The organism is Pseudomonas sp. PSPC2-3 (genome assembly GCF_049898265.1).
GTDB lineage: Bacteria > Pseudomonadota > Gammaproteobacteria > Pseudomonadales > Pseudomonadaceae > Aquipseudomonas > Aquipseudomonas veronii.
Genome location: NZ_JAFCXJ010000013.1, coordinates 1 through 57671, shown reverse-complemented (window position 1 = coordinate 57671; position 57671 = coordinate 1). Strand labels below are relative to the sequence as shown.

Sequence of the window (57671 nt, the reverse complement as noted above, 5' to 3'; positions counted from 1 at the left end):
GGTAGCTTTTCAGTTGACCGGTCGGATCGATGACGGGTTTGCCGGTGGTCAGGGTGGCGTTGGGGGTGTTGATGAAGCCGCAGCCGTTGCAACTGATGCCGTAGGGGTTGGCGACGATGACCTTGGCCGACTGCCCCGCTACTTCGGTGTAGCCGCGCAACTGGCTGGGGTTGCCGCCGTTGACTTCGTTGAGGATGACGCTGGCCGCGCCGCCCTTGAGGTTGGGGTTGCCGACGATGTAGCCACCCAGCTGGGTGTTGGTCACCGCGCCGCTGGCGTTGTTGAGGATCACGCCGTTGGGGCCGACGTTGTAGTCCTTGAACTGGTTGTGCGACAGGCCACTGCCGTTCGGTGTGGCGATGTTCACCACCGGCACGCCATTGCCCGCGGCGCCGACGGTGGTGCCGGGCGCGCTGACCACGATGCCCTCGGCCTGGGCCAGCAGCGGCTGCCAGAACAGCGCGTTGGCGAGGATCAATGCCAGCCCGCGCTTGGGCAGGCCGAAGAACGCGTCGCGCGGCTTCAGGGCGGCAGAAGGTTGGCGGGCCAGGAAGGCAAATTGGCGAACATCCATTTTCAAATTCTCGATGTAACGGGGCGTTGAATTACAGGAAGAAATCCATGCGGAAGTAGATCGGCGCTTCGCGCTCGCTCATCACTGCCGGGCGTTCCAAAGAATGGGCAAACGTCACGCTGGTGCTGACATGTTTGCCCCGGGCGAACAGCTCCAGGGAGTTGCTCGAGACCCGACCGTGTACGTCGCCGTTGTAGCGACCGTGGCTGATCACACCTTGGTCGTAGCCGACGCTGGCGCCGTATTCGGCAAAGGCCGGGCGCAGCCAATCGAGCGTCACCGGGCGCGCCCAGCGCACGTCGTTGCGCCAGTAGCCGCCGCTGTCGCCGCTCAGTTGCTGGTCCTTGAAGCCGCGCACCGAGGCTGAGCCGCCGAGGCTGATGCGCTGTGGACTGAACAGGATGTCTTCACTGCGTTGGCCGGTGGCCAGGCTGGAAAAGCTGAACGACTCGCCCCACAGCGTGAACGGCTGCAGGAAGCTGGCGGTGGCGGTGTATTTGCGATAGCGCGCGTTGGGCTGCCGATTGCCAGCGTCATCACGCTCGTCCTGGGCCTGGGCATCGAGCAAGCCGATGCCGTTCTGCATGCCCAGGTCAACGTTGACGAACCCGCTGCCGATGCGACGCCCGTGGTTGAAGCCCAGTTGCAATTCGCTGAGGCGGTTGCTGCTCGAGGCGGTACGGGTATCGAGGATGTAGTTGTTGGTGCGCAGGTGCGCCACGCCGACGTTCAGCGATGTCTTGCTCACATCGTCACGATGGACCACCCGCTCGGCGCGCAACTGGTGATTCTGGTTGTCGCCGTTCTGCTTGAATTTGTAGTCGTTGGTCACGCCAAAGGTGCGGTAGTCGCTCTCGTTGTAGGTGTAACTGAAGTTCCACCAGCCCCACGGCACGTTGTAGTAGAGCATGCTGTTTTTCGAGGTTTTCTGGTGGTCGCTGACAGCATCGTGGCCGCCACGCAGCACCAGTTGGTCGGCCAGGCCGAGCGGGCTGTCCCACTCCAGGCCGGCGCCCCATTGCTGTTCGCCGGTGCTTTTCTGCCCATCGTTGTTGCGCGACAGGCTGGCGCGCCAGGGCTTTTGCGGGGTGTTCTTGACCACGACGTCACTGCCGCCTACCTGGGTGCCGGGGGTCAGTTCCATTTGCGCCTGCTTGGAGGGCAGGCGGTTGAGCTGGTCCACCAATTGCTCGACTTCGCGCAGGTTGAGCGCCTCGCCGACCTTGCCGGGAAAGGCCATGGCCAGCTCGCGATCAGTCACGCTGCTGCCTTGGGCGCCTTTGAGTCCTTCGAGTTTGCCTTCAACCACCAGCACCTGGAGGTGGCCGCTGGAAAGGTCTTGTTGCGGCAAGTAGGCGCGGCTGGTGACCCGGCCTTTGTCGATGTAGTAATCGGTGATGACCTTGAGCAGTTCATTGAGCTGCGACACGCCCAGGCACTGGCCGACATAGGGTTTGAGCAGGCGCTCGCGGTCGGTGGCGGGCAGGCTGTCGGCGCCTTTGAGCGTGATGTCCCGGATCGGGAAGCAACGGCTGTCGGCGGGAGTGGCCGGGGCCTGGGGCTTGGCTTCTTTGCCGGGCAGGTCCTTGAGCTCGTCGAGGCGCCGGCGCTGCTCGTCGAGCAGGCGGTTCTGGCGGTCGCGGATCAGGTCCTGATCGCCCGGCGTGGGGGCGGCCGTGGCGCTGTTCAGGCTTAACCAGGCGAGCAGCAAAGTACACAGAAGATACCGAGTCCGTGGCAATAACAAAGACATGTTCGATCCGTCGAAAATCAAGGCGCGGCAAACTAACATCGAACTTCGGCTGACCCAAGGAACTGGATTAGTTGCACGCAAGTTCTAGATAGTTCTGCAACACACTGATTTATAACCATAAAAATAATCAAAACAGATAAGCAAGCGCTCACCGGAAGTATTATTCCGACAAACGGCAACTATTTTGATGTTGATTCAGCGAATAACTTATTAATTGCCACTACTTGGCCATCAAGTTATTACCGAGTTAGGTTAGTACCGGGAAAGACGGAAAAGTTCGCAGGAGTTTTGTGAACCAGGGCTCATTTATCGAGATTGCAGGGCAAACCGATTGGCGACGAGCGGCAAACCTGATGCTGCAGAACCGCTGGAGGCGCTGTAGAGCCTCGCCGGGGCTCCACAGCGACCACAAAGAGCGGCGTGGTTTGGCCTTCAGCCGATGTCCTTGCCTTTTTCCTGGCCGGGCACCAGGGTCAGCGGCGGGCGTTCCACGTCGCGGGAGACATGCGACTTCACGTCCTCGACGCCGCCATGCTCGTCGTTGTGGATGACCAGCACACCCGGCCTGCGCAGTTGCTCCAGGGCCCCCTCGTCCAGCTTGAAGCTCTCACTGAGGTTCTTATCACTGAGCGCATTGGCCTCGGCGCGGCGCTGGGCGAACTTGCGTCCCTTGCGTTGCTGGTAACGCGCCCAACTGATCAGGATCACAGCGTTGAACAGGGCGATCCACAGGTAGATCTGCAGGGTGTTGAGCGCCGCGAAAATCGGCGCTTCCAGGCGCGGGCCACCATGGCTGTCCAGCATCGACGTAATGCCGCGCACCAACAACCAAATCAGCCCGGCCCAGGCCAGCAGGGTCAACACCACATCGATAACCCACATCACCGGGTTTTGACGAGTTCTCACCAGTTTCATGATCTCGCGTCCTTATTGACAGGTTTGATACCGCGATCCGGGCTGACCCAGCGCGCACGCTTCTGATGCTGCTTGAACAACACCTTGGGAAAACTGACCAATGTGGTGAACAAGCTGACCAGCCAGAACACCATCGGGTACCACACGGTCCAGAACAGGGTTTTCCACAGGTCTTTTTCGTAGCGCCGGTCGATCAGGATGCTCACGGCAAACTGCACCAGGCACACCATCGCCAGCACCAGCCCGGTAAAGGCCGGAGGCACCAGGGAGTCCACCGCGATCGCCGGGGGCAGCACGATGAACTTACCCACGGCCCAGAAGATCACCGACAACAGGAAGGTGAAGGCCCAGCCGGTGGACAGGCAGTATTCGAACAGCAGCGGCCACAGGTAACGATGCCGCCATTGCCAGATGCCACGGATGTTCTTGAACAGCACTTCGGCGCCACCCTGGGCCCAGCGCAGGCGCTGTTTCCACAGGCCGCCGACGGTTTCGGGCATGAGAATCCAGCACAGGCCGCGCGGCTCGTAGAAGATGCTCCAGTGATCGAGTTGCAGCTTCCAACTGATATCGATGTCTTCGGTGATCATGTCGGTGCTCCAGTAGTCGACGCGGTCGAGCGCCTTTTTACGGAACGCCACCACCACACCGGAGACCGTGAAGATCCGCCCGAACACACGCTGGGTGCGCTTGATCAAGCCGATGATCGAGGAGAACTCGCCGACCTGCACGCGGCCGATCAAGGTCGAGCGCGTGCGGATGCGCGGGTTGCCGGTGACGGCGCCCAGGCGCGGGTTGTCGAGCATCGGCGCCACCAGGTAGGCCGCCGCGTTTTTGTCGAGCAGCGCATCGCCGTCGATGCACACCAGGTACTCGCTGCGCGCCGCCACGGCGCCCATGCGCAAGGCCACGGCCTTGCCCTGGTTCTGCGCCAGGTGCAGCACCCGCAGGCGCGGATGCTCCAAGGCCAAGGCATCGAGCACCGCTGCCGTGTTGTCCTTGGAGCCATCGTTGACGGCGATCACTTCAATGTTCGGGTACACCTGGCCCAGCGCCGCATGAATGGTCTCGGCGGCGTTATCGCCTTCGTTGTAGCAAGGGATGATGATCGAGATCAGCGGGTTGCCGGCCAGGGTCGGCGCCGGCGTGTCTTCTTCCCACGGCCAGTGGCGCTCCCAGTGCAGCCAGAAGTACAGGCCGCCGGCGATCCACAGCGCCGACATGAACAGCGGGTAGAAGAACACGAAGTCCATCAGGAATTGCCCGGTGATCAGGAAGATCAAGCCCAGGGGCACGCCCAATACCAACGCCAGTACGAATAAAGCCAGGATTCTATCGAACATGGTCAAGGGTTCCATTGGTTGGAAAGGGCCGGACGCACGGTTTTCAAGTCCGGGGAATTTTCCAGGAAGTTGTCCGGGTAGTAGCCAAAACTCGTGACCCCCTGGCGTTTGAGCACGCCCATCCATTCGGCCAATTGCGCACCGTTCAGGTCCGGCGCGGCCTTGGTGCGCCAGTCTTTGGCTTGCAGTTCGAATACGGTGCGTTCCAGTGCGCCGGGGCGCGCCTTGACCGTGGCGACCAGTTTTTCCAGCCAGGCATTGGAATTCTTGAGCGTCTCGCCTTCCATCAGCGGCATGGCCATCGGCGCGGTCCAGTCATAGGTCTGGAGGAAGTCGTCGAGGTTCTGCGCGAACCACGCTTCGCTCTGCGGGTTGAGCATCGGCTCGGCGAAGATATTGCGCGCGGTCTGCACCTGCGGACCACCGATGGCGCGGACCTTGGCGGTCAGCTCCTGGGTGAAGTCGATCAGGTAACGACTCTTGACGCGCGTCCAACGCTGCATCACCGCCGGGTCGGCGCGCAGGGCCGCGATGCTGGCGGGCAGGCCGTTGGCGGCATAGACCTTGAGCGCGGCGGGGCTGGCGTCTTCGAAGTCGGACAGCAGCGCATCGTCGTGGTACAGCACGCCGTCGATGGCATTGTTGCGGGCCAGGTCCTCATAGATCTCGCCAATGATCTTGCGCACCTGCGGGTCGAACGGCGACAGGCGCTGGTATTGATCCGGGTCGAGGCCGACCTTGCCGGTCTCCGGGTCCCAGCGGGTCACGCGCGGCAGCTTGGGGTCGAGGGCGAAACTGAGCACCGGCATCCAGGCATACACGCTGGCATGGGCACGGGTGTGCAACTGCCAGGCGACACGGTTGAACAGGTCGGCACGCACCGGCAAGTGGCGGTTGGGGAAGTACAGTTGATGCACCAGGCCATCACCCTTGGGGTCGGCGAAGGCTTGCAGGAACACGGTGCCCGCGCCCATGTCCACCACGCGCTGCACCAGTTGGTCGAGGTTGCGCGCTTGTTGGGCCGGGTCCGGGTCGTAGACGTTGTCCAGGTCCACATGCAGCACCCGCAGCGGTGCCTGGGTTTGCACCGCGACGATGCTGTTGGCGAAATGTTCGCCGTCCGGGTCGGACGCCACCAGGAAGCGCGGGCTGTTCATCAGGTTGGACGAGCTGTCGAGGCCGTCTTCCAGGGTCAGGGCCATCTCATAGCCCTGCTCGCCGACGATCGCCAGCGAGGTGCCCTTGGCTGCGCCGTAGGGCCATACCCACACCCGCGGTGCCTTGCCGGTGACGCTGCGGATCTTGTTGGAGATCGCCACGACATCCGCGCGCATCCGCGCCTCGAACTGCGCCTGGGTTTCATAGCGGCCGGTGGCCGGATCGAAGCGCAGGGAGGTCGCCGCCGGCTCCAGGTTGCCCTGGGGGTTGGCCAATATCCCTTTGTGACTGGCATCGGTGTGCGCGGCGATTTCCACCAGACCCGAGCGGGACACTTCGCGGATCTGCGCCCAGGTCAGGAACTCACCCCGCGGGCGCGGTGAGCCGGCGAAGTCCACCGGTTGGTTCATCGGCGTGTCGATCCAGGTGCCAACCGGCGCGAGCAGGGCCGGCCAGTGATAGGCCCGCAGTATCGGCATCACGCGGGTATAGAAGCTCGAATAGCCATCATCGAAGCTGAGCATCACGGCTTTCGGCGGCAGCGCTGGACCGCCACGGCGGGCCGCGAGGATCTGGTCGACACTGACCGCCTGGTAACCGTTCTCCCGCAGCCAGGCCAACTGCTCGATCAAACGTTCGGTACGCACCGCCACCACCGCCTGGTCGGGGTCGCGATCCTCGACGTCGTGATAGGCAATGCCCAGGAAATGGTTTTTCGGCCACGGCACTTCGTTGGCCGGGGTCGGCCGCTCGGCGGGTGGAGTGAAAGGGGCGGGCTGCTGGGCGCAGGCACTGGCCAGCAATACACCCAGGACCAGCAAGCAACGGCTGAGGACAGTCATGGTCAGGCTCTTCTAGAAACGGTAAGTGAGGTCGACGAGCAGGCGCAGATCGCGTTCGCGATCACCGTCATAGGGTCGACTGATCAGGCTCAGGTTGGCGCCGGCTTCGAGAACGTCGTTCCAGCGAAAGCGTTGGCCGTAACCGATCAAGCCGACACCGCCGGTGGAATAATCCCTCTGGCTATACGTACCCGCTCCGACTTGGAACTGCTGACTCCACTGGGTCTCGTAGCGGTGATAGAGCACATGGTTGACGGTGACGGTGGGCAACACGCTGAAGTCCGACTTCGGGTTGAAGTACACCGTGTCGGCCTTGCTGTTGTGGCTGGCGCTGACTTCCAGGCCCAGGTCCACTTGCACGCCCGGCGAGCTGTAGATGCCCTCGCGGCCAGTGAGCAAGGTTTCGATGCGGTCGTTGCCGTCGCTGAAGTGGGACGGGCTGAGGGACAGCTTCCACTCACGGCTTTCATTGGCGCGCCAGCGGATGAAGCCGCTGCCGCCGTTGGCCGTGATGTCGGCATTCAGCGCACGCAACGGTGTGGTGGCCGAGAGGTAATCGAGGCTGCCGCCGTATTGCCAGTTATCGTTGATGTCGCGGGCGATCGACACGCGCGCGCCTTGTTTGGAGCCAAAGCCGTAGGAATGGTTGGACACCTCGGCTTCCAGGGTCATGTCGCGGGTCCGCCGCTCCACGCCCACGCGCTGCCAACGGTGCTGGCCGGTGCCTTCGGAAAAGTCGGCGGTGGCGTAGCCGGCGCCGGCGAACAGGCGCCAGTCTTCATCAATGGGCGGCGTGTAGATCACGCTTTCAATGCCCCAGTCACGGCTGCCGGTGACCGCGCCCACGTCGCCGTTATTACCGCCGCCATAGCTTTTGCCGGTGTAGGCCTCGACGCGCACTTCGGCCATGTCGTGGACGTTGCGCAGGCGCTGGAGACGCTGCACCTGGCGGCTGTCGGGGTTGCGGGCGATGACGTCGTCGGCGAGCACGTCGAGTTGGCGCCACTCCTGCAGATCCATGGCGGTGTAGGCCTGGGACACTTCCAGGCTGATGTCGCGCGGCACCTGGGCTTCGGTTTCCTTGAGGGTCGCTTCGGCGCGCCGTGGCAGGTCGCGGGCGCGGTACATGTCCGCCTGGGCCAGGCGCAGGCCGACGTTGCCCGGAGCCCGTGCCACCAGGGCTTCCAGGCCGGCTTCGCTGCCCGGCAGATCGCCCCCGTACACGCCGGACTGCGCCGACAGTTGCTGGGCATCCATCCATGCATCGTTGGGGTTGCCGATGGGCAGGCCTTTGAGTTCGACCCGCGGTTTCTGGTTGTCGGCGAGGGTAGTGGCAACCTTGCGGGCTTCGACACCTTTGTCGCTTTCCTGCAGGGCATAGAACAAGGCCGTGCTGTCTTCGACCCGGTCATCGGGCTCGGCGTCGGTGGCGCTCAGTGCCTGGCGATACAGCGGCTCGGCCTTTTCCGGCTGGCGCTGGTCAAGGTAGGACGCCGCCACCCAGCGCACCGCGTAGGTCGGCAATTGCACGCCTTCGGCCGTGAGGGTTTCGTACTCGCGAATCACCTCGGCGGTGCGCGCCCGGGCCTTGAGTGCGCCCAGGCGGTCGATGCGCCAGCGCACCACGTCGTCATGGGCGCTGGCATCGGGGGTCCAGCGGGTGAGCAATTTGTCGTAGTCCTGCAGGGCGCGGTCGGCGATCACGTAGCGTTCTTTCTCGGTGCGCGTGGCGAACTCGGCCATGCGTACCCGTTCGGCGGCCAGGTCGCCTTCGAGGCGGCGCTGGGTGACGGGGTCGAGCAGGCCCGGGCGCTGGGTCGCCAGACGCAAGGCCGGCTCCGGCAGGCGGGCCTTTTGCAGGGCGACGATGTATTCACGGGCGACCTCAGGCTTGTCGCCGGCGCGGATAAACGCTTGGTCGAACTCGAACAGGGCGTCGTAATTCAAGCCGGCGCGGGTCAGCGCGTAGCCCAGGGCCATGCGCCGGTTGGGGTCGTCGGGCTTGGCCGCGACCATTGCGCGGGTGCGCTGCACGGCCTCGCTGGCTTGGCCGCCGTCGGCCTGGGTCAACGCCAGGCCGAGTTGCAGGTCGGTATTGTTCGGTTCACGCAGCAACGCCTGGCGATACACCGCCTCGGCCTTGGCCCACTGCTGTTGGTTGCGATAGGTGCGCGCCACCGTGGCGAGCGCCTGGGGCGTGAGGTTGCGATTCTGGCCCTGGGCCTCGTACACCTTCAGTACTTCGGCGTCCTGGCCGGCCCACCCGGCGATCACCAGATGGTCGCTGACCTGGCCCGCTGTCTGCCGTTCGGCAGGCAACTGGCGCAGTTGGGTCAGCGCGGGGGTGAAGTTGCCGTTGCGCGCCTGAATGATCAGGGCGTCATAGGCCGGGTCGGCCACGGCGAAGGTGGGCATCAGCAACTGACTGCACAAGGCGACCCCGATGAGCAGTCGCAACCGGCCTGATGCACTGAGTGGAGGGTTTGGCAACATATCGCGAGCTTCCTTACACACGGAAAGCTGTAACGATAGGTGGTCCTGAGCAATTTGCTGCAGGGTGCCGGCGTCTCGGGACCCGGCCTAGCTTTCCTGTGGGAACTATCCCTCAAGAAAATAGGAAAAAGTCCAATTCAGAACAATTGTTCAGAATTGCCCGACATCCTGAAAAAAATCAATGTGGCGGCGGACTTACCGAAGATAACGGGGCTTCAGCCAATCGCCATGGCGACTATTTGACCCGTTTCACCCGCAAACCCGCCCCCGCTTTTTTTATTTCTGACCGCAGCAGAATATTTTTACTGCGCGCCGCCCATCGCACCGACTTTGGACATGACGAAGGAGAGGAATTGCTCAACCGTCATCTTCTGGCCGTTGAACGTCACTTCGTTGTTGGCGTAGTGCAGCTTGGACACCACGTCGCTGCCGACCAGGGTCGCCAGTTGCGTACCGACGGCCATGCCGCTGATCATCTCGCTGGCCATCTGGGATTGCTGCTCGATGGCTTCAGGGTCGGTCACACCACCGAGCTGCGCTTGCAGGGCGGCAACGTCGGCGATCATCGGCTTGGACAGGCTCAGGTTGGCATCGAGCAACGCGATGATCTGCTTGCCCAGCTCCAGCGGTGGCAGTTCCATGCTGCTTGGCTTGGCCAGGTCCACGACCAGGCTGAATTTGCTTTCGCCACGGGTGGTTTTCAGCGACAGGTTTTCCACCGCCACTTGCGGCTTGGCGGCCAGCAGTTGGTTGACGTTGGTATCGGCCAGGGCCTGCTCGGCGTCGCTCAGTTGCAGCTCGGGTACCGGTTCACCGGCGGCAGCGGCGGCCTGCACGGGTGCCATCTTGTCCTGATAGAGCTTGGTCAGCACCAGCATCGACGGCACGTCGACGTTCTTCATGCTCAGGGCCATGGCGGCCGAACCCACGGGTTTGCCCTGGTAACCGATCTCGTCGATCTTGTAATCGACGCGCCCGGCCAGGTTGTTGTCCTTGGTGTCGCTGGTGTCTTTCTGCTCGAAGCCCTTGAGGGTCAGCACGGCCTTCTGCGGGCCCATGGTGAGCTTGGTGTCGGTCAGTTCCACGGTGTTCTGCCCGGTGTAGAAACCGAACGTGGATTTTTCCAGGTTGCTGGCCACTGTCAGCCCGGCCAGTTCGGCTTCGAACGGCGAGCCATTGGCGTCGACGACGGCGACCTTGAGGCTGTTCATGTAACCGTCGGCCTTGACCTTCTTGCCTTCGGCGCTGCTGTCGAAGTTCAGGTTGGCACCGGAGAAGCTCACCGACGACTTGTCGTCCTTGAACGCCAGGGGCAGCAATTCGACGTTGCCGTTGACCGAGAGGCTGTAGCCGATGTTGGCCACGCCCTTGAGCGGCGACACGTCTTTGGCGGCGGCAAACCACTTCTCGGTGGTGGCGTTCTTTTCCAACTCATAGTGACTGGTGGCCATGACCGGCAGCCATTTCAGCGTGACCAGGCGCGACAACGGCAGCGGGCCGTGTTCGATATGGTCGACGAACAGCAATTCAGGGTTCGGGTTGTCTTCGCCGAAGACCGCACCTTGTGCTTTCAAGCGGTAATGGGCGGTGCTGCTGAACACGCCACGCTCCAGGGACACCAGCTCAAGGGCCATCGTGCCGTCGACGCCGGCCATGGAGGTCTTCAGTTCCTTGTTGGCGTTCTGGATCGCGGTTTGCAGCACCGGTTCCAGTTGCTTACCGGTGTACCAGGCGCCGCCTGCACTGACGACGCCAACGGCGACAACAAAACCCAAAAGAACGACTGCTGGCTTATTCATGAGGTGACCTGATCAAATCCTGTGAGAAGTGGGCTGTCTTCCTTGAACCCCGAGTGAGGTTGGCTCAAGCCCGCCGAAAAACGGGGGGAAGATTAGCACTGGCGGCCGCGAACGGCCCAGACTTTCAGAGGGATCAGTTCCACGCAAGTTCAGGAATATTCCGTTTCGATCTCGTCCAACTGGTGGTCGAAACTCTTCAACCGGGCAGTCCAGGTGTACACCAACACCTCGAATTCACGGTGTATCACGGCATTACCGGGGGTATCGACCTTGGGGTCGCAGAAGTCCAGTTGGTAGCGTTCGCGGGCCATCTGCGTGGCCACATCGGACAATTCCCGCGCATTATTCAGCCAATGCCTACCGTCGGCGACCTGCCGATCCAGCAGCACGCATTGTTTTTTCAGGGTCTCGAGGCTTTTTTCCAGGGGCGTGCCGGTCAGGTCGCCCATGACTTCCTGGAAGGTGCGCCCGGGCTGCCAATAGCTGCCCCAGAAATAGCGGTCGAACACGGTTTCGACCCGCCGCAGGGCGACCTTGGTGTCCCAGATCGCGACGCGGGTCTTGCCTTGTTCGAGGAGTTTTTTCTTCACCTTTTGGTTTTGGTAGGACGCCCAGGCGACGACGCCGATGGACAAGGTGCCGATCACCAGGCAGGCGCTGTCGAGAAACACCATGGCCGTGTCGATTCGGTGAGCGAGCATGACGCCGTAGAAGTAGGCCGCCGATAACAACACCAGTGCGAAGCACACGCACCAGAAAGCGGGAGCATAAGGGTTTTTCATTATTGGAATCCCCATGAGCAAACGCGAGCTGTGTCAGGCGGGCCCTCTGCCGGTCAAAAAGCATGGCGGCCCGCTTGTCAAAGCATAGCTAGCTGCTCAGGGTTTGCCGGGCTGTGAGGCTTGCGTTCGTCCGCTTTCCCAGCCGCCGCCCAGGGCCAGGAACAGATCGATCTGGCTCATGGCAACCTGGGTGTTGGCCGCCGCCAGTTGCGCGCGCACATCGGTGTAGGTGCGCGTGGCTTGCAAGTCGGCGAGGAACGATGCGCGGCCGGCCTGGAAGAAGCGGTGGGTCTGGTCTGCGGCTTCCTTGGCCGATGCGTCGGCTTCGGCCAGGGCATCGCGGCGCTGTAACTGCGCGGTGTACTGCGCCAGGCCGGTCTGGGTTTCACGGATGGCGTTGAGCACCACCCCGTCGAAGTGCGCGAGGGCGCCCTGGGTCGCCGCTTCGGCTTCGTGGATGCGCGCGCGGGCGCCGTTGGTCGGCACGGTCCAACTGATCATCGGGCCAAAGCCCCAGCGGTTGGTGGCCGGCGTGCCGAGATTTTCGAGCAACCCGACCGTGCTGACCGAGGCACCGATGCTGATGTCCGGGTACAGCGCGCCCGTGGCCACGCCGATGCGCGCAGTGGCCGCGGCCAGTTGGCGTTCCGCCTGGCGCACATCGGGGCGACGCTTGAGCAGCGTCGCGCCATCGCCCACCGGCAGCAGTTGGGCGATGTGCGGGAGTTCGGCGCACGTACCGGTGCCCGCCGGCAGTTGCGCCACCGGCTTGGCCAGCAGCATCGACAGGCGAAACAGCCCGGCCTGGCGCGCAGCTTCGTAGCGCGGCATGTCGGCGCGCAAGGATTTGTACTGGGTCTGCGAGCGGGTGACCTGGGTTTCATCGCCGCGCCCGGCGTCGCGCAGGCGCTGGGTCAACGTCGTGCTCTGGGCTTGCAGGTCGAGGGATTCGTTGGCGATCGCCAGCTCTTCGTTGGCCGCGCAGACTTGCGTGTACGAACGCACCACATCGGCGACCAGGGTGATCCGCGCAATATCGGCCGCGGCCTGGGTTGCGTCGGCGCTGGCCTGGGCGCTTTCGATGCCGCGCTGCAAGGTGCCGAACAGATCGAATTGATACGAGGTGGCGATCCCCACGCTGCCGATGTTGCCCACCGGGACTTTTTCCGAGAGTAAAAACGCTTCGCCGGACTCTTGCAGGCGCTGGGCTTCGGCCTTGGCGCCGGCGCTCCAGCCGCCGACGGATTCAGCCTCCTGCACCTGATAGCGCGCCCGCTGCAAGTTGGCGGCGGCGACGCGCAGGTCGGTGTTGGAAGCCATGGCCTGGCGCACCAGTTCATCCAGGCGCGGGTCGTTGTACAGCTTCCACCAGTCCGCCGGCACCGGCGCCGAGACCACGTTAGCGCCCTCGCCCGCCAGTTGCCCTTGCAGGTCGCCACGGTTCATGGCGGCCTTGTCCGGCAGTCGATAATCCGGGCCGACCACCTGGCAGGCTGACAACAGCACACCCAGCGCCGCGGTTGCCAAAATCTGCTTCATGGCTGGGCTCCGTCCTTGGGCTTGTCGCCGATGATCGACACCGTCGCGGTGCGCCCGGCGATCATGCGAAAGTCCGCCGGCACCTCGTCAAACGCGATACGCACCGGAATCCGCTGGGCCAGGCGCACCCAGCTGAACGCCGGGTTGACGTTGGGCAGCAGGTTGGCGCCGCTGCTGCGGTCACGGTCCTCGATACCGGCGACGATGCTCTGCACATGGCCGTGCAGGCGGGCGCCGTCGCCAATCACACGGATATCGACGCCCATGCCGACGTGGATGCCGTCGAGCTTGGTCTCTTCGAAGTAGCCGTCGATATGGAAGGAGTTGCTGTCCACCACCGACAGCACCGGGCGCCCGGCGGTGACGAACTCCTGCGTGCGCGGCGCACGGTCGTTGACGTAGCCGTCCACCGGGCTGCGGATCACCGAACGGTCGAGGTTGAGTTGCGCCGAGTCCACCGTCACTTGCGCTTCGGCCAGGGCCGACTGGGCACGGGCGACGCGGGACTGGCTTTCTTCCAGTTGCTCGCTCGGCACCAGGTTGCCCAGGCCACGGTTACGCTTGTACTCGCGCTGGGCCTGGGCCAGGGTTTCCTGGCGGTCGGCCACGGCGGCCTGGGCCTGGCGCAGGGCCAGTTTGAAGCGGTCCTGGTCGACGGCGAACAGCACCTGGCCTTTGCTCACCAGTTGGTTGTCGCGCACGTCGACGCGCTGGATCAGCCCGGACACGTCCGGGGCGATCTGCACGATATCGGCACGGATGTGGCCGTCACGGGTCCAGGGCGCAAACATGTAGTACATGACCATGCGCCATACGACGACGACCGCGAAGCTCACGATCAACAACGTCAGGACGACACGGCCGATGGTCAAAAAAGGTTTTTTCATGTCATCAGGTATCGACTGAGTGAGTCCACCGCGCCCAGCAACAGCGCGTAGAGCCCCACGTTGAACAATGCCCGGTGCCAGACCAGGCGATAAAAGTGCAGACGGGTCAACAACCCGTGCACCAGCAGAAACAACACGTAAGCAATGCCCATCAGCACCAGCAGCGTGGGCAGGAACACCCCGCTGATATCCAGATCACCGATCATAAAGGCGCTCCATCAGGCAGCGGCGCCTCGGTCTCGGTGCCGCCAATCAATTCCACGCCGGGCAACAGCGCCAGGCGCAGACCCGCCAGGGCATGCAACAGATGCAGGCGGGTGTCGTCTTCGTCTTGCAGGCCTTGGCCGTTGAGGGCGCGGCGCGTGCGGTCGAGGGTCATCAGCAGGCCGCTCGGCGAGGGCAAGCGTCGGCCCGCCTTGAGGCAGGCCTTGTAGTAAGCGCCGACGCCTTCCACCACTTGGCCGAGCAACACCCGCGGCACGCCGTAGATCCGTGGCGAGTAGGCCAGCAGGTCGAGCAGGTTCAGCGCCACGCGCAAATCGCGCAGGGCGACGCCGGTGTCATGGCCGATGATGGCCAGGCGCGGCAGGTGCTGCATCAAGCGGTCGAGCATTTGCGCGGCCAGGTGCCGTTGTTCGGCCAGGTTCGCCGGTTCGGTCAGGCCGACGATGTCGTGCCAGGTGAACCGGGTCAGGCGCTTGGCGGCCAACTCGGCACCGAAGGGCCGCGCGATCAGCGTCCACACAAAGGCAAACAGCAGGCCCACGGGCCCGGCAAGGTTGACGTTGGCGAAGTTGAGGAAGTCGGCGTCATAGGCGCCCTGGATGCTGATGAACGACGAGGTGTTCACCAACGTCAGCAGCATGCCCAGGTAGAAACGCGGTTGGACCGTGAGTGTGCCGATGCAGATAAACGGCACCGCGAACGCCAGCACCAGCATGGGGAAATCGTGCAGGTTGGGCAGCACCAGGAACAGATACAGGCTGGCGAACAGCACCGACATGGCGGTCCAGAAAAAGAACCGGTAGATCTGCGGCGCCGGGTCGTCCATCGACGCAAAGAAGCTGCAGGCGACGGCTGCCAGGATCACGGCGCTGCCGCCGTCAGTCCAGCCCAGCAGAATCCACAGCACCGAGGCGACGATGATCGCAGTGACGGTGGAAAACGCCGAGTAGAACATCAGGCCACGGTCGAGAAAAGGCGTCAGGCGGCCCAGGCGCCAGTGGCGGTAAACGGCGCGCCAGGTGTCCTGGCTCTCGCATTGGATCGCGGCCTGCAGGCTGCGGCAGTCTTGCCACAGGTCGATCCACTCACCCAGGCGATACAGGGCGTTGGAGAACAGCAGCGTGTGGCGGTCGTCCAGCGCTTCGCCTGCCGGTTGCAGCGCGTCGAGTTGGTCACGCAGGGTGCGCCAGCGCTCCAACGGGGCCGACTCGGTGGTGCTTTGCAGCCACTGATCCGTGGCCTCCAACAGCGGCGTGAGCGTTTCGAGAAACTCCGGCGCACGGTGTTCGATGGCGTATAGCGCATCGTCGAGCGCATCCACCACCGGCAGCAGGTGGATCATCCGCCCGCGCAGTTCCTTGGTGTTGCGCACCGTCTGCGGCCGGGCGCCTTCGTGGGGCAACTGGCCGATCATCAATTCCAACGTGTTGAAGGTGGCGACCATACCGCCGCGCAAGGCGCTGACTTCGTCGCGCGCCACGTTGCGGCTCATAAAGCGCTGGCTGTAGACCTGGGCGTCGCTGAACCACTTGGCCACCGAGCCATCGAACACCGGCATCAGGCGCCGCGGCCAGAACATTGCGCCGACCACCGCCGCCACCGCGATGCCAAGAAAGATTTCCTCGGTGCGCGCTTCAGCCACGTCCCACACCGTCAGCGGGTTATCCACCACCGGCAAGGCGATCAGCGGCAAGGTGTAGCCGGCCAGCATCAAGGCGTAGTTGTTCGCGGTGCGCAGGTGCATGGAGAGAAACAGCAGGGTGCCCGTCCACAATGCAATCACCACCACCAGCAGGTAGGGCGATTGCACAAACATCGGCACGAACACCACCGCCGCCGCCGCGCCCATGAAGGTGCCGATCGCACGGTACAGCGCCTTGGAACTGGTCGGCCCGACAAACGGGCTGGAGACGATGTACACCGTGGCCATCGCCCAGTACGGACGCGGCATTTGCATGAGCATGGCGATGTACAACGCGATCATCGACGCCGCGAACGTGCGTACCCCGTAGAACCAGTCCTTGGCCGGCGGCATGCCGGTAAAAAATCCTCTCAAGATGGCGCAACCGCAGGGTATTGATGCGCGACTTCGAAGGCGCGCAACACGCGCAGCGCAACCTCCATGTCCGCAGGCGCGATATCGGCCAGCACGTCGCGGCGCAGGCGCACCAGTTGCGCCTCCACCGCCTGTACCAGCTCACGGCCCCGCGCGGTGAGGCTCAAGGCCTTGGCGCGGCGGTCGTGGGTGTCTTCGCTGCGGCACACATAGCCGCCGCTGCACAGTTGGTCGAGCAGGCGCACCAGCGACGGGCTTTCCATCCCCGAAGCCTGGGCCACTTTGACTTGATGCACCCCGTCGCCCAGGCGGCCGATCATCAGCAACGGCACGGCGCAGGCTTCGGAAATACCGTAGCTCACCAGCGTGTTCTGGCAGATTTTGCGCCAATTACGGGCGCCCACCACCATGCTGCTGCTGAGGTTCATCTGGAGTTGTTCGAGGGTCTTGGGCACTGGATCGTTCGCATACAGTTAGTTTGCTAACTATCAATATGGTGGATGGCGCTAGATGCGTCAAGTTTTGAAACAAATTTAGCGGATGGGTGGTGTCGGTAAGTAAAGCGACTTTCAGTGTGAGGGTTGGATCTTCAACGATAGCCACAACGCCGCATGACCCATGTGGGAGGGGGCTTGCCCCCGATAGCGGAGTGAAGGCAATACACGATTGACTGATCTGCCGCTATCGGGGGCAAGCCCCCTCCCACATTTGGATCGGTGTCGGCTTCAGGATTGCTGTGCAACCGGCTTATTGACCGCTCAGTCTCCTAAGTAGCTCTGCCGGAAAATATCAGCACCTTTTGCTCCACCGCCAGACGCTCCAGACTTTCACTGCCTCGGATACAACAACTAACGCAGCCATTAACACCACGTTGTAGTTGGGAACAAGCTGAGCACCCACTAGCAACAGCGAAACAGAAGGCACAATAAAAGCCAATCGCAAGGGTGTTTGAAGGTAAGTAATCCACCTCACCTGTTCACGTCCAAGAAAGAACAGCAAGCACGAGATCACAATGGAAACTTGCAGCAGCATGGCAAAGCCGAACATGAATAACTGCACAACGCTATGATCACGCAGCACCCATAAAGCACTTTCAAGATCACTTAAATATGGAATCCTTCCCTCTATTGCGCTGGCCACTGCATAGCGAATCAGATAAAGGGCATCCATGGCTCCCCAAAACCATAAGATCTGTTTGCGTGTCATTTTTTAACATCCTTGTATTCATAGGCCACATCAGGTGTTACAGGTTGCCAGTGCCAGGATTTTCCACCCTGTAGCCAATTGTCATCCCCTTCCAGATAGCGTTGTTTGATATGCCGTAGATCACCATACCGCCGCTCAACCGATCTGTGAGTGAGCTGATCATCGCGACTGTCAAGCCGCACCCACCGTTGAGTCATAACCCTAGTGGTGTTCGCGAGATCCTTGCCATCCGATAAGAACATTCGCCCCTCATCACCCATGGAAACTAATCGATTAGCCACCAATAGTGCGGCGTTTTTAATGCCATCGTAATCGATGCTGACCTTTTCCCACTTACCCGGTCCGATATAAAGCCGACGGCCCATCAGATGCCCGTATTTAACGCGACACGCTCTACTTAAAGGAACGAAGGGATGATCCGTCACGAATAACCAATCACCTGCCGCGAGTTTATCCAACACTCGCCTTTGATCTTTTTCCCCAGAACAAAAAACAGGGGAAATATTGCATTCACCAAGAAGTTCACTCAGTCCCTGCAACGCATAAGGCGCACGGAAAAACTCCCTTACTTTGCTGCCGGCAAAATAGGGACTCTCGATTTTTGTGAGGTCATATTGTTCAATTTCAGCGCGGGGGATCAGTCGTTTCATGTTGTGTTCAGAATAAGGAGTCAGCCCCTGTTGATAAGGGTTCCTCACTCTGCCCACCATCATCCACTTCCTATTAGTCGATAGGAAATTTCCCAACCTCGTGTATCACCCACCCCAGCGCGCAGGTCGATTGCCATGGTGCGAAGCTTTCCAGAAAAAATTAACTGGGCCGCTTACAGCCCATTTTTTTACCGCACACCAATTTTTTTACATTACGGTATTTCATCAAAGATTTTTTTACACCTTTCGACCAAACCGCAACAACAGGTTCAACTCATCCACCACTTCAGCCCAATCCGCATCCTCCAGAATTTCCTCACGCAAAAACGCTTTCTGGCTATCCGTCCAGAAAAACGCATCGGCCAGTTTCAGGTCCGCCTTGAGCGGTGAGTGCGCGGTGACGAACTGCTCGATGCCGACGGGGTCGTCGGCCAGGCCGAGTTGTTTGAACAGGGAGGGCAAGCTGTGTTCAGGCGATTGCATGATGAGCTCCGGATAGATGGGTTTATCCGAGTCTAGCCCTCACCCACGGCAGGCGCGAGCTTGCGCTACAGGGTTTGCAACCAGGCCTGCAGTTGTGCGACGCATTGCTGCACGGATAGCTGGCCGGTCTCCAGGACCAGGGCGGCTTGCGGCGGTGGTTCGTAGGGTGAGCCGATGCCGGTGAACCCCGGCAGTTCGCCGCGTCGGGCGCGGGCGTAGTGGCCTTTGGGGTCGCGGCGTTCGCAGATGTCCAGTGCGGCGTTGCACCACACTTCCCGATAGTCCGCGCCCAGGCGTTCGGCGAGTACCGCGCGTAATTCGACCAACGGCGCGATCAGCGCCAGGATCACGATTTGCCCGTTGTCCACTAGCAACGCCGCCAGTTCGGCGGCGCGGCGGATGTTTTCCAGGCGGTCGCCGTCGGCAAACCCCAGGTCTTTGTTCAAGCCGCCACGCAAGGCATCGCCGTCGAGCACGATGCTGTGTCGGCCTTGTTCGAACAACGCCGCCTGCAGCCCTTGGGCCAGGGTCGATTTACCCGACGCCGGCAGGCCAGTCAGCAGGATCGCCACGCCGCGATGACCGTTGCGAGCCTCACGCTGGGCACGCGTGATGCTCGCGGTCGGTGCCACCAGGTTACTTGACGGCGGCACGGGGCACCGGGGCGGCGATGTTGCCGGCGGCCCATGCCGATTCGCGGCCGGCCAGCGCGGTGGCGATGGACTGCACGCGGTCGGAATCGACCTGCTCCGGCAACGGGTCGAGCCCGGCGCTGGCGAAGATCTGGCCGTAGGCGTTGCGCAGGTCGGCGTAGGCCAGGTCGCGGCGCAGGTCGGCTTGCAGGGTATTGAGTTCGCCCTGGATCAGGTCCAGTTCGCCCAGGCCTGCGGCTTGGTGACGGTTGCGCAGTTGGGTGAGGATCTGCCCGTCGATGTCGGCCAGCTGTTCGTTGGTCTTGAACTGGCGCACGGCGTCCTGGAAGTTCGCGTTGGCGACGTAGAGTTGCGCCAGCACCGCGATGGACATGGCCTGGCGCCGTGCGGTGGCGACTTCTTCGCCGGCCTTGGCGACGTCGATGGCCGCCGGGGCGGAGAGCACGTTGAACAGGTTCCAGGTGACCTTGGCGCCGTAGTCGGCCCAGCGGTTGTCCACCAGGAACGAGTTGCTGTCGTAATGCCCACCGGCCGAGAATTCCAGGCCCGGCAGCAGGCGCAGCATGGCCTTGCGGGTTTCGGCGGCGCTGATGCGGGTCTGGTAGTCCTGCTCGCGCAGTTCAGGGCGGTTGGCCAGGGCTTCCTGTTCCAGGCTGGCGAAGTTGACCTTGAGCTGCGGCACGGCGTAGTCGTCCGGCGTGGCCAGCTTGAGGTCGGTGCCCATGGGCAGGTTGATCAGGGTCGACAGTTCAGTCTTGGCCAGGGAGAGCGCGCGGCGCTGTTCCTGCAATTGGCGCGTGGCTTCGATCAGCGAGCGCTGGTAGCCCAGGGCCTGGATCGGGTCGCCGATACGCTGCTCGCTCATGCTTTGGCTGTTGCTCTGGGCCTGGTCGACCCGCGCCATCAGGCTGTCGATCTGGGTCAACAGGCGTTCGGCCGCGACCGCCCGCCAATAGGCCGAGCGCACGTCCTGGACGATGGTGTTGATCACCTTGCGGCGCCGCTCCTGGACGATCAGGCGTTGGTCGCCTTGCTGTTTGGCACTGATGTAGCTGACGCCAAAGTCGAGGACGTTCCACACCATGGTCAGGTCGGCCACGCGACGGTCGCGGTCCTGGGATGTCGACGGTTCCAGGGACTGGGTGCCGGTGCGAACACTCTGGCTGCTGGAGGCGTTGGTGTTGTTGCGCCCGGCGTAACCGGCGGACAACGCCATGCGCGGCAGCATGTCGAAACTGGCGAGGTCGAGTTGGCGCTTGGCCAGGGCCTCCTCCATGATCTTCAAGCGCCCTTCGAGGTTGTATTTAACCGCCCGGGCCATGGCCTGGTGCAGTGTCAACGGGCCGTTCAATGGCTCCTGATCCTTGTACATACCGTGCAGGTCGCTGCGGGCTCGCTGCTCGCTGACACTGCGCTCAATCGGCTCGCTGGTGACCGCACAACCGCTGATCGCCAGCGCCAGCACGCTGGCGCCGAACAACTTATGAACTGTATTCATCCTTGGACTGCCCCTGTTACTGCGCCTTGATTTAAGTGTGTCAGGCCTGCATTTCGCTGATGCCGACCTGTTGCAATGCCTTCGCCAGGTCAATCACCTGACGCTGTTCCACGTCTTTGATCTGCTGCAATTGCTGGCCCAGGGTCGGGGCGCCGAACACGCCCCGCAGGCCTTGGGCCGCGTCACCGCCGCCCTGGATCGCTCGGCTGTCGAACGCCTTGAGGCCACTGTCCCCGCCGCCACTCTCACGATTGAACAACCCCGACAAGGTGCTTGAACCAAACACGCCGCCATCGCCGCCGCCAAAACCGAGGAAGCCCTGCGCGCCGCCGTTCGCGCCACTGTCGCTGTTGAACACCTGGGCAATGAAGCTGGGCGCCAAGGCACCGTTGCGAATGAAGATGTTACCGATAGGCGGCAAGCCCGCGCCCATCTCGCGCTGTTCGAACAACGCCGGGAAGCCAATGGGTGAACCCAGGTCGCCCACGGGCCGGCCAAACACGATCGGTTGCAGCGGCACATCCGGCGCGCCGGGTGGCGGTGCCGGCTCGGTGACGCGGAACAGCGGGTCGCCGGTCAGGGCAATGATGTTGATCGCGTAGTTGTTGGAATTGGCATAACCGCTGCCGGCGTTGCCCGTCATGTCATTCACCAGGCCGGTGTCGAGGGTGATGAAGTTGCTCGGGTCGTTGAGGTTGGCCGTCGGTGTGAGGGTCGCGGTCCAGGTTTTGCCGCCGTCGTTGCTGGCCAGGTTGGACAAGGTGCCATTGGCCACGCTGAGGTCATCCAGCGCGAAGCCGCTGACTTTTTCACTGAAGGTAAACGTGACGGTGGTGGTCTGGCCGACGGTCAGGTTCGGGTTGGCAATGGTGATGGTCGCCGTCGGGCGTTCGCCATCGATCACAAAGTTGTTCGAAATCGCAATGCCGCTGCCGGCGTTACCGGCAGCATCGTTGACCTGGCCGGCGTCCAGCACGATCACGTTGGTCGCATCGGTAATCGCCGCCGTCGGGGTCAGGGTGGCGGTCCAGGTTTTGCCGCCATCGTTGCTGGCCAGGTTGGACAGCACGCCGTTGGCCACGCTCAGGTCAGACAGATCGAAACCGCTGACGGCCTCGCTGAAGCCGATGGTGACGGTGGTGGTCTGGCCGATGCCCAGGGTGCCGTTGGCCACCGAAATGGTCGCGGTCGGGCGCTGGGTATCAATCGCATAGTTGTTCGAATCGGTGCTGCCGCTGCCCGCGTTGCCGGCGGCGGTCTGTACGCCGCTGTTGTCCAGGCTGATCAGGTTGCTGGTGTCGGTCACGTCGGCCGTCGGCGTCAGGGTCGCGGTCCAGGTCACGCCGCCGTCGCTGGAGCCCAGGTTGCTCAGCACGCCGTTGGCCACGCTCAGGTCGGCCAGGGTGAAACCGCTGACAGCCTCGGAGAAGGTGATGGTCACCGGGGCGGTCTCGCCGGCCTTGAGGGCGGTGTCGCCGACCACGATAGTCGCCGTCGGCAGCACGGTGTCGATGCTGTAGTTGGCCGAGTCGGTCGTTCCCGTACCGGCGTTGCCGGCCAGGTCGGCAATGCCGGTATTGGCCAGGGTGATCACGTTGCTCGCGGCGCGGATACCCGCCGCCGGTGTGAAGAGAGCCGTCCAGGTGATGCCGCCGTCGCTGCTGCTGACCGCGCTCAGGGTGCCATGGGCGACGTTCAGGTCGCTGTTGTCAAAACCGCTGACGGCTTCCGAGAACGTGACCGTGACCAAGGAGGTTTCGCCGGCACTCAATACAGGGTCGGCCATCACGATGGTCGCCGTTGGCCGCTGGCTGTCGATGGTGTAGTTGTTCGAGTCGGTGGTGCCGCTGTCGCTGTTGCCCGCCAGGTCGGCGATGCCGGTGTTGTCCAGGGTGATCACGTTGCTGGTGTCGGTGATGCCGGACGTCGGGGTGAACGTCGCGGTCCAGGTCACGCCGCCGTCCGCGCTGCTCACGGTGCTCAAAGTGCCGTTGTTGATCGTCAGATCGGCGTTGCTGAGCCCGGTTACCGCCTCCGAGAAGGTGATCACCACCAGTGAGCTGTCACCCACGCCGAGGGCCGGGTTCGCGACCACGATGGTGGCCGTTGGGCGCACGGTGTCGACGGCGTAGTTGTTCGAATCGGTGGTGCCGCTGCCGCTGTTGCCGGAGCCGTTTTGCACACCGCTGTTGTCCAGGGTGATCACGTTGCTGGTGTCGCTGATCGCGCTGCTCGGCGTGAAGGTGGCTCTCCACGTCACGCCGCCGTCGTTGCTGCTGACGGCGGTCAGCGTGCCGTTGGCGATCGTCAGGTCGGCGTTGGTAAAACCGCTGACCGCTTCGGAGAAGGTAATGGTAACCAGCGAGGTGTCGCCGATTTTCAGGGCATTGTCGGCGACGACGATGGTTGCGCTCGGCTGCACCGTGTCGATGGTGAAGTTGCCCGAGTTGGTGACACCGCTGCCGGCGTTGCCGGCCAGGTCGGTGTAGCCGGCGTTGTTCAGGCTGATCAGGTTGGTGGTGTCGCGGACGTTGCCGGTCGGTGTGAAAGTCGCCGTCCAGGTCACGCCGCCATCCGCGCTGCTGACTGTCGAGAGGGTGCCGTTGGGTGCGTTCAGGTCGCTGTTGTCAAAACCGCTGACGGCTTCCGAGAACGTGACCGTGACCAGGGAAGTTTCGCCGGCACTCAACACAGGGTCGGCCATCACGATGGTCGCCGTTGGCCGCTGGCTGTCGATCATATAGGCGTTGGACGACGTGGTGCCAGACCCGACGTTACCGACGCCGTCGACCACGCCGGTGTTATCCAGGACAATGTGATTGTTGTTCTGAGAGACGCCTGCCACAGGCGTCAACGTCGCGGTATAGGTGATGTTGTCGCTGGTGCTCAGACTGCTCAGGGTGCCATTGTCGGTGGTCAGATCGGCCAGGCTGAACCCGGTCACTGCTTCGCTGAAAGTGATGGTCACCAGCGACGAGCCGCCGATCCCCAGGTGGTCGTTGTTCACCACCACCGTCGCGGTCGGACGTTGGGTGTCGATGGCGTAGTTATTGGAATTGCTGGTGCCGACGCCGACATTACCCGACACCGCCGCCTGGACACCGCTGTTGTCCAGGGTGATCAGGTTGGTGGCGTCGCTGATCGCGCTGCTCGGGGTGAACGTCGCGCCCCAGGTAATGCCGCCGTCGCTGCTGCTGACCGCGCTCAAGGTGCCATTGGTGATCGTCAGGTCGGCATTGCTGAAACCGGTCACGGCCTCGTTGAACGTAATCATCACTTGGGAGGAGTCACCGATTTTCAGCGTCGGGTTGGCCACCACGATGGTCGCCGAAGGCAACACCGTATCGACGGTGTAATTCGCCGAGTTGGTGGTGCCCGCGCCTGCGTTGCCGGACAGGTCGGCGATGCCGGTGTTGGCCAGGGCGATCACGTTGCTCGCGCTGTTGGTGTTCGTCCCTGGGGTGAAGGTCGCGGTCCAGGTGATGCCGCCGTCGGCGCTGCTCAGGCTGCTCAGGCTGCCGTGGCTTGCCGTCAGGTCGGCGAGGGTGAAGCCGGTCACGGCTTCGCTGAAGGTGATCGTCACCAGCGACGTTTCGCCAGCGGTCAGCGCCGGGTCGGCGACCACGATGGTCGCGGTGGGGCGCACGGTGTCGATGACGTAGTTATTGGAGTCGCTGGTGCCGGTGCCGGTGTTGCCGCTGGTGTCGCTATAGCCGGTATTGTCCAGGGTGATGACGTTGGTGGTGTCGGTGAGGTTTGCACTCGGCGTGAAGGTCGCGGTCCAGGTGATGCCACCGTCGTTGCTGCTCACCGCACTCAGGGTGCCATTGGACACCGTCAGGTCGACATTGGAGAAACCGACCACGGCTTCCGAGAAGGTAATGGTCACCAGCGAGGTCTGGCCAATGCCCAGGGAGTTGCTCGCAACCACCAGGGTCGCGGTCGGACGCACGCCGTCGATGGCCACGTTGTTCGACGTGGTAGTGCCGCTGCCGGCGTTGCCCGCCACGTCCTGGACCCCGGAGTTGTCCAAGGTGATGTGGTTGCTCGCGCTGACGATACTCGCCGTCGGGGTAAAGGTGGCGGTCCAGGTGGTACCACCGTCGTTGCTGCTGACCGCACTCAGGGTGCCATTGGACACTATCAGGTCGGCGTTGGTGAACCCGGTCACGGCTTCACTGAAGGTGATGGTCACCAGCGAGGTCTGACCGATGCCCAGGTTGGTGTTGGCGAACACGACAGTCGCGTTCGGCCGCGCGGTGTCGACCGCATAGGTGTTGGAATTGGTGGTGCCACTGCCGGCGTTGCCCGCGCCATCACTGACCGCGGTGTTGTTCAGAGTGATGACATTGCCGGTATGGGAGGCCCCAGGGGTCGCAGTCAGGGTTGCGGTCCACGTGAGACCACCGTCGTTGCTGCCCAAGTTGCTCAGGACGCCGTCGGCGACCGTGAAGGCGCCGACGGTGAGCCCGGTGACCGCCTCGCTGAAGGTGATGGTCACCAGGGACGTGTTACCGCTGATACTCAGTGCGGTATCGGACACCACAATGGTCGAGGTCGGCAGCACCGTGTCGATCGCATAGGTGTTGGACGTGGTCGTGCCGGTACCGGCGTTGGTCGCGGTATCGGTATAGAGGGTGTTGTCCAGGGTAACGACATTGCCGCTGCTGCTGTTGCTGGCGCTTGGTGTCAGGGTCGCGGTCCAGTGGATATTGTCACTGGTGGTCAGGTTGCTCAGGGTGCCGTTGGACGCCGACATGTCAGTAAGGCTGAAACCGCTCACCGCTTCGCTGAAGGTAATGTTCACCGTCGAGTTGACCGTGGTGCTCAACGTCGGCGCAACGACCGTAACGGTCGCGGTTGGGCGCACGGTATCGATGCTGAAGGTGTTGGACGAGGTGGTGCCGGTCCCTGGTGTCCCCGTCGACGTGGCGGTGACGCCGGTATTGTCGAGGACAATCTGGTTGGTGGCGCTGGTCACGCTCGCGCTCGGCGTAAAGGTCGCGGTGTAGGTGATGTTGTCGCTGGTAGTCAGGGTGCCCAGGGTACCGTTGCTGATCGTCAGATCGGCGCTGGTAAAGCCGGTCACGGCCTGGTTGAAGGTAATGGTCACCTGCGAGGTGCTGCCGATGTGCTGCGCGGTGTTGCTGACCACGATGGTCGCGACCGGGGCCGGATTGTAAGCGGTGTTCGCCGTTCCGCCGATATCGTTGAACAGACCGTTGACTGCTGTGGGTTTGCTGCCCGCCGAGGCGTTGGTGGCCAAGCCACCGTTACCACTGGCACCGGTGTTGGCCGAACCGCCCAGCGCCGCGAAGTTGGCCGCCGTGATCAATACCGTGCCTTTGTTCCAGATGGCACCGACACCCAGGCCACCGTCACCGCCATTCAGAGTAGTGCCGCTGCCGGCCGCCGAACCACCACCGCCGCCGCCGCCGGCACCGATGTTACCGGTAATCGAGCTGGTGCCGACGATGGTCAGGGTGGCGCCGCTGGCGTTGTAGATACCGCCAGCCGCTCCGCCGCCCTTGCCACCGGCACCGTTCCAGCCGGAACCGCCACCGCCACCGCCGATCGACAAGCCACCAGAGGCCGCTGTGCCGCCAGCGGAACCGTTGGTATAACCGTAGGTGCCGGTCGAGCCGGCACCACCGCTGCTTGAGCCGCCGTTGCCGCCCATGGTGCTGTAGCCCCCACCCTTCCCACCCTGGTTGGCGGTGCCCGCAGTTCCGGCGTAGACACCGCTCCCGTTGCCGGTATTGCCACCACGCCCGCCGTTGCCTCCGCCCACCGCGCCGCCGCCGCCACCGGCACCGCCGAAATTGCCATTGGTCACACCACCGCCACCACCGCCACCCGAGGCTGCGTTCTCTGTCACGCTGACGTTATTGAGGGTCAGGTTACCGAAGTTACTGATCCCCGCCCCGAGCAAATTGGCCGCGCTAATACCGCTACCGCCATTGCTGCCGTCGCCAGCCGCCAGGCCCTTGGTAATGACCAGGCCGTCCAGGGTCGCGGTGACACCGCTGTTAACCTTGAGCACCTGGGTCTTGTACTGCCCGCTGATGGTCACATCGGCAACACCATCGTTGTTCAGGTCGCCGTCGATGGTCAGGTTTTTAGCGATGACCAACTGCGTGTCCAGATTGACCGTCATGCCCGGGGTGCTGAAGGTGACGGTCTCGCCGACACCCACATCGGTCAGGGCCTGGCGCAGTGTGCCGGCACCGCTGTCTGCGGCGCTGGTCACCGTGATGTTTGCCAGGCCGTATTGGTATGCCGACATCGCCTGGTACGACAACGCCGTATGACTTTCGATGGAGCCGGTGGCGACTTCCAGGGTCCAGTCGCCGCCCAGGCCGGTGCGGTTGGTGGACGCGGCAACATCGCGCCCGGTCAGTTGCGCCAGGGAGTCGACAAAGTTGATGCCTTTGTCGCCAGCGGCGGTGTTGCAGGCGTAGATCAGGATATCGCCGCCCACGTTCATGTCCTGGCCGATCTGCGCCAGCACTTCGCTGCGGGCCGCGACGTTGTCGGCGGACAAATAGGTACTGCCCAGCCACAGATCACCGGCATTGCCGTGGGCGATGATCTGCACCGAGCTGACGCCCTGATGGCTGCCCAGGTAATCGGCGATCTGCTGCAGGCCGTCCTTGCTCGCATCCAGTTGCACCACTTGGGTGCCGGGTGCGACGCCTTTGAGCAGCTCGGCGGAATCCTTCACGCGGGCATCGACAAACACCACGCTCTGCCCCGGCACGGCAACCGGTGCGGGGGTGGCGGGCGCGTCGGACTGCGCGTGGCTTTCGCTACCGGTGGCGGCGTGTTCGGTGGTCGTCGGCGCCTTGGCCGCAGCATCTGCGGTGGCGTGGCTGTCGGCCTGGGCCGCATCGGCCACGGTGGCGGCCACTGCGCCGTCGAACAGCATGCGCGGTTCCAGGGACATAATCATCGGCGTCGCCAGGGTGCTGGCATTGGTTGTTGCTGGCCGTGCCTTAAGGTTGTTCCACCACATGCTGCTCACCCGTCGGTCGAATGCTGATTTGCGCAATGAAAAAAACCGCAATCAACTGATCGCGGCATCGGCTTTGGTACGGATCACATTGGCGGCGCTGGAAGTGCCATCACGCCAAAAAGACATATGCGCGAACTGCTCGAAGAGATCGGGCGGCAGGATGGTCCGCCGGGGCTGCAGTTCCACCTTCGGCTTGACCCGATGCAAACCGCTCACGCCGAGGGCGTCGTCGAAGTCCGGCGCGTCGTAGCTCAGGTGCTCGAAATCGTGCTCGAACCAGGGCTCGCCGATAAATTCGTAGACCAGCCGCATGACCCGCTCGGGGGCCTGGGAGAGCAAGTCGTAGTCGACCACCAGCATCGAGTCGGCATGTTCGCCGTAGTACGCCTCTTTGAGCGCCGACCAGGCGTACCCCACCAGGCGATTGCGCTGGCCAAGGGTTTCGACACGGCTGTAGACGGTGTTGCGCTCGACGTCGTCGTTGAACAGCTTGGTGTTTTCGAAGGGGTTGGCGCGGTACACACGCTCGAGGCTGTCCATGATCCACGCCACATTACGCACGCAGGCGATCACCTTGGCCTGGGGGAACAGGTCGTGCAGCGCCGGCATGCGGGCGCACCATTGGCGATTGGTGTCGAACACCACCGGCACAGGGGCGCGGTCGGCGTAATAGGCATCGAACAACCCGCGCAGCAAGCGGCGCCGGGTATTGGCATCGATGACCGAGCCGAACTCGCTGCCGGCACTGCATTGCCCCAGCACGCCGTTGAACAGAGTGCCCACGGGGCTGCTCATGCCAGCGTGAAAGCGCGGGTTCTGCAAGAGGATCGCAGACAGCAGCGTCGAACCGGAGCGGGGCAAACCGGAGATAAAGTGATACTGCATCCCTTCACCACTTTTGTAGGACAAAAATCCATTTGTATACGAATCGTAACTGATGATTACAAAGTTCACTAGTGGTCAAATGCCACTGTTTTGATATTCCTTTCATTCCAAATGGATATTAGCGGCAGGCCTCTGGCTGCGAAGGCTCTGGGCCGAGGCATAGCACGAATAATCGCGCCCTGGCACCGCCCCCGTCCCGCTGCATTTTTTCACGCCATCCGTCCGGTAGCGGCGCAAAATCGTCCGGTGCTTCGTTGCTGCTGATCAGCCAGACACGCTGGGTATCGGCCGGTAATGCCGACAAACGGTCGAGGTAAATACGCCCGCCGTCCTGATCCACCAGCGTGCCAAAACCATAGGAGTTCGGCCGCGTCGGCGTGCCATCCGGTTTGGGCGGGGTGTAAAGCTGCAATTGGGCGTCGGTCCGGTCGTAATACACGTAGCTGAGGTACCACAGCATGTCGCTGAGGACGATGCGGTCACCTTCCTGGTAGTTGCGATTGACGAACTCCACCGGCACGTTGAACTGATCATCCACATCCACGGTGGCATTGTTCTTCACCCCCAGCAGTTCCACACCGACGCACAGCACGAACAATGCCGCGCCCAGCCATGAAAGACGTCCGGGCAGGCGGTCGATGGCCAGCGCCAGGATGATCGGCAAAGCCAGGGCATAGACGGTGAGGTAACGCTCGATAAACACCGACGAGATAAACGACACCCCGTACACCAGTAGCAACGGCAGCAAGAAAAACAGCGCCAACAGACCGGCCGACCGGTAGCGCGTCTGATCGCGCCAGGCGCAGACGCCGACCACGGCCACCAGCAGCAGCGGGAATGACCAGAACAGCACAGGCGATAAGCCAAGACCCTCGTCCTGCAACATGAACTGCCAGATCATCGACGGCACGGAGAACAGGTTGATCGGCTCTTCCCAGCCGATGTCGCCGCCGACCTTGAGCTGTTCGACATGCTGCACCAGGCCCACCAGGTTCGGCAGCCAAGGCAGGTACACCAGCACGATCGCGACGTTGGCCACCCACCAGGCCGGACGCGTGATCAAGCGCCGACCGGGGGGCTGGGACGCACTCAACAGGCCCAGCCAGGCCCAATGCACCAACACACACAACGCGGTGAAGTAATGGGTATAGAAACCGGCGGCCATCAGCAGCCCATACCCCAGCAGGTAGCGCGTGCGCTCGGGTTGGCGCACCCAATACACCAACGCCAGCGTCGCGCCCAGCAGCCACACGCCGAGCAGCGAGTACATACGCACTTCCTGGCTGTAGCGCACCGCGCTGGGAAACAGCGCCAGCAGCACACCCGCCAGCACGGCGGCACGAAGGGTGGACAACTGCCGCGCAAGGCAGATGCCCAGGCCCACCACGACCACACCGGGAATCGCACTCATGCTGCGAATCGACCAGATGCCGTCGCCGAACAGCTCGATCCAGCCGCGCAGCAAGAAGAAATACAACGGCGGATGTACATCGTGGGCGGCGTGAAACCACAGGTCGGTCGCCGCATATTGGCTGAGCAGCAGGCTCGAGCCTTCGTCGCCCCAGATCGCCGCGGCCGTCAGGCCATAAAAACGCACGGCCAGCGCCAGCGCCAGAATCGGCACCCACCATAACTGGCGCAACCAATCGCCACCTTCACGGGCCTTTGCGAGGCGATTGACAGCAGAAATCACCCCAACTTTGTCGTCTTGCTCTACCACAGACCGTCGCACCCCGATTCCCCCGCCACTGCCCATTTCCAGGGCCAAACCTGCGCATGCGCAAACAAGCGCCACTCTAGGACAAAAGCCCCGGATTCGCTCGTTGTTTCGCAACCGGCAGGCAGCGCTCAAAACCTGCGTCTACGCTCTGCGATGAAGCCGGATCGACTGGCTTTATATCCCCTTGAACAGCTCACACAAGGATGAACGATTCATGGAAGTATTCATCGGCACCATCCAACCTTTCGCCTTTAATTTCGCCCCAAGAAACTGGGCCTTCTGCGCCGGCCAGCTCCTGCCCATCAGCCAATACCAGGCGCTGTACGCGCTGATCGGCACGACATATGGCGGGGACGGCACGCAAACCTTCAAGCTGCCTGACCTGCAAGGTCGCCTGCCCATCGGCCAAGGCAATGGCCCGGGCCTGTCGCAGCGGTTGATCGGCGACGTCGACGGCGTCGAAAGTGTGATGGCCACCCAGGCCAACCTACCCACGCACACCCATAGCACGGCGGCGCTGGCAGTCAGCGCGGCGGTGCAACTGGCCGCCACCGCCAGCAACCCGCTTACAGCGCCGAGCGCCGCCAACGCGTTTATCGGCGCCTCCGGCGGCGGGCCGGGCAGTGCCTCGATCTTTTCCGACCAGCAGGGCGCCAGCCCGGTACCGCTCAAAGGCGTCAGCACGAGCTTGACCGGCACGCTGGCCTTGGCCGGCCAAGGGTTGCCCATGGACACGATGAACCCGTTCCTGGTGATCAACTTCAGCATTGCCCTGAACGGGGTCTTCCCGTCACGCGACTGACCCGCACCCGGGCCGGGGCACTTGGGCCTCGGCCTCTCTGACACGGAGCCGATGTATGTTGAACCTGGTCACCCCCGAGCACTTTCGCCCTCTGCTTGCGCGCACGAGTGTGTTGTACCTGCCGGATGGGTCGGCGCTGCCGATCCAGATCCAACAGGTGACTGATGCGCCCAAAGCCAGCGTGCCGGGCAGCCCGCGCACGGCCTTCAGCGTGTTGCTCGACAGCCTGGAGCCGACGGATTTCGTCGACGGCCTCTGCCGTTTGCCGCTGGCGCAGACCTGCCTGGAGCAGGTGTTTGTGTCCCGCGAACCCGCCATGGGCCGCGACAACGCCCGCGGTTATTTCTGCATCGTGTTCAACTGAGACGGGTACCACACCAGCCGCTGCGCGGCGGGCGTCTCTTCCTCCAACCGAAACCCCAGCGCCAGGTAATGCTGGCGCGCATGGGGGTTGCTCGCCCACACCACCGTGGCCACCGGGCAACACACCTGCTGCGCGGCCCGTTGCACGCCGTGCAGTACTGCGCGGCCAAAACCCTGGCCTCGGGCAGCGGGGATAAACGCCAGGTACAGCACACGGATTTCATTCGGGCCGAAATCGGCACTCAGGGCGCCAATGGGCGTGTCGAGTTTTTCGATCACATAATGCAAGGCCCCGGGAAAATGCTCGCCCATGCCGTTTTCCTGCACTTGAAACTGTTGCGCGATCACCGCCTCGACCAGCCCCTGCTCACCGTCGATCCACTGCAAATCGGCACGCGCCGAGCGGTAGAGGCTTTGCAGAAATGGCCCGTCGGTGGGCCGTGACGGGCGCACCACCAGGCCCTGCGCCAAAGCGCCATCCTTGTTCAACATGCCTTTGCACTCCTGTCAGAATCCGCTTTCCCGCACGCCCAAGGCCGCCGCTCGACGCCAGGCCACGCCCAGCACCGACTCGCTGCGCCCTTGCAACACCACCACGCCGCGCAGCGGTTGATGGGGGGTGGCGATCGGTTGCGCACTGCGCAACCGCACGCCGTACTGCGCCTGCACTGGCGCCGGGCGCTGGTTTTCGTCGCGGCGCACGGCAATCGGCCCGTGGTGGTCGGAGGTCAGGGCTTCCTGGTCCAGATAGGCCACGCCGTTGGCATCGATATCGGTCAGCACCACCGGGATGGCGGCGCGCATCGGGTCATCGGCGATAAACCGCCCGCTCGCCCCCGGCGTCACCCGCCACAGCTCGGCTTCCGCCAGATACCCGCGCAGGCGCGCGCCCTCCTCGACCACTCGCGCCAGCGCGTCTTTAGGCGACAGCCAGCGGCCCACGCTCAACTGCGGCAGCACGTCGCGCACGGTGCCGGCATGGGGCGCACGCAACAGCAGGCGTTCGCGCTGGGCGGCAAGCCCGCGGTATTCGGCCAGGGCCTGGGACAGGCGCTGATCGTTGATCCCGGCGTCGGCCGCGGTTTCACTGCGTCCGGCCTGGCGACGCATCTGCAACTGCAGGATCTCCACTTCGCGGCGCACGATGCTTTGCCGCGCATCCAAATCCGGCGATTCCAATTCGATCAGCACCTGGCCCTGGGTCACGACTTGCCCATCCACCACCCGCAACTGTTTCACCCGCGCCGCCACCGGCGCGTGCAAGGCACTGGCGCGCCCGGCCTCGAGCATGCTCGGCAACTCCACGGCACTGCGCCACGGCACCACCAGGGCCAGCACGATCAACAGCAGGCCCAGGCCGCTGAGCAGCACCCGCGGCGCATGGGCCTGGCTGCGGCGACTCCACCATTCGCGCCACTCCTTGAAGATCGGCAGGCAGATGAACCACACCAGTTCCACCAGCATCAGGAAGATCCCCAGCAGCTTGAAGAACAGGTGATACACCGCCAGGGCAATCCCCAGGAACAGCGCCGCCCGCCACAACCAGGCCAGGTAACCCCACCACAGCAGGCGCCGTTGCATGTTCGGCGCCCAGGGTTCCGGCGCCGGTTCGCCATAGCCGAACAACCACTCGCGCAGGCGCCAGCGGCAAAGGGCGAAGGCGCGACCTTGCAGGTTGTCGACGCCCCACAAGTCGCTGATCAAAAAATAACCATCGAAACGCATGAACGGGTTGAGGTTGATCGCCAGGGTGGTCAGCCACGTCGCACTGGCCAACATGAACGCCGCCGTGCGCGCCGCGCCGTCCGGCAGCAGCGACCAGGCCAGCAAGGCCACGCAGGCCAACAACAACTCAGCCATCACCCCACCGGCGCCGATCAGCAATCGCGCGCGCCGATCATTGACCCGCCAGGCGTCACTCACATCGGTGTAGAACATCGGCAGCAACACCATGAACGCCACGCCCATGCTTTGCACGCGGCACCCGGCGCGCTTGGCCATGAAGGCATGGCCGAATTCATGGCACAGCTTGGCGAAGAACAGCGCCACGCCAAACGCCAGGGCACCGCCGAGGCTGAACAGGTGCGGGAACGTCGCCAGAAAGCGCTGCCAGTCCCGCGCCACCAGAAACACGCCCAGGCCCAGGGTCAGCGGCAAGCCGTAGCGCAACAGCCCCGGCCCGAAGCGCGCCAGCCACGGCCAGGCGCGGTTGAGGAACGCGTCCGGGCGCCACAGCGGGATGCGGAAGAACAAATATTGATGCAGCAGGATTTGCCACAGGCTTTGCTTACGGGCGGCGGCTTTGTAGGCGTAACTGGCACGTTGCTGCGGGTCCAGCGCGGCGATCAGGTCATGGGCGCGCAGGAAGCTCAGCAGCTCATCCACTTCGCTGGCGCCCAGGGGCAGGCCCGGCTCACGGTTGGCGGCTTGCAGGACGTGTTGCGGGTCGCCCAAGGACCAGTGGCGCAGCAGCCGAATGGCGGTGGCGCCGAGCTTGAAGTAACGCCCGCGCACCGGGTCGGCCAGGGTCCAGCGCGGCGAGCCGTCCAGGGCCGCGCCGGCGCTGGACAGTTGCAGGTCTTCACGCAGTGGGGGCAGGTTCATCAGAGGCCAACGCTCTGGCGCAAGCCGGCCAATGGCCGACGCAACAGGTACAGGGCCAGGGGCGCGCGCTCACCGAAGAGCTTCGCCGTGCCGCGCAGGCCGATGCGTGGCGGTGCCTCATCGAAGCGCGCATCGAGGCGATAGGCGAGTTGCCCGCCGGGCGTGGGCTGCGCCTCGTAGGCGGCGCGTTGCAAGGTGGCGAGGTGGCGCTGCAACGGGTCGCTGTCGAGGAACAGCGCAACCTGGGCGTCGGGCGCCAATGCGATGGCATCGCCCACCGCCAGTTCGATGCGCAACTCTGCCTGGCCGGGATCGGCGATCTGCAGCAGACGCTCGCCGGTCTGTACCGGTTTGCCGGTCCAGCGTTCGGCGTCGGCAAACACCGCGATACCGTCACGCTCGGCGCGTACTTCGCTGCGCTTGAGCAGTTCGCGGGCGTAGTCGCGCTCGGCGCGTTTTTGCTCGACCCGGGCCGCGAGCAGGTCGATACGCGAACTCGATTCGGCATCGGCAAAGGCGCGCTGGGAATTGGCCTTGAGCTCCGCTTCGGCCACGCCCAGGGCACGCGCTGCCACATCGGCCTGGGCCGTGAGGGTGGTGCTTTCGAAGCGCAGCAGCAGGTCGCCGGTTTTCACCGTCTGGTTGGGCTTGACCAGGAACTCGGCGATCACCCCGTCCAGCGGCGCCGCTACCACCTGACCGGCCAACGGCACCACTTCGGCGGGCGCCAGTACCGATTGGCGCACCGGAATCAGCAGCATCAGCAGCAACGCGACGACCACCAGCACCTGGCGTTTGCGGGTCAGGCGCAGGCGCCACGGCTGGCGCGGTTGCAGCGCACGCCAAGCGTGGCTGTAGGTATCGCCCAACTGCGCCAGCAGCACCTGCTCGGCCGGGTTCCAGGGCGTATCCCGCGCCAGCCACACACCGCCGAACACGCGGCCTTGCGGGTCGATCAAGGGCAACCAGAACACATGGCCGGCGGACAGGCTCTGCCAGTCGGCCTGCAGTTGCGCGCTCAATTGCGCGGCCGGCACTTCCCGGGCGGTCTGGCCCAGCCCGTGTTTGTGCAATTGGGCCACGGCCTGCTCGACGAAGGCCACAAACGGCGCGTTCGGGTCGACGCTGCTCACCGCCGTCACCGCCCGCACCTTGCCGGCAATCAACAGCGCCGCATGGCGATAGCCGAACAGCGGTTGCCCATCGTTGACCAGGCTGTAGGCCAATTGCTCAGTGCTGTGGGCGGCGCGGGTCTGGCGTTCCAATTCGAGAAACTGCGCGAATACCCGCTCGGCATTGCCCGTCATCGGTGCGTTCATTGCAGTTGTGCAAAGTGCGCGGTGCCGCTCATGCCGGCCATCAACCCACTGGCATTGGGCAAGGTCGCGACCAGCAACAGGGTCTGGCTGCCTTCGTCGATGCGCGCGCCAAGGCGTTTGACGGTGGCGTTGAATGCCTGGCCGGTTTCGTCGGGGGTGAAGCTGAACGTCTGCCCGGGCTTGAGTTTGCCCATCCAGCGCGACGGCACCAGCAGGTGGATCTCCAGGCTGCGGTTGTCGACGATTTCCAGCAGCGGTGCGCCGGCCGAGACGCTTTCATAACGTTGGACTTTGCGCTGCACCACCTGGCCGTCATACGGCGCCAGCACGCTGCAGCGCTTGACCTGCACCTGATAGACCTGGGACTGGGCCTGGGTTTCGGTGAGTTTGGCTTCGGCGCGGGCCACTTCGAACCGGCCGACCGAATTCAGCGCCGCCAGTTGTTTGTTGTGGGCCAGTTCTTCGCCAGCGCCACGGCTGGCGGCCGAGGCGGCATTGAGTTGGGCCTGGTAGGCCGAGCAATCGAAACGCGCCAGGGTGTCGCCTTTCTTGAACGACTCGCCCTCGCTGAACGGCAGTTCGACAATCCGCCCCGACAATTCACTGGCAAGCATCGCCTGGTCACGGGCGCGCAATACACCACGGGCTTCGCTGTCGGCGCTGACGGCCGCTGCGGGCGCGTGGTCCAACAGCGGATCGTCCGCCATGACCATCGGCGCCAGGCTCACCAAGCAGGAAAATCCCAGTACCGATCTACATAACTGCTTCATACATTCGACCTCCCTGACGATGTGCGCAGTCTAGGGCAGCGGAGTTAAATTGCCACTACCCCCAGTCAGACAAATCAGCATTTTTTGTAGGCCTTTGCCGAAGCCTTCGCCGGATCACGTTATGATTGCCGACCTCCAAGGACTCAGGATCAAGGACACGTCATGCACATCGGTTTTCTGTCACCCCTGGCACTGGCCCTGCTCGCCGGTCTCTCCCTGCCGGCACTCGCCAGCTCCGACGACTCGTGCTACCCCGACTGGAGGGTCTCGCGGGACAGCCTGGACACCTGCAACAACCTGCCGTTCCTGAGCCCCGGCAATGACAGCCGAACCAACCTGCGCCTGTTACTGGCCGACAAAAAAGCCGCGCCCCTGGCACCGAACGCCTTGAGCGAGGACGACCTGTCCCAAGGCTTCGGTCCGGTGCCGTTCCCGGTGTACCGCCTGGTGCCGATCGCCGCCGCGCCGGCCGAAGCGGATAACACATCGCACACCTCGCCCAGCGCCGAACTCGACACCCTGCTCCAGCCTTTGGGCATCAAGCGCGACGAATACAAATCGGCGGGGGCTGACTTCCTGAATGGCGAAGGCAGCCGCTGCCGCAGCAACGACGATGACAGCGCCACCGCGTTTATCCGCCAGGTGCTCAAGGCCGACATGCCGGCAGCCGAACGCGAGCTACTGGTGAAGGCGCGTTTGCAATTGCTCACGGCCTGTTCTTGGGAAGGCCAAGTGCTGGATGCACAGCAGATCCAATCCAGCGAAGGCCAATTGTTCCGCACTTATCTGCAGGCCGCCGCCGACTTCTATAGCGGCCGTTTCAGTGACGCCGAGCGCGGTTTCGCCGGCGCCAGCACCAGCAATGTGCCTTGGCTGAAGGAAACCGCGCTGTACATGACCGCGCGGACGTCACTGAACCAGGCGCAGGCCGACGCCTTCGACGAATACGGCATGCCGCAACTCGAGCATGTGGATAAGTCCGCCCTGAGCGACGCCGAAGAAGGCTTCCTCGGTTACCTGAAGACTTATCCACAGGGTGATTACGTCGCCTCCGCCCGTGGCCTGCTGCGCCGGGTATATTGGTTGGCGGACGATCAAGCCAAGCTCGCCGAGGCCTATGCCTGGCAACTGACCCAGGCCACCGACGCCCAGCGCAATGTGTCCGTGGATGAGCTGGTGGCCGAAGCCGACGTCAAGCTGTTGATGGTCAACGGCAAGGCAGTCCAGAACCCGATGATCCTGCTCGTCAGCGACCTGATGCGGATGCGCGCTCACACGCCGCCGGCCCTCAGCCGCGCCGATCTCGATCAGCAAAAAGCCGTGTTTGCCGACGCGCCGGCGCTGTTCGACTACCTGCAAGCGGCGTATGCCCTGTACGTCGAGCATCAACCCGACAACGCGTTGAAACACCTGCCCCAGGACGTGCCGTCGAACCCGGATTACTTCGCCTTCAGCCAACAGACCCTGCGCGGCCTGGCCCTGGAAGCCAAGCAAGACTGGAAAGCCGCCGAAACCCTGTGGCTGCAACTGCTGCCGCTGGCCAAACAACCGCTGCAACGCGACCAGTTGGAGCTGGCACTGGCGATGAATTACGAACGCAGCGGCCAGTTGGCCAAGGTGTTCGCCGCCGATTCGCCGATCAGCGCCAAACAGGTGCGCTACATCCTGCTGCGCCACATCGCCGGGCCGGACTTGCTGCGCCAACAGATCGCCCAGGCCCACGACCCGCTGGAGCGCCAGACCGCCCAATTCGTGCTGCTCTATAAAGACCTGCTGCGCGGCCAGTTCGCCACCTTCGACGACGACCTCAAGCAACTGCCGGCGTCGGCCCCGGACGACAAGCTGGGCACCAGCCTGGGTTATGTCTACAGCGCCAGCCAGACGTTGAAACTGTTCCAGTGGAACGGCGAAAAAGCTGAATCCGGCTACGCCTGCCCGAGCATTGCGCAAACCGCCGCGACCTTGCAGAACGACGCGAAAAACCCACAAGGCCTGAACTGCTTCGGCGAGTTCATCCTGCGCAACAACCTCGACGGCATGCCCCTTGAACAGGCACGCGCCGCCGGCAGCCTGGGCAGCACGCCATCGGACTTCAAGGGTGACACCTTCTCGCGGCTCGACGGCTACCAACAGGTGATCGGCAACCCCAAGGCGCCGAAAACCGACAAAGCCTACGCGCTGTTCCGCGCCATCAACTGCTACGCGCCCGCCGGCTATAACAGCTGCGGCGGCGAAGACGTCGCACCGGCCGTGCGCAAGGCCTGGTTCCGTCAACTCAAGACGGGCTTTGCCGACACGCAGTGGGGCAAATCCCTGCAGTACTACTGGTGAAACCGCTGTGGCTCGGCTTGCTGTTGCTGGCAAGCCCGGCTTTCGGCGCGGTCGACGCCCGCGACTATGACGCCTTCTGGCTGTGGAGCGGGGTCACGCCGCAGCCGGTGCTCAAGCAGGCAAACACCCTGTACATCCTCCAGGGCCAGATCAACGCCACCCGCCGCGCCCCCCAACGCGGCGTGCAATTGATCGCCCAGGGCATAAGCGTGCCGCGCATCACCCAGGGCGACATCTGGCTGGTCTACCGCGCCCACACCCTGCGCTGGCCGGACCGCGTCTACACCCAACTGCTCGGCCAGGTACAACGCTGGCGCGACGCCGGCAACCCGGTGATCGGCATCCAGATCGACTTCGACGCCCGCACCCAGTACCTGCACGAATACGCCGACTTCCTGCGCGACCTGCGCCAGCGCCTGCCCGCCGACCTGCGCCTGAGCATCACCGGCCTGATGGACTGGAGCAGCAACGCCGACCCAACCGCCATCGCCCGGCTCAACGGCGTGGTGGATGAAGTGGTGGTGCAGACGTATCAGGGACGCCAGAGCATCCCGGATTACGCCGCGTATCTGCCACGGATGAATCGGCTGGGGCTGCCGTTCAAGATCGGCTTGATCCAGGGCGGGGAATGGACGGCGCCGGGGTATTTGAAGGGGAGTGAGTGGTTTCGCGGGTATGTGGTGTTTTTGCGCAACCCCTGATCAATCCTGACGCCCAATTAAAATATGCAAGAAGCCATGCGTCTTTGCTCCAACGGAGGCCCGGGCTAACCTCGACCCCTTTCTAAATCTTCGCCTCGCAGGAAATGACGAGAAGATTTTCCCATTTCAGCGTCGAACGTCCGTCAACGGGTAGACCGACTCCCAGCCGCCGCCCAGCGCTTTATACAACCCCACCATCGCCAACGACACGCCGGTAGAGCTTTCCACCCACTGCTCTTGCGTGGTCAGCAGCGCGCTTTGCACGGTGAGTACGTTGACGAAATCCACCACGCCTTCGACGTACTGGTGTTGCGCGGTGGACAGGGCGATCTGGTTCTGGCGCACCGCTTCGGCGAGGCTGTCGCGGCGCAGTTGGCTGGTGTTGTAGCGGGTCAGTTGATCGTCGATTTCATGCCAGGCACGCAGCACGGTGTGTTGGTAGGCCAGCGCGGCTTCCTGCTGCTGGGCTTCGCGCAGGTTCAACATGCCTTGCAAGCGCCCGCCGTTGAACAGCGGCAGGCTGAATTGCGGGCCGAAGGCAAATGCGCGGGAGCCCCAGGAGCCGAAGTCCGACAGTTGCATGGCCTGGGAGCCGAGACTGCCGGACAGGGTGATGCGCGGGTAGAAGTCGCCCCGGGCCACGCCGATGCTGGCGGTGGCGGCGTGCAGGCGCGCTTCGGCCTGGCGGATATCGGGGCGGCGTTCGGCGAGTTGCGAAGGCAGGCCGATGGCAACCTGACGCGGGGTCTGCGGCACGGCCGCGTCCCTGGACAGTTGCGCATGCAGGGCTTGCGGCGGTTCGCCCATCAGCAGGCTGAGAGCGTTGATCAACTGGTCCTGGCGTTGCTGCAAATCCGGCAGGCGCGCTTCGATGGCCGCAACCTGGGCGGCGGCTTCAGCCACGTCCAGGTCCGTCGCTACACCGTCAGCCAGGCGAAGTTGCGACAGTGAGAGGCTGCGGCGGGCGACGGCAAGGTTTTGTTCGGTGACGGCGCGGGTGTTCTGCACGCCGCGCAGTTGGATGTAGTCCTGGGCGGTCTCGGCCAGCACCGACAGCAACACGGCGCGGCGGTCGTTTTCGGCGACGTGCAGGGTGGCGTCGGCGGCCTCGGTTTCGCGCTTGACGCGGCCCCAGAAGTCCAGCTCCCAGGAGGCGGAGAAGCCCATGTCCCATTGGTTGAACGCCGAGCGGCCATTTTCGCCGGAAGGGTCGCTCAAGCCTTTGCCGCTGTTGCGTTTGCGCTGAGAGCCACCCGTGGCATCGACATTGGGGTAACGTTCGGCGGTGATCACCTGGCGCAGGGCGCGGCTTTGTTGCAGGCGGCTGCTGGCCAGTTTCAGGTCCAGGTTATCGGTGAGGGCGCGACGGGTGAGGGCCGACAGTTGCTCGTCATGGAACACGTCCCACCAGCGCTCTTGCAGCGCATCGCTGACCGCGCGACTGGCCGCCTGACGGCCCTGGGGTTCGGCCCATTGCGCCATGGGCAGGCCTTGTGGCCGCTGAAAATCCGGGCCGACGCTGCAGGCGGTCAGGCTGATGAGGCTCAAGGTAAGCCAGGCGACCTGTCTCATTGCTGGGCCACCTCACGCTGTTGCGCGACGGACCGGGTGTCGACGCTGGCTTCCACCGACATGCCGACGCGCAGGCGTTCGGTCAGCGCTTGGTGGGGTTCGAGGACGATCTTCACCGGAATGCGCTGCACCACCTTGGTGAAGTTGCCGGTGGCATTGTCCGGTTTGACCGCGGAGAACGTCACCCCGGTCGCGGGTGCCAGGCTTTCGAGGTGACCGTCGAGCAACTCGCCGTCGAGGCTGTCGACGCGCACCTGCACGGCCTGGCCGGCATGCATATGGAGAAGCTGGGTTTCCTGGAAGTTAGCGACCACGTATGCCTCGGCCAACGGCACCACCGCGAGGATTTTGCTGCCCGGCGTGACGTAGGCCCCGACCCGCACCGCGCGTTCGCCGACCATGCCATCCAGCGGCGCGACGATGCGCGTATAGGACAACTGATAGCTGGCCATTTCCAGAGCGGCCTGGGCGCGCTTGAGTCCACCGGCGGCGGCGTCGCGCAAGGCGCTGAGGATCTCCACCTGCTTGCGCTCGGCCGCCAGCACCGCCGTGGCATTGGTCAGGCGCGCGGTGGCCTGGTCGATGCGCGTCCTGGCTTGCTGGGCGTTCTGCACAGTGCCCGCACCGACACCGGCGAGGTGGTTGTAGCGGTTCAGTTCGTGTTCGGCGAAGGCGACTTCGGCGCGCTCTGCCGCCACCGTGGCCTGGGCCTGGGTGATCACCGAGCTTTGGCGCTCAAGGGTGGCGGTGGCGTTTTTCAGTTGAGCCTGGGCCACCAACATATCCGCATCGGCAGCCTGGGCAGCGGCGCGAAAATCGCGGTCGTCGATCAGCGCCAACAACTGGCCGGCCTTGACGCGCTGGTTGTCTTCCACCAACACCTCCTTGATAAACCCGGCCACACGGGGTGCGACCAGGGTGAAGTCGGCGGCGACGAAGGCGTCATTGGTGGTCTGGCGCTGGCTGCCCAGCAGACCCGGCACAGCCTGGTACAGCAGCACACCGACGGCGAACACAGCGATGGCGGAGACAGCCATTTTGTCTTTGCGTTTCATGGAAAGTCCTTAGGGCTCGGTGAGCAATCAAGTCGGCGCGCGGGGCGGAAAAATCCGCGTGGGCATCCAGAAAATCAGCAGGATCAACGTCGCCGCGACAACCGCCATGACGTAATAGAGATCCGAGGAAGTGAGCACCACGGCCTGCGCGTGCAGGCGCTGGGCCAGGCCCGGCGCGTCGCTGTCGGCCAGTGGCGAGTTGCCCAGGCGGTCGACCAGCACAGTCGAGTGGAAATGCAGGCGCCGGGTGGTCAGCACATCGAGAACGGCGGTGGCGATCACGGCGGCCAGACCCTTGACGGTGTTGAACCAGGCCGAAGCGAACGGCCCGTCCGCCGGTTGGATGCTGCCCGTGGAGAGCATCAGCAGCGGCAACACGGCCATGGGTTGGCCGAAGATTTGCAGCAGATACAGGCCATAGAAATCGTCGCGCACCCACGCCGACGTCAGGTGCACACTGCCGATGCAAGACAGCGCCAACAGGCCCAGCCCGATCCCCAGCACCCAACGGCAATCGACCCAACGCAGGTTGCACATTGCCGCCACCAGCGGCAGCGCGATCAATTGCGGCAGCGCCATCAGCAACATCAGCGGCGCGGTTTGCAGCGGCCGGTAACCCTGAACCTGGGCAAGGAAACTCGACGGGATGATGATCACTGAGGTCAGCACTATCAACACCCCCGCGAGCACGATCAGGGCAAACGCTAAGTTACGCAGGCCAAGCATCTGCAAATTGAAAAACGGCATCGGGTGCGACCATTCATTGAACATGAACAGCACCAGCAACAATGCGCCGCCGCCCAGCAAGCCGGTGATCAGGCCCGACTCGAACCAGTCCAGGCGGTTGCCCTGCAACAGGCCGATCACCAGCATGCAGATCGCCGGAAAACCCAGCAGCAGGCCGCGCCAGTTGAACTGCTTGAAGCGCTCCAGCCGCAGCGGGTCTTGTGGCAGGCCGTAAGCCACGGCGGCCATTGCCAGCAGGCACGGCCCGACGATCTGCCAGAACGCCCATTGCCAGCCGACGTACTCGGTCCACAACGCCGCCAGCGGCGTACCCAGACTCGGCCCGAAGGTGGCCGTGAGCGCGTAGCCGGCCAGGCCATACAGTTTGACGTTGGCCGGCAGAAAACGCAGCGCCACGGTCATCAGCATCGGCGGCAGCGCTCCGCCCGCCAGGCCTTGCACAGTGCGCAACAGCAGCAGGCTTTCGTAGTTCGGCGCAAACGGACACAGGATGCCGAGCACGGTGAACAGGCCGATGGCGCATAGGGTGAAACGGCGCAGAGAAAACGTCACCGAACACCAGGGCGCAAACGCCATGGCCGCTACGGAAGTGGCCGTGTAGGCCGCGACCAGCCAGGTGCCTTCGTCAAAACCGATGTACAGCGCGCCACGGATATCGGCGAGGGCGACCTTGGTGACCATTTCGTTGAGACCGGACACCAACACCGCGAGCAAAACGCCGACCAGGCCAACGATGATACGCGGGCCGAACACGGGCGGGCTCGGGGCAGTGGGTTTGGCCGCGGCCAGGGGGGCCGGGGCAGCGAGGGACGTCATGAACAGGTAACTCGGGATGAGAAATACCCGAGTAGTTTAATCGGGCACATTCATGACAAAAAGTTACATATCGGAAGGTTATAAGTGCGCCGGACGCAATCCTGGGCTCACCCCTTCCACCCTTGATCGTGCATGCTTAAAGCCTGGGCAGGCTGGGCTTCCAACCAGGTGGCGTGGCAACTCTCGCGCAGGGTTTCGCGCAGCCATTTGTGGGCCGGGTCCTTGTCGAAACGCGGGTGCCAGAATTGGGCCAGGACCAGGGTCGGCAGGGAAATCGGCAACGGGAACACACGCAACGGCAACTTCAAGCGATTGACGCTGTAGAGCGCTTCCTTGGGCACCGGCAGCAACAGGTCGGAGTCGGGCAACATGAACATCGCGCCGTGAAAACCCGGGGCGATCATTGCCACGTGGCGCTCCAGGCCCAGGGCATTGAGCGCAGTGTCGATCGGCCCTCGGGCGATGCCGCGTCGCGAGATGCTGATGTGGGAATAGCTGGCGAACCGTGCGGCGGTGATCTCCTCATCGAACAAGGGATGATCTTCCCGCGCGAGCCCGACGAAGGTGGTGGAGAACAGGTTCTGCACCTTGACTTCGGGACTGGCGGGCAGGGTATTGCTCACCCGCAAGTCCAGGCGCCCTTCGCGCAGCGCTTCGTCGTCGGTATCGCCTTCGGGCACGAAGCACAGCTCGCATAACGGTGCCGAACGCTCCAGGGTGTCGAACAGACGACCGCCATACACACCGATGAAAAAGTCGTTGGCCCGCACGCTGAAGCGCCGGCGCAGGGTGCTCAGGTCGACCTGATCCGCCGAACGGAACAGCAGCGCCGCCTGTTCCACTACGCTGCGCACCTGGCCCTGCAACGCCAGCGCCTTGGGCGTCGGCACCAGGCCACGCCCGGCGCGTACCAGGATCGGGTCACCCACCGCCTCGCGAATACGCGTGAGGGTGCGGCTCATCGCCGCCGGGCTGAGGTTCATCCGCCGCGCAGCACCGACCACGCTGCCCTCGTCGAGCAATGCGTCGAGAGCGACCAGCAGGTTCATGTCCGGTAGTTGCATGCCAAGCACTCGTGATCGATAGGGAGTGAACTGGGCGCAATCGTAACAGGGATGTCGCGTGGGGCTACAGCATCAACGCTGCATGCCCCAACGCTTCACGGTGAGCCGCTCGAACGTGTCGAACACCAGGTTTTCCACCAGCAAGCCGATCAGGATCACCACCGCCAGCCCGGCAAAAACCTTATCGGTGTACAGCTCATTGCGGTTCTGGAAGATGTACCAGCCCAAGCCACCTTTACCGCTGGTGGCGCCGAACACCAGCTCGGCGGCAATCAGCGTGCGCCAGGCGAATGCCCAGCCGATTTTCAGGCCGGCGAGGATCGACGGCAGTGCCGCCGGGATCAGGATGAACAGCACGAAGCGCATGCCCTTCAACCCGTAGTTGCGACCGGCCATGCGCAGGGTTTCGGACACGCCGAGAAACCCCGAATAGGTGTTGAGCGCCAACGCCCACAACACCGAATGCACCAGCACGAAAATCAGGCTGTTCTGGCCCAGGCCAAACCACAAGAGCGCCAGCGGCAACAGCGCAATCGCCGGCAGCGGGTTGAACATCGAGGTCAGGGTGCTGAGCAGGTCGCGGCCCAGTTGGGTCGAGACCGCCAGTGTGGTCAGGGCAAATGCCAGCACAATGCCGATCAGGTAACCCTTGATCAGCACCACCAACGAAATGCTGACTTTGCTCAGCAGCTCGCCACTCAGAAGCCCGTCGTAGAGCGCGTGAAACGTCTGCAAGAAACTCGGCAGCAATAGGTCATTGTTCTGGTAGCGCGCGACCGCTTCCCAGAGGATCGCGAGCACGATCAGGATCAACCCTTTGCGCAACCAGCCTTGTTGCCACACGCGTTGGCGCAGGGGCAGCTCGCGCTCCACGGGGACGCTGAGCAGCGGTTCGAGGGTGACTTCATATTCCTGGCGCATGGGAGGGGCCCTTCAGTAAGCGATGCGGATATCGGCGAAGCCCAACTCACGTTCGGCTTCGGGGGCTTCATCGAACAGCAGGCGATGAATCCTTCGCGCCGAGGCCTGGAATTGCGCACCGCCAAGGCTGTGCAGATCGTATTGATGGCTGTGGATTTCCGCGCGCACACGCCCAGGATGGGGCGACAGCAACAGGATGCGATTGCCCACCACCAGCGCCTCTTCGATGGAGTGGGTGACGAACAGCAAGGTGAAACGCACCTCTTCCCAGAGCCGCAGCAACTCTTCCTGCATCTTGCGGCGGGTCAGCGCATCGAGGGCGGCGAAGGGTTCGTCCATCAACAGGATTTTCGGCTGCATCGCCAGGGCGCGGGCGATGGCCACGCGGGCTTTCATGCCGCCGGAGAGGGTGTGCGGATAGGCGTCGGCAAAGGCGCCGAGGCCGACTTTGTCGAGGTAGTGCAACGCGCGTTCTTCGGCGTCCCGCCGCTTGAGGGTGTTCGATGCCAGCAGCGGGAACATGACGTTTTGTTTGACGGTTTTCCACGGCGGCAACTGGTCGAATTCCTGGAACACCACGATGCGGTCTGGACCGGGCTGTTCGACCCTCTGCCCCAGCAGGCGGATCTCCCCTTCGCAAGGCTGGATAAACCCGGCGATGGACTTGAGCAAGGTGGATTTGCCGCAACCCGACGGGCCGAGCAACACGTAGCGGTCGGCCGGGTCGATGTCGAAACTGACTTGGTGCGTGGCCCGCACCACGCGCTCGGGGGTGCGGTATTCGAGGCTGACGTTATCCACCGCCAGCAGCGCAGTGGCGGTGGGCAGGTTGCTGGCCGTGTGGCCTTGCAGGGGCGCGTTCATCTCAGCTTCCTTGCAGCGGCTTGGCGTCCTGGAAGAAGTAGTCCTTCCACGATTCCGGCTTGTTCTTGATTGCGCCGACGCGGTAGAGGAACTCCGCCAGCGGGTAAGTGTTTTTCGGCGTGACACTGAACTCGAATTGCGGGTTGTCGATGATTTTCAGCAGCTCGGCACGGTCGATCTTGGCCTTGGTCACGCGGATGTAAGTGTCGGCGGCGGCGCCTTTGTCGTGCTGGGCGAATTGCGCGGCTTCGGTCAGCGCATCGACGAATGCCTTGTAGGTTTTCGGGTTGTCGTTACGGAATTTTTCAGTGGCGAACAACACCGTCGGCGAGTTCGGACCCAGCAGGTCATAAGTGTTGAGCACCACATGCACATTGGGGTTCGCCAGGGCCTGGTCCTGGAACGGCGGGTTGGAAAAGTGCCCGGTCAGCTCGGTACCGCCGGCGATCAGCGCCGCCGTGGCGTCGGGGTGCGGGACGGCGACGGTGTACTGATCGAGGCGATTGAATTGCTTGTCGCCCCACTGCTTGGCAGCTGCGTATTGCAGGAAGCGCGACTGCACCGACACCCCCACCGCCGGTACCGCGATGCGGTCGTTATCGGTGAAATCGGCGATGGTCTTGACCTTGGGATTGTTGCTCACCAAGTAGTAGGGAAAGTTACCGAGGGAGGCGACGGCCTTGACGTTCTGCTTGCCGCGGGTACGGTCCCAGATGGTCAGCAGCGGCCCGACGCCGGCACCGGCAATGTCGATGGAACCGGAGAGCAACGCATCATTCACGGCCGCGCCGCCGGAGAGTTGGGTCCAGTCGACCTGGATATCGAGGCCTTCCTGCTTACCGTATTTTTCGATGAGGTGCTGGTCGCGCACCACGTTGAGCAACAGGTAGACGATGCCGAACTGCTCGGCGATGCGAATCTCACCTTCAGCCTGCGCCACCGTCGGGGCGACGAGGCTGCCGGCCAGCAGGCTGATACCCAGGCCGAACGTGGCGGCCAGCCGCGCAAATGGAATGTTTCTGGACATGGTCATGCTCCGAATCAGAAAGGCGCGTCGCCCTGGATGGTGGTGCGGTACAGCTTGCGGCGCAGATGGCTCGGGCAACCGGTAGCCAGGTGGATCAGCGAGCGGTTGTCCCAGAACACCAAGTCGTGGGGCTGCCAGTGGTGGCGGTAGATATTGTCCGGCAGCACGCTGTGGGCGTAGAGCTGGGCCAGCAGGTCGCGGCTTTCGTCTTCCGGCAGGCCGACGATGCGGGTGGTGAAGCCTTCACTGACGAACAGCGCCCTGCGGCCGTTTTCCGGGTGGGTACGCACAATCGGGTGGACCACTTCGGCGACCTGGGCGAGCTGCTCGGGGGTCAGTGTCGGGCGCCAGTTGCCTTCGAATTTGGTTTCGCTGTAACGCGCGGTGTAGGAATGCGCAGCGCTGCGGCCGTGTACGGCGTTGCGCAGGTGCTCGGGCAAGTGGTCCCAGGCCTTGTGCATGTCGGCAAACAGGGTGTCGCCGCCTTCGGCTGGCAGTTCCCGGGCATGCAGCATCGAGCCCAGGCTGGGCAGTTCTTTATAGGAAAGGTCCGAATGCCAGAACTTGCCCGCATCGCCCAGGCCGATGGCTTGGCCGTTTTCGATGATGTTGGAGACGATCAGGATTTCCGGGTGGTTGGCCAGCAGGAACTGCTTGAGCACATGGATCTGCAGCACGCCAAAGCGGCGACTGAAGGCGATCTGCTGGTCGGGGGTGATGCGCTGGTCGCGAAAGACCACCACATGGTGATCCAGGTGCGCGCGGTGAATGCGGGCGAAATCCTCGTCATTGACCGGGCGGGACAAATCCAGGCCGATGATCTCGGCCCCCACGCTGCCGGGGAGTGGACGAATCTCGAAGGTTTGGGCGTTAGGGATCGCTGCTGGAACAGTAGAGGTGGCTGACATGAATTCACTCCCGATCGGACAGGAGAGTGACTTTATAGATATAAGAACTGTATTTTAAATACTGTTAGAGAATATGCATAGACAGGAATGCACCGACGAAACCCTGCGTTGGGCGGCGGGAATGGCACAAACGATGGCGGTGAAGTGTTCAATGCAGGGCAATCCGACACCACCGTGTAAGACACCGCAAAAGCTCGATGTGGGCACCCAGAGTGGCGTGTTTAGCCGCTTACAAGCCGAAAACCTTGCTCGTTTGACAAGCCTGTAGGCAATCTCTAGTGTGCATTGGATCCAATAAGCCATTGCCATTCTATGAGGAGGCTAGCGTAGCCGTGACGCAAAAGCCGAGCCCTTTGAGCAGTATCAAGGTCAGCGGGCCTATTCCCGCCCATCTTGCTCGTTCCGTAATCGAAGAAACCTTGCGCAACGCCATCCTCGATGGCCGATTGCCTTGTGGTACCGCCATGCGCCAGCAGGAGCTGGCCAGCCTGTTCGGCGTCAGTCGCATGCCCGTGCGTGAAGCCCTTCGGCAGCTGGAAGCCCAGTCGTTGCTGCACGTCGTGACGCACAAGGGGGCGGTGGTTGCACCGCTGATCGAAGACAATTCGGCCGAGACCTACGCCCTGCGCATGCTGCTGGAGTCCGAAGCGCTGCGCTTGTCGATTCCGTTGCTCAGCGCAGACGACATTGCCCAGGCCGATGCCTTCATCACGGCGCTGGAACAAGAGAAAGACTATACCGAGATCGGCCGGCTCAACCGCCTGTTCCACATGGCGCTGTATGGCAAGGCCCCCAACCGGCGGCTACTCACGTTGGTCGAACACGGTTTGAATGAAGAGGAGCGCTTCCTGCGTTTCAACCTTGAGGCGATGGGGCTCGGCGAGACGTCCCAGGAAGATCACCGCGAACTGCTGAGCCTGGTGGCGCAGAAGAAGGTCGACGAAAGTATCCTGACGTTGCGCAATCACTTGATGCGAGGCATGGAGGTCATCAGCACTTACCTCAAGGGCCTTGAGGCGACCGGCAACTGAACTTTTCCAGCCTGCTTCACCGATCAAGCATTGCGGGGCGACCTTCGCTGTTGGCAGAACCTGCATCAAGACGCCCCGGTTAAAACTATTCGACTGCGCAATGCCTGCTAATGCTCGAGAAACTTCCCACGTTTAATAATATAACTTACCCACAACCGGAATTTTTTCGAAAAAACATCTAATACATTTATAAGCTCGCCCAAACGTTTAATCGGCTTATTATCTTTCTTCAATAAACCAAGCACCTCAACAGCCTGCACGAACCCTTGTTTGGGCAGCGCTGCGCGCGCTGCTTGGCTAAACGTTATCTGTCCGCTTTTGGGCTGCAAAAGCCCAGCACTGTTTTCAGAGCAGTCGCAACAACTTATAGGCATCAACTATGTATCAAGATTTACTTAAACAAAAAAAACTGCAGTTATGCAGCCATCCGTTATTTGAAAAAATAACTTCACTCGGCAAGTTACAAATCTTTATGGAAAACCATGTATTTGCCGTTTGGGACTTCATGAGCCTCACCAAACGCCTGCAACGGGACCTGACCTGTACACAATTACCCTGGCTCCCGCCGACCGACCCGCAAGCCGCCCGCCTGATCAACGAAATCGTGCTGGGCGAGGAGTCGGACGAACACCCCCGGCGCGGTCATTGCAGCCACTTCGAGCTGTACCGCGAAGCCATGCTCGAAGTGGGCGCCAGTACCCACGCTATCGATACGTTCATCACGCTGCAACGTCGGGGCGTCGAGGCCAATGCCGCCCTGGGCCAGGTCGATGTGCTGCCCGGCGTGGCCCGCTTCGTCGCCAGCACGTTGCACATCGCGTTGAATGCGCCCACCCATTGTGTGGCCGCCGCCTTCCTGCACGGCCGCGAAAGCATTATCCCGAGCATGTTCGAACGGCTGTTGCAGGGCAGTGAGATCATCAGAAGCCAGGCGCCAACCTTGGGCGAGTACCTCAACCGCCACATCGAACTGGACACCCAAGACCACGAGCCAGGGGCGCAGAGGATGCTCCAGGGCCTTACCGACAACGCACCCGAGCGCCAGCAACAGGCGGCTGAAACCGCGGTCAACGCCGTGGAAAACCGCATCAAGCTCTGGGACGACGTACACACCTTGCTGCAACAGGTGCGCCCATGAACATCAGCGCCTACCGCTCCATCGCCGAAGACTGGGAACGCCGCGCCACCATCCGCACTCGCCCTCGCCGCCTGCTGGAAAACGACGACAAACTGATCTACCCGCTGTGCCGCCAGCCCCTGGTGCTCAGCGCGACCTTCCTTGAACATTGCCCGCAGTGGCGCGACTTCGTGCTGTTGCAAAGCTTCTACAAATTCATCAATGACGTGGTGATTTTCGAAACCGAGATCGTCGACAGGACCGCGCGCAACATCGCCAAGAACCGTTTCGCCCTGCCCTTCCCCCTTGTGTGTCGCTATGACGCGATGACCGTCGTGGTGGACGAGGACTATCACGCCCTGGTCGCGCTGGACTTCCTGCAACAGACCGTGAAGATGACCGGTATATCACCGCTGGATCTGCCCGGGCAGATCGAACTGAGCCGCGCCCTGCCGGCGGCGCAGGCGCAAGCCCCGGCGCACCTGCGCGATGCGGTGGAATTGATTGCCGTGGCCATTGCCGAAAACACCGTGACCCATGACGTGGCGGCGTTTTCCAGGGACGACAGCGTCAAGGCCTCCATCCGTGGCTTGATGGCCGATCACCTGTTCGACGAAGGGCGCCATGGGCAGTTCTGGACACGCCTGGTGCGCCTCTATTGGCAGGCGGCAAGCCCGGCTGACCGCGATAGCATTGCGCCGGTCTTGCCCATCTTTCTGGCGCATTACCTGACCAACGAGCTGCAAAAATCCTTCGACCTGCAACTGATCGATCAGTTGGACGTCAGCGCTGACGTTCGCCATGCGCTGCGGGCCGACATGGCGGCACTGGAGTTCCCCATCACCCGCCACCACCCGCTGATCGGCAACATCATGGGCTTTCTGCAACACAGCGGTTTGCTGCAGACACCGAGCGTGGCCCTGGCATTGGCCGACTATCTGCCGGTGGCCGGGAGAGCGGCATGAGGCGCCTGACAATTGGATGGTTGGGTATCAGCCGTGCCCTGGATGCGGTGAGGGTGGAGCTGGAACAGTATGGTCATCTGTCGGGGCATGACGCTGCCGACCTGGTGATCGAGGACGGTAGCGAGTCACTGCCCGCGCACCTGGCCGCCGCTCCACGCATCAGCCTGCGCCTGGGCGTCGGCCCGCTGACGGAGCTTGGGTTGCCGCGGCTGCAGTTACGCGCTTATGCCGCCGGCCAACGCTTGCTGGCCGTGCTGGACCTTGCCGACGCGCCCAGCGGCAATGGCCAGCGACTGCGCCTGCAAGCGACAAGCGCGCTGGTGGAATGGGTCGCCGTGCTGGTCAGCGGCTTCGCCCGCGACCCGGAGTATTGCCCCGCCGCGGCCGGCACCAATGCCTGGCCCGAACACAGCTTGCAAAAGCTGGAGGCACTGGCGTTCGTGCATCGGTTCAATCACACCGCCGATGTGCAATTGCTGCAGGCAGCGCAGGTGCCGATAATCGAACGACTGCAAGCCAGCCTGCTCACCTTCGCCGCACGACCGGCGCTGAACATTGCCGGCCGTGTGCTGACCTACCGACAATTGCACGCTCAAGCACGGGCGATCCAGCAACGCCTCGGCCCACTGCTGGAAGGCCTCGAGGTACCACCGGTGGTCGGGGTGTGCCTGGAAAAAACAACGGCGTTGTATGCCAGCATTCTTGCGGTGCTGGGCTGTGGCGCGGTTTACCTGCCGCTGGCACCGGATCATCCGGCGCAACGCCAACAGGCCATGCTGGACAGCGCGGGAGCCAGGCTGTTGCTGGATGATGGCGGCCACCCACTGCGCGAGTACTTCGTTTCATTGGATGTCAGTGCGCTCGATCAGCACGACACGTCACCGTTGCTGCAGCATCGCCCCTCCCCGGATGCACCGTGCATGGTGCTCTTCACCTCGGGCACTACCGGCCGCCCCAAAGGCGTGTTGCTGAGCCAGAGCAATCTGGCCCATTTCACCGCCTGGTTCGGCGGTTGCATGGGGCTGGACGAGCAGAGTCGGGTACTGCAGTTCGCTTCGTTGAGCTTCGACGCCTCGCTGATGGATATCTTCCCCAGCCTGATTGCCGGCGCCGAGTTGATTGTTCCAAGCGAGGCGCAACGACGCGACCCGCAGCAGCTGGTAGAACTGATCCGCCAGCAGCAGATCACCCATGCCTTCCTGCCACCGGCGCTGCTGAGCATCCTGCCGCTGGACCAACCGCTGGGCCTGACGCACCTGCTGACCGGCGGCGATGCCTGTGAACCCTATGTGATCGAACGACTGGCCGGCCAATGCCAGTTGCACAACCTCTATGGCCCCACCGAAGCCACGGTGCTGGTCACCCATCGCACGTTGCGGCCCGGGGACAGCAATCGCAACGCCGGCCGTCCCATCGCCAACAGCCAGGTGCTGATACTCGATGAGCATTTACAGCCGGTGGACGAACAGGTGATGGGCGAGCTGTACATCGTCGGGCCGGGCGTGAGCCTGGGGTACTTGAACGCAACACAACTGCACGACGACCCTTTTGTCGAACTGGTACTGCCGGGAGGACAACCCGTGTGCGCCTACCGCAGCGGTGATTACGCAAAGTGGACCGGCGACGGCATCGAGCTGGGCGGGCGTCGGGACGAGCAAGTGAAGATTCGGGGGTTTCGAGTCGAACCCCAGGAGATCGAACAGTGCCTGCGTGCCAGCCGCCTGTTCCGCCAGGTGGCGGTGGTGATCGACGGTGATCGCAGGATTCGCGGTGTGGTCGCCCAGCCGGAACCGGGTGCCACGATGGACGACCTCAAGCAGCATGCACGGCAGTGGCTGCCTGATTACATGCAACCCGAGCGGTGGATCGAACTCGCCGGCCTGCCTTACGCGAGCAACGGTAAAGTCGATCGCCAGGCCTTGTTGCAACTGCCGGTGCAGCGCCCTTCGAATCACACCGCAAAGGCCGCGCAAACGCCGCTGCAGGTTGAGCTGTTGGGGCTGTGGCATGAGTTGTTGCAGCTTCCCACGGGCACGTTGTCCATCGATGACAGCTTCTTTAACGTCGGCGGCCACTCCATTTTGCTGTCGAGCCTGCTGCTGCGGGTTCGCGAACAATTTGGTCGCAGCCTGCCCCTGAACAGCTTTTTTGAAATGCCGACCATTCGCACGCTCGCGGCGCTGCTGGAGGACGGCCCGCGCGCTGCCGCACCCGTCGGCCAGGCGGTTCAAGACGCACAGCGGGAACCGGCTTTTGAAGTGCTGCCCGAGGACCGCGCCGGTGATCGTCGCAAAGTGATCGTGACGGGGGCCAACAGTTTTATCGGGGTCCACATTGTCGAAGCCTTGCTGGCCGGCGGTGCGACCGAAGTGGCATGCCTGGTGCGGGAACTGCCGAACCAGCCGGCAACGGTACGGTTCACCCAGGCGTTGCAGGAGTACCGCCTGGAACATCTGGACCGGAGCCGGGTGCAGGTGTACGCCGCCGATGTCAGCCAGCCTGGCCTGGGCCTGGCTGCCGAGGTGTACGAGCGCCTCGCCAGGGACTTTGGCGTGCTGGTGCATAACGCGGCGCGGGTCAACCATGTGATGGACTACGCGTCGCTGGTGAAAGACAACGTCGACCCGGTACTGGAATGCGTGCGCCTGTGTGAAACCCACAGCAAAAAAGTCTTCAACTTCATCTCGACACTCTCGGCATGCAGCGCCATCGACGCCGCGGGGCAGGTCCTCGAGTCGCCTGCTGCGGCGACACCGCCGATCTACATCAAGAATGGTTACAACCTGTCCAAATGGGTGGCCGAGCGGCTATCGGCGCGCGCGCTGGAGCAAGGTGCCTGGGTGAATATCTATCGTCCGGGCAATATCAGTTTCAACAGCCAAAGCGGTGTTTGCCAACCACAGAAAAATCGCCTGATGCTGATGCTCAAGGGCTCGCTGCAGTTGGGCCTGGTTCCGCGCTTAGCGGTGAACTTCGACCTGATGCCGGTGGACTTTTTTGCACGCTTCATCGCGTTCCACTGCGCTCATTTCGCAACCGGGCGCAGCGTGTACAACCTGCATAACCCACAACCCCTGAGCTGGGAGCAGTACCTCGATGCATTCCGCGACGCCGGCTACACATTCGAGCGGGTCAGTGTCGCGCAGTGGCAACGGCAACTGCGAACGGTGGGCCGCGAAAATGCGCTGTTTGGCGTGCTGGGTTTTTACCTGGACGGGTTGGGTGAAGACATCGGCGATACGTCGATGATCCGTCACGACAACGCACGCCGGGGCGTGGAAGAAATGGGTAAGCCGTACCCCGAGAAAAGCCCCGCGCTGTTAGGCAAAGGCTGCGACTACCTCAAGGCCATCGGCTTTCTCTGAACCGCCTCAGGACAACCTCATGAAACCGTTGCAACCCGATACATTGATCCGCAACCCCCGGGGCACACCAGTGGTGGCCTCTGTCGTAGTCACCTGCGAGGCCGCCAGGCTGTGGGGCTTGGTGGGGGACTTTGCAGGCTTTGATGCGTTCATTCCCGCCTTGTCGCACATCGAAATGACCGGCACCGGCGTAGGCGCTTTACGCACGAAGTATTTCCACGATGGCCATTGTGCGGTGGAGCAGCTCAACAGCCGCGACGAAGAGGCCATGTTCATGACCTGGACCACGGTCTACAACACCTTGGGCGTGGCCCGCTTGTGGGCGGCAATGCGTGTGGAGCCAATTGGCTGCGGATGCTCCAGGGCGACTTGGACGCTCATCGGCGAACCGGTCGACACCGCGCAGGAAGGGTTCGAACACTTTATGCAGAACTTCGCCGACGGCGCCCTGGAAAATGTCCGACAAATGCTCGGCTAAGCAGTAGGAGCGAGAGGCCTCGCTCCTATGCCGTTGAGGTCAGATCTTGAAACTGTCGACCAGTTGTTTCAAGCGGCTGGCCTGTTGAGACAACGCGTCACAGTCCTTCAATGTTTCATTGAGGTTGGCCACGCCTTGCTGGTTCAGCAGGTTGATCTGGTTGATGTCGACATTGAGGGTTTCCACCACCGCGGTCTGCTCCTCGGTGGCAGCGGCGACCGACTGGTTCATGCCGTCGATTTCAACAATCCGCTGCGTCACGCTGATCAGGCGCTCACCGGCCTGGTTGGCGACTTCGACGCTCTCTTCGCTGGAGGTCTGGCTCGCGTTCATGGTGGTCACCGCTTCACGCGAACCCACTTGCAGCGAAGTAATCATTTTGTGGATTTCCTCCGCCGACTCCTGGGTACGGTGAGCCAGGTTGCGCACTTCATCGGCGACCACGGCAAACCCGCGACCCGCTTCCCCGGCACGGGCGGCCTCAATCGCGGCGTTGAGCGCGAGCAGGTTGGTCTGCTGGGAGATGCCTTTGATCACATCGAGAATGTGGCCGATGTTATCGGTGCTGGCGTTCAAGGTTTCGATCTGGGTGCAGGACAGGCTGATCTTTTGCGACAGTTCGGACATCGCCAGGATGGTTTTCTCCACCACTTTGCGCCCATCGTCAGCCTGCTCGCTGGCACCACTGGCGTGCTGGGAAGCGTCAGCGGCGTTACGCGCGATTTCCTGGGTCGCGGCGCCCAGTTCGTTGATTGCCGCCGCTACGCTGTTGGTGCGCGCGCTCTGCTCGTCAGAACCGACGATCGAAGCGTTGGACGACGCCATTACGCGCTGGGACAAGTCATGCACCTGGCGTGTTGCCGAGGACACCTCGGAAATCGAGGCGTGGATACGCTCGACGAACTGGTTGAAGGCACTGCCTACCTCGCCAAACTCATCTTTGCTGGTCACGTCCAGGCGGCGGGTCAGGTCACCCTCACCCTGGGCGATGTCCTGCATGGCAACGCCCATGGTGGTCAACGGCCGCAGCAGTACTTGGATCAGCAAGCTCAAGAGCACCGCAATCGCCACCACGGCAATCAGCATGGCAATCAGCGCGGAGGTGCGGAATTTACCCAGGGGTGCGTAGGCTTTGTCTTTATCAATCGACAAGCCGATGTACCAGTCCGCACCTGGCAAGCCGGCGATCGGGGTGAAGGACAGAATGCGATCCTGACCGTTGAGGACAACATCTTGGTTAAGCTTCTCGATGCCGACGCTGGTGCCTGGGTAGATGTCCTTGAGGTTCTTCATCACCTGGCCCTGATCGGGGCTGACGATGACCTGACCGTCGCCGCTGACCAGGAACGCATGGCCGATGCCGCCGAAGTCTACCGAGTTGATGATCTTCACCAGCGTTTGCAGGCTCAGGTCACCACCGACCACGCCCAGCAACTCGCCGTTCTTTTTCACCGGCATGGCGATGGTCACGATCTGCCCACCCACGGCTGCCATGTAAGGCGGGGTCAGCATGGGTTTGTCAGCCGCCACGGCTTGCTTGTACCAAGGACGCTGGCGCGGGTCATAGCCATCGGGCATTTTTGCGTCGGGGCGTTGGGTGAACACGCCGTTGGTTTGGCCGACGTAAGTGAACTGGAAGTTCGAGGTGAGTGCGGGCTGATCAACCAAGCCTGGAAGATCTGCAGTACTGCCCTGGTGGGCCATGTTTTGTGCCAGGTTTTCGAGTATCAACACGCGGCCACTGAGCCAGTTCTGCACACTGCTGGCGGTGAGTTCTCCGGATTGCTGGATGGACGACTCCAGGTTCTGTTTGATGGTGCTGCGCTGTAAGTAATCGTTGTACAACGTGAATAACGCGAAGGCCAAGACCACGACGCCTGACGCGGCCAACAGAATTTTATGACTGAACTTTAGATTCATTTCATCGACTTCTTTTGCCAAAGGGGGGGAGCGTGCTGGGTGGAACATTCCATGTAACGCCTGGGCAGACGCTTGATCTGCTCCAAATCGGTGCACGCATGGCTCGTCAGGCTTTCGGCCAAATGAAGTGGAATCTTAAGGTTTTGTCAGAAAGATCCTCTTTTTGAGTGGGAAACAGACCGGCGGTACAAGCAAGGCGTCCGAAACTGCAAAGTCTTGCAGTTTTCGAGGACGGATGAGCATCGATCAGATGCAGGGAGTCAGCTGAGCAGATATGCGACCGAAGCAGACCTCTTAAACGACAAAACCCCTGTCTGCGCAAGCAGACAGGGGTTTTGGAATTTAATCTTGACGATGACCTACTCTCACATGGGGAAACCCCACACTACCATCGGCGATGCATCGTTTCACTGCTGAGTTCGGGATGGGATCAGGTGGTTCCAATGCTCTATGGT

General features: G+C 62.8%; 43 protein-coding genes and 1 rRNA gene (1 of these 44 running past the window's edge). 9 read left to right on the top strand and 35 right to left on the bottom strand.

Translation table 11 applies throughout. From position 1 onward, the window contains the following. From ACP7E3_RS27465 to ACP7E3_RS27365, 21 genes are all read right to left on the bottom strand, one after another. A protein-coding gene (locus ACP7E3_RS27465) for a DUF637 domain-containing protein (protein ID WP_426124980.1) crosses the window boundary here: on the bottom strand, nt 1-574 show its start. The gene continues 7169 nt to the left of window position 1, outside the view; 574 of the gene's 7743 nt are visible here — the first part of the coding sequence; it begins with the start codon at nt 572-574; its stop codon lies beyond the left edge, outside the window. Between the two features lie 31 nt (nt 575-605). After that, nucleotides 606-2327: a ShlB/FhaC/HecB family hemolysin secretion/activation protein gene (locus ACP7E3_RS27460; protein WP_102618703.1), complete on the bottom strand. Its 1722-nt coding sequence runs from the start codon at nt 2325-2327 to the stop codon at nt 606-608. Between the two features lie 432 nt (nt 2328-2759). Then, on the bottom strand, nt 2760-3242 hold the full coding sequence (gene pgaD, locus ACP7E3_RS27455; RefSeq protein WP_046385105.1) for a poly-beta-1,6-N-acetyl-D-glucosamine biosynthesis protein PgaD: 483 nt from the start codon (nt 3240-3242) through the stop codon (nt 2760-2762). Then, nucleotides 3239-4585 (bottom strand): poly-beta-1,6-N-acetyl-D-glucosamine synthase, encoded by a 1347-nt coding sequence (pgaC, locus tag ACP7E3_RS27450; RefSeq protein ID WP_046385106.1) that lies wholly within the window; start codon nt 4583-4585, stop codon nt 3239-3241. The genes pgaD and pgaC overlap by 4 nt, the downstream gene beginning before the upstream one ends. A 2-nt stretch (nt 4586-4587) precedes the next feature. Beyond that, the gene (gene pgaB, locus ACP7E3_RS27445; protein ID WP_426124977.1) at nt 4588-6585 is read right to left on the bottom strand and encodes a poly-beta-1,6-N-acetyl-D-glucosamine N-deacetylase PgaB; all 1998 of its coding nucleotides are present in this window, start codon (nt 6583-6585) and stop codon (nt 4588-4590) included. Between the two features lie 12 nt (nt 6586-6597). After that, nucleotides 6598-9078: a poly-beta-1,6 N-acetyl-D-glucosamine export porin PgaA gene (gene pgaA, locus ACP7E3_RS27440; RefSeq protein ID WP_057006045.1), complete on the bottom strand. Its 2481-nt coding sequence runs from the start codon at nt 9076-9078 to the stop codon at nt 6598-6600. 302 nt (nt 9079-9380) lie between these two features. Further along, entirely contained in the window at nt 9381-10877 is a 1497-nt protein-coding gene (locus ACP7E3_RS27435; RefSeq protein WP_079442589.1) for a YdgA family protein, read from the bottom strand. A 149-nt stretch (nt 10878-11026) separates the two neighbouring features. Next, nucleotides 11027-11659: a hypothetical protein gene (locus tag ACP7E3_RS27430; RefSeq protein WP_026139839.1), complete on the bottom strand. Its 633-nt coding sequence runs from the start codon at nt 11657-11659 to the stop codon at nt 11027-11029. Nucleotides 11660-11755: 96 nt separating this feature from the next. Then, the gene (locus tag ACP7E3_RS27425; RefSeq protein WP_426124974.1) at nt 11756-13198 is read right to left on the bottom strand and encodes an efflux transporter outer membrane subunit; all 1443 of its coding nucleotides are present in this window, start codon (nt 13196-13198) and stop codon (nt 11756-11758) included. Next, a complete protein-coding gene (locus ACP7E3_RS27420) occupies nt 13195-14085 on the bottom strand; it encodes an efflux RND transporter periplasmic adaptor subunit (protein WP_017845524.1) in 891 nt (296 codons plus the stop codon). The genes ACP7E3_RS27425 and ACP7E3_RS27420 overlap by 4 nt, the downstream gene beginning before the upstream one ends. Further along, complete coding sequence (locus ACP7E3_RS27415; protein ID WP_046385111.1) at nt 14082-14291, bottom strand: DUF1656 domain-containing protein; 210 nt, start codon at nt 14289-14291, stop codon at nt 14082-14084. Before ACP7E3_RS27415 ends, ACP7E3_RS27420 begins: the two co-directional genes overlap by 4 nt. Further along, a complete protein-coding gene (locus tag ACP7E3_RS27410) occupies nt 14288-16366 on the bottom strand; it encodes an FUSC family protein (protein ID WP_261755607.1) in 2079 nt (692 codons plus the stop codon). The genes ACP7E3_RS27415 and ACP7E3_RS27410 overlap by 4 nt, the downstream gene beginning before the upstream one ends. Then, on the bottom strand, nt 16363-16794 hold the full coding sequence (locus tag ACP7E3_RS27405) for a MarR family winged helix-turn-helix transcriptional regulator (protein ID WP_177030631.1): 432 nt from the start codon (nt 16792-16794) through the stop codon (nt 16363-16365). The genes ACP7E3_RS27410 and ACP7E3_RS27405 overlap by 4 nt, the downstream gene beginning before the upstream one ends. Nucleotides 16795-17155: 361 nt before the next feature. Further along, entirely contained in the window at nt 17156-17572 is a 417-nt protein-coding gene (locus tag ACP7E3_RS27400; RefSeq protein ID WP_108526160.1) for a hypothetical protein, read from the bottom strand. Further along, nucleotides 17569-18222 (bottom strand): hypothetical protein, encoded by a 654-nt coding sequence (locus ACP7E3_RS27395; protein ID WP_132849955.1) that lies wholly within the window; start codon nt 18220-18222, stop codon nt 17569-17571. The genes ACP7E3_RS27400 and ACP7E3_RS27395 overlap by 4 nt, the downstream gene beginning before the upstream one ends. A gap of 237 nt (nt 18223-18459) precedes the next feature. Further along, the gene (locus tag ACP7E3_RS27390; protein WP_057006026.1) at nt 18460-18705 is read right to left on the bottom strand and encodes a DUF2789 domain-containing protein; all 246 of its coding nucleotides are present in this window, start codon (nt 18703-18705) and stop codon (nt 18460-18462) included. A 65-nt stretch (nt 18706-18770) separates the two neighbouring features. After that, the gene (cysC, locus tag ACP7E3_RS27385) at nt 18771-19358 is read right to left on the bottom strand and encodes an adenylyl-sulfate kinase (RefSeq protein WP_046385115.1); all 588 of its coding nucleotides are present in this window, start codon (nt 19356-19358) and stop codon (nt 18771-18773) included. Further along, on the bottom strand, nt 19342-20856 hold the full coding sequence (locus ACP7E3_RS27380; RefSeq protein ID WP_128192269.1) for a TolC family protein: 1515 nt from the start codon (nt 20854-20856) through the stop codon (nt 19342-19344). The genes cysC and ACP7E3_RS27380 overlap by 17 nt, the downstream gene beginning before the upstream one ends. A 40-nt stretch (nt 20857-20896) precedes the next feature. Continuing rightward, nucleotides 20897-27871, bottom strand: a complete 6975-nt coding sequence (locus tag ACP7E3_RS27375; protein WP_426124969.1) for an Ig-like domain-containing protein — start codon at nt 27869-27871, stop codon at nt 20897-20899. Between the two features lie 51 nt (nt 27872-27922). Continuing rightward, nucleotides 27923-28756 (bottom strand): sulfotransferase family protein, encoded by an 834-nt coding sequence (locus tag ACP7E3_RS27370; RefSeq protein WP_017845533.1) that lies wholly within the window; start codon nt 28754-28756, stop codon nt 27923-27925. A gap of 118 nt (nt 28757-28874) precedes the next feature. After that, nucleotides 28875-30488 carry a glycosyltransferase family 39 protein gene (locus ACP7E3_RS27365; RefSeq protein WP_426124967.1) on the bottom strand — a complete coding sequence of 538 codons (1614 nt, stop codon included), beginning with the start codon at nt 30486-30488 and terminating at the stop codon, nt 28875-28877. A gap of 202 nt (nt 30489-30690) precedes the next feature. Between ACP7E3_RS27365 and ACP7E3_RS27360 the strand changes: the two genes are divergently transcribed. Beyond that, nucleotides 30691-31278 carry a phage tail protein gene (locus tag ACP7E3_RS27360; protein ID WP_046385118.1) on the top strand — a complete coding sequence of 196 codons (588 nt, stop codon included), beginning with the start codon at nt 30691-30693 and terminating at the stop codon, nt 31276-31278. 55 nt (nt 31279-31333) lie between these two features. Then, a complete protein-coding gene (locus ACP7E3_RS27355; protein WP_046385119.1) occupies nt 31334-31642 on the top strand; it encodes a hypothetical protein in 309 nt (102 codons plus the stop codon). On the opposite strand, the gene ACP7E3_RS27350 is transcribed toward ACP7E3_RS27355, so the two are convergent. From ACP7E3_RS27350 to ACP7E3_RS27335, 4 genes are read right to left on the bottom strand one after another with little or no spacing between them, the layout of a single operon-like run. Continuing rightward, complete coding sequence (locus tag ACP7E3_RS27350) at nt 31618-32133, bottom strand: GNAT family N-acetyltransferase (RefSeq protein ID WP_046385120.1); 516 nt, start codon at nt 32131-32133, stop codon at nt 31618-31620. The two genes, ACP7E3_RS27355 and ACP7E3_RS27350, sit on opposite strands and share 25 nt — an antisense overlap. Nucleotides 32134-32148: 15 nt before the next feature. After that, nucleotides 32149-34245 (bottom strand): biotin/lipoyl-binding protein, encoded by a 2097-nt coding sequence (locus ACP7E3_RS27345; protein ID WP_046385121.1) that lies wholly within the window; start codon nt 34243-34245, stop codon nt 32149-32151. Continuing rightward, on the bottom strand, nt 34245-35564 hold the full coding sequence (locus ACP7E3_RS27340; protein ID WP_046385122.1) for an efflux RND transporter periplasmic adaptor subunit: 1320 nt from the start codon (nt 35562-35564) through the stop codon (nt 34245-34247). The genes ACP7E3_RS27345 and ACP7E3_RS27340 overlap by 1 nt, the downstream gene beginning before the upstream one ends. Then, on the bottom strand, nt 35561-36277 hold the full coding sequence (locus ACP7E3_RS27335; RefSeq protein ID WP_231590069.1) for an efflux RND transporter periplasmic adaptor subunit: 717 nt from the start codon (nt 36275-36277) through the stop codon (nt 35561-35563). Before ACP7E3_RS27335 ends, ACP7E3_RS27340 begins: the two co-directional genes overlap by 4 nt. A 219-nt stretch (nt 36278-36496) precedes the next feature. Here ACP7E3_RS27335 and ACP7E3_RS27330 point away from each other — a divergent pair, with 219 nt between their 5' ends. Together ACP7E3_RS27330 and ACP7E3_RS27325 are read left to right on the top strand one after the other, a co-directional pair. Next, complete coding sequence (locus ACP7E3_RS27330) at nt 36497-38665, top strand: outer membrane assembly lipoprotein YfiO (RefSeq protein WP_126587688.1); 2169 nt, start codon at nt 36497-36499, stop codon at nt 38663-38665. Further along, entirely contained in the window at nt 38662-39366 is a 705-nt protein-coding gene (locus ACP7E3_RS27325; RefSeq protein ID WP_046385125.1) for a DUF3142 domain-containing protein, read from the top strand. The genes ACP7E3_RS27330 and ACP7E3_RS27325 overlap by 4 nt, the downstream gene beginning before the upstream one ends. Before the next feature lie 126 nt (nt 39367-39492). Here ACP7E3_RS27325 and ACP7E3_RS27320 read toward each other — a convergent pair whose 3' ends face one another. The 8 genes from ACP7E3_RS27320 to ACP7E3_RS27285 all read right to left on the bottom strand — a co-directional run bounded on the left by ACP7E3_RS27320 (nt 39493) and on the right by ACP7E3_RS27285 (nt 48340). Beyond that, nucleotides 39493-40938 (bottom strand): efflux transporter outer membrane subunit, encoded by a 1446-nt coding sequence (locus ACP7E3_RS27320; RefSeq protein WP_046385126.1) that lies wholly within the window; start codon nt 40936-40938, stop codon nt 39493-39495. After that, the gene (locus ACP7E3_RS27315; protein WP_046385127.1) at nt 40935-41993 is read right to left on the bottom strand and encodes an HlyD family secretion protein; all 1059 of its coding nucleotides are present in this window, start codon (nt 41991-41993) and stop codon (nt 40935-40937) included. Before ACP7E3_RS27315 ends, ACP7E3_RS27320 begins: the two co-directional genes overlap by 4 nt. 27 nt (nt 41994-42020) lie before the next feature. Then, nucleotides 42021-43556, bottom strand: coding sequence for an MFS transporter (locus tag ACP7E3_RS27310; RefSeq protein WP_079442577.1), 1536 nt, complete (start codon nt 43554-43556; stop codon nt 42021-42023). Nucleotides 43557-43663: 107 nt separating this feature from the next. Continuing rightward, nucleotides 43664-44620, bottom strand: a complete 957-nt coding sequence (locus tag ACP7E3_RS27305; RefSeq protein WP_046385129.1) for a LysR family transcriptional regulator — start codon at nt 44618-44620, stop codon at nt 43664-43666. Between the two features lie 72 nt (nt 44621-44692). After that, entirely contained in the window at nt 44693-45541 is an 849-nt protein-coding gene (locus ACP7E3_RS27300; protein WP_057006034.1) for an ABC transporter permease, read from the bottom strand. A 12-nt stretch (nt 45542-45553) separates the two neighbouring features. Continuing rightward, the gene (locus ACP7E3_RS27295; RefSeq protein ID WP_046385131.1) at nt 45554-46405 is read right to left on the bottom strand and encodes an ABC transporter ATP-binding protein; all 852 of its coding nucleotides are present in this window, start codon (nt 46403-46405) and stop codon (nt 45554-45556) included. A gap of 1 nt (nt 46406) precedes the next feature. After that, nucleotides 46407-47432 (bottom strand): ABC transporter substrate-binding protein, encoded by a 1026-nt coding sequence (locus ACP7E3_RS27290; RefSeq protein WP_017845545.1) that lies wholly within the window; start codon nt 47430-47432, stop codon nt 46407-46409. 14 nt (nt 47433-47446) lie between these two features. After that, entirely contained in the window at nt 47447-48340 is an 894-nt protein-coding gene (locus tag ACP7E3_RS27285; protein ID WP_126587678.1) for a TauD/TfdA dioxygenase family protein, read from the bottom strand. A 332-nt stretch (nt 48341-48672) separates the two neighbouring features. Between ACP7E3_RS27285 and ACP7E3_RS27280 the strand changes: the two genes are divergently transcribed. From ACP7E3_RS27280 to ACP7E3_RS27260, 5 genes are all read left to right on the top strand, one after another. After that, nucleotides 48673-49371, top strand: a complete 699-nt coding sequence (locus tag ACP7E3_RS27280; RefSeq protein ID WP_026139846.1) for a GntR family transcriptional regulator — start codon at nt 48673-48675, stop codon at nt 49369-49371. 379 nt (nt 49372-49750) lie between these two features. Continuing rightward, nucleotides 49751-50509 carry a DUF3050 domain-containing protein gene (locus ACP7E3_RS27275; RefSeq protein ID WP_426124960.1) on the top strand — a complete coding sequence of 253 codons (759 nt, stop codon included), beginning with the start codon at nt 49751-49753 and terminating at the stop codon, nt 50507-50509. After that, complete coding sequence (locus tag ACP7E3_RS27270) at nt 50506-51453, top strand: diiron oxygenase (protein ID WP_046483732.1); 948 nt, start codon at nt 50506-50508, stop codon at nt 51451-51453. Before ACP7E3_RS27275 ends, ACP7E3_RS27270 begins: the two co-directional genes overlap by 4 nt. Further along, nucleotides 51450-54818, top strand: coding sequence for an amino acid adenylation domain-containing protein (locus ACP7E3_RS27265; RefSeq protein WP_126587674.1), 3369 nt, complete (start codon nt 51450-51452; stop codon nt 54816-54818). The genes ACP7E3_RS27270 and ACP7E3_RS27265 overlap by 4 nt, the downstream gene beginning before the upstream one ends. Before the next feature lie 19 nt (nt 54819-54837). Continuing rightward, nucleotides 54838-55296: an SRPBCC family protein gene (locus ACP7E3_RS27260; protein ID WP_057006040.1), complete on the top strand. Its 459-nt coding sequence runs from the start codon at nt 54838-54840 to the stop codon at nt 55294-55296. 39 nt (nt 55297-55335) lie between these two features. Here the strand turns inward: ACP7E3_RS27260 and ACP7E3_RS27255 are convergent, their stop codons facing one another. After that, on the bottom strand, nt 55336-57216 hold the full coding sequence (locus ACP7E3_RS27255; protein WP_426124957.1) for a methyl-accepting chemotaxis protein: 1881 nt from the start codon (nt 57214-57216) through the stop codon (nt 55336-55338). Nucleotides 57217-57562: 346 nt separating this feature from the next. Continuing rightward, nucleotides 57563-57671 (bottom strand): 5S ribosomal RNA (gene rrf / locus ACP7E3_RS27250); the annotation flags it as partial.

Excerpts from the sequence above, each read along its gene's own strand:
- ACP7E3_RS27295 (WP_046385131.1), bottom strand. The coding sequence starts at position 46,405 with ATGAACGCGCCCCTGCAAGGCCACACGGCCAGCAACCTGCCCACCGCC.
- ACP7E3_RS27310 (WP_079442577.1), bottom strand. The coding sequence starts at position 43,556 with ATGACGTCCCTCGCTGCCCCGGCCCCCCTGGCCGCGGCCAAACCCACT.
- ACP7E3_RS27260 (WP_057006040.1), top strand. The coding sequence starts at position 54,838 with ATGAAACCGTTGCAACCCGATACATTGATCCGCAACCCCCGGGGCACA.
- ACP7E3_RS27420 (WP_017845524.1), bottom strand. The coding sequence starts at position 14,085 with ATGAAAAAACCTTTTTTGACCATCGGCCGTGTCGTCCTGACGTTGTTG.
- ACP7E3_RS27460 (WP_102618703.1), bottom strand. The coding sequence starts at position 2,327 with ATGTCTTTGTTATTGCCACGGACTCGGTATCTTCTGTGTACTTTGCTG.
- ACP7E3_RS27335 (WP_231590069.1), bottom strand. The coding sequence starts at position 36,277 with ATGGTCATGGCGGACGATCCGCTGTTGGACCACGCGCCCGCAGCGGCC.
- ACP7E3_RS27345 (WP_046385121.1), bottom strand. The coding sequence starts at position 34,245 with ATGAACCTGCCCCCACTGCGTGAAGACCTGCAACTGTCCAGCGCCGGC.
- ACP7E3_RS27290 (WP_017845545.1), bottom strand. The coding sequence starts at position 47,432 with ATGTCCAGAAACATTCCATTTGCGCGGCTGGCCGCCACGTTCGGCCTG.
- ACP7E3_RS27395 (WP_132849955.1), bottom strand. The coding sequence starts at position 18,222 with ATGAAACGACTGATCCCCCGCGCTGAAATTGAACAATATGACCTCACA.
- ACP7E3_RS27270 (WP_046483732.1), top strand. The coding sequence starts at position 50,506 with ATGAACATCAGCGCCTACCGCTCCATCGCCGAAGACTGGGAACGCCGC.
- ACP7E3_RS27340 (WP_046385122.1), bottom strand. The coding sequence starts at position 35,564 with ATGAACGCACCGATGACGGGCAATGCCGAGCGGGTATTCGCGCAGTTT.
- ACP7E3_RS27320 (WP_046385126.1), bottom strand. The coding sequence starts at position 40,938 with ATGAGACAGGTCGCCTGGCTTACCTTGAGCCTCATCAGCCTGACCGCC.
- ACP7E3_RS27380 (WP_128192269.1), bottom strand. The coding sequence starts at position 20,856 with ATGAATACAGTTCATAAGTTGTTCGGCGCCAGCGTGCTGGCGCTGGCG.
- ACP7E3_RS27300 (WP_057006034.1), bottom strand. The coding sequence starts at position 45,541 with ATGCGCCAGGAATATGAAGTCACCCTCGAACCGCTGCTCAGCGTCCCC.
- ACP7E3_RS27355 (WP_046385119.1), top strand. The coding sequence starts at position 31,334 with ATGTTGAACCTGGTCACCCCCGAGCACTTTCGCCCTCTGCTTGCGCGC.
- ACP7E3_RS27305 (WP_046385129.1), bottom strand. The coding sequence starts at position 44,620 with ATGCAACTACCGGACATGAACCTGCTGGTCGCTCTCGACGCATTGCTC.
- ACP7E3_RS27405 (WP_177030631.1), bottom strand. The coding sequence starts at position 16,794 with ATGAACCTCAGCAGCAGCATGGTGGTGGGCGCCCGTAATTGGCGCAAA.
- ACP7E3_RS27390 (WP_057006026.1), bottom strand. The coding sequence starts at position 18,705 with ATGCAATCGCCTGAACACAGCTTGCCCTCCCTGTTCAAACAACTCGGC.
- ACP7E3_RS27275 (WP_426124960.1), top strand. The coding sequence starts at position 49,751 with ATGTATCAAGATTTACTTAAACAAAAAAAACTGCAGTTATGCAGCCAT.
- ACP7E3_RS27370 (WP_017845533.1), bottom strand. The coding sequence starts at position 28,756 with ATGCAGTATCACTTTATCTCCGGTTTGCCCCGCTCCGGTTCGACGCTG.
- ACP7E3_RS27375 (WP_426124969.1), bottom strand. The coding sequence starts at position 27,871 with ATGTGGTGGAACAACCTTAAGGCACGGCCAGCAACAACCAATGCCAGC.
- ACP7E3_RS27315 (WP_046385127.1), bottom strand. The coding sequence starts at position 41,993 with ATGAAACGCAAAGACAAAATGGCTGTCTCCGCCATCGCTGTGTTCGCC.
- ACP7E3_RS27350 (WP_046385120.1), bottom strand. The coding sequence starts at position 32,133 with ATGTTGAACAAGGATGGCGCTTTGGCGCAGGGCCTGGTGGTGCGCCCG.
- ACP7E3_RS27360 (WP_046385118.1), top strand. The coding sequence starts at position 30,691 with ATGGAAGTATTCATCGGCACCATCCAACCTTTCGCCTTTAATTTCGCC.
- ACP7E3_RS27330 (WP_126587688.1), top strand. The coding sequence starts at position 36,497 with ATGCACATCGGTTTTCTGTCACCCCTGGCACTGGCCCTGCTCGCCGGT.
- ACP7E3_RS27415 (WP_046385111.1), bottom strand. The coding sequence starts at position 14,291 with ATGATCGGTGATCTGGATATCAGCGGGGTGTTCCTGCCCACGCTGCTG.
- ACP7E3_RS27425 (WP_426124974.1), bottom strand. The coding sequence starts at position 13,198 with ATGAAGCAGATTTTGGCAACCGCGGCGCTGGGTGTGCTGTTGTCAGCC.
- ACP7E3_RS27400 (WP_108526160.1), bottom strand. The coding sequence starts at position 17,572 with ATGACACGCAAACAGATCTTATGGTTTTGGGGAGCCATGGATGCCCTT.
- pgaD (WP_046385105.1), bottom strand. The coding sequence starts at position 3,242 with ATGAAACTGGTGAGAACTCGTCAAAACCCGGTGATGTGGGTTATCGAT.
- ACP7E3_RS27285 (WP_126587678.1), bottom strand. The coding sequence starts at position 48,340 with ATGTCAGCCACCTCTACTGTTCCAGCAGCGATCCCTAACGCCCAAACC.
- pgaC (WP_046385106.1), bottom strand. The coding sequence starts at position 4,585 with ATGTTCGATAGAATCCTGGCTTTATTCGTACTGGCGTTGGTATTGGGC.
- ACP7E3_RS27430 (WP_026139839.1), bottom strand. The coding sequence starts at position 11,659 with ATGAAAAACCCTTATGCTCCCGCTTTCTGGTGCGTGTGCTTCGCACTG.
- ACP7E3_RS27265 (WP_126587674.1), top strand. The coding sequence starts at position 51,450 with ATGAGGCGCCTGACAATTGGATGGTTGGGTATCAGCCGTGCCCTGGAT.
- pgaA (WP_057006045.1), bottom strand. The coding sequence starts at position 9,078 with ATGTTGCCAAACCCTCCACTCAGTGCATCAGGCCGGTTGCGACTGCTC.
- ACP7E3_RS27255 (WP_426124957.1), bottom strand. The coding sequence starts at position 57,216 with ATGAATCTAAAGTTCAGTCATAAAATTCTGTTGGCCGCGTCAGGCGTC.
- ACP7E3_RS27435 (WP_079442589.1), bottom strand. The coding sequence starts at position 10,877 with ATGAATAAGCCAGCAGTCGTTCTTTTGGGTTTTGTTGTCGCCGTTGGC.
- pgaB (WP_426124977.1), bottom strand. The coding sequence starts at position 6,585 with ATGACTGTCCTCAGCCGTTGCTTGCTGGTCCTGGGTGTATTGCTGGCC.